The organism is Isoptericola sp. NPDC056573 (assembly GCF_042793335.1).
Taxonomy (GTDB): Bacteria; Actinomycetota; Actinomycetes; order Actinomycetales; family Cellulomonadaceae; genus Isoptericola.
The window spans coordinates 63860-119204 of record NZ_JBHTUY010000007.1; the positions used below are offsets into that span (position 1 = coordinate 63860).

At 74.5% G+C, this 55345-nt stretch carries 52 protein-coding genes and 5 tRNA genes (2 of these 57 cut by a window edge); 28 read left to right on the forward strand and 29 right to left on the reverse strand.

Translation table 11 applies throughout. The features are described from left to right. A protein-coding gene (locus ACFQ8E_RS13580; protein ID WP_430551091.1) for a DinB family protein crosses the window boundary here: on the forward strand, window positions 1–374 show its 3' portion. Its footprint begins 235 nt before the window's first position; only the last 374 of its 609 coding nucleotides appear in the window; its start codon lies beyond the left edge, outside the window; the stop codon is at window positions 372–374. Between the two features lie 49 nt (window positions 375–423). After that, window positions 424–1083, forward strand: a complete 660-nt coding sequence (locus tag ACFQ8E_RS13585) for a thymidine kinase (protein WP_430551092.1) — start codon at window positions 424–426, stop codon at window positions 1081–1083. A 35-nt stretch (window positions 1084–1118) separates the two neighbouring features. Here the strand turns inward: ACFQ8E_RS13585 and sepH are convergent, their stop codons facing one another. Beyond that, entirely contained in the window at window positions 1119–2339 is a 1221-nt protein-coding gene (gene sepH, locus ACFQ8E_RS13590) for a septation protein SepH (RefSeq protein WP_430551093.1), read from the reverse strand. A gap of 152 nt (window positions 2340–2491) precedes the next feature. On the opposite strand from sepH, the gene ACFQ8E_RS13595 reads away from it, so the two are divergent. The 3 genes from ACFQ8E_RS13595 to ACFQ8E_RS13605 all read left to right on the forward strand — a co-directional run bounded on the left by ACFQ8E_RS13595 (window position 2492) and on the right by ACFQ8E_RS13605 (window position 4619). Further along, window positions 2492–3154: a trimeric intracellular cation channel family protein gene (locus tag ACFQ8E_RS13595; RefSeq protein WP_430551094.1), complete on the forward strand. Its 663-nt coding sequence runs from the start codon at window positions 2492–2494 to the stop codon at window positions 3152–3154. 54 nt (window positions 3155–3208) lie between these two features. Next, complete coding sequence (locus ACFQ8E_RS13600; RefSeq protein ID WP_430551266.1) at window positions 3209–4048, forward strand: inositol monophosphatase family protein; 840 nt, start codon at window positions 3209–3211, stop codon at window positions 4046–4048. 271 nt (window positions 4049–4319) lie between these two features. Beyond that, complete coding sequence (locus ACFQ8E_RS13605) at window positions 4320–4619, forward strand: DUF4193 domain-containing protein (RefSeq protein WP_429729811.1); 300 nt, start codon at window positions 4320–4322, stop codon at window positions 4617–4619. A gap of 97 nt (window positions 4620–4716) precedes the next feature. On the opposite strand, the gene ACFQ8E_RS13610 is transcribed toward ACFQ8E_RS13605, so the two are convergent. After that, a complete protein-coding gene (locus ACFQ8E_RS13610) occupies window positions 4717–5187 on the reverse strand; it encodes a DUF3093 domain-containing protein (RefSeq protein ID WP_430551095.1) in 471 nt (156 codons plus the stop codon). Between the two features lie 117 nt (window positions 5188–5304). Here ACFQ8E_RS13610 and dut point away from each other — a divergent pair, with 117 nt between their 5' ends. The 4 genes from dut to ACFQ8E_RS13630 all read left to right on the forward strand — a co-directional run bounded on the left by dut (window position 5305) and on the right by ACFQ8E_RS13630 (window position 7936). After that, complete coding sequence (gene dut, locus ACFQ8E_RS13615) at window positions 5305–5790, forward strand: dUTP diphosphatase (RefSeq protein ID WP_430551267.1); 486 nt, start codon at window positions 5305–5307, stop codon at window positions 5788–5790. A gap of 106 nt (window positions 5791–5896) precedes the next feature. Then, window positions 5897–6667, forward strand: a complete 771-nt coding sequence (locus ACFQ8E_RS13620) for a DUF3710 domain-containing protein (RefSeq protein ID WP_430551096.1) — start codon at window positions 5897–5899, stop codon at window positions 6665–6667. Between the two features lie 46 nt (window positions 6668–6713). Next, entirely contained in the window at window positions 6714–7082 is a 369-nt protein-coding gene (locus ACFQ8E_RS13625) for an OB-fold nucleic acid binding domain-containing protein (RefSeq protein ID WP_429729800.1), read from the forward strand. Between the two features lie 83 nt (window positions 7083–7165). Next, window positions 7166–7936: a DUF3159 domain-containing protein gene (locus ACFQ8E_RS13630; protein ID WP_430551097.1), complete on the forward strand. Its 771-nt coding sequence runs from the start codon at window positions 7166–7168 to the stop codon at window positions 7934–7936. Here ACFQ8E_RS13630 and ACFQ8E_RS13635 read toward each other — a convergent pair. Then, window positions 7933–8700 carry a potassium channel family protein gene (locus ACFQ8E_RS13635; protein ID WP_430551098.1) on the reverse strand — a complete coding sequence of 256 codons (768 nt, stop codon included), beginning with the start codon at window positions 8698–8700 and terminating at the stop codon, window positions 7933–7935. The two genes, ACFQ8E_RS13630 and ACFQ8E_RS13635, sit on opposite strands and share 4 nt — an antisense overlap. After that, complete coding sequence (locus ACFQ8E_RS13640; protein ID WP_430551268.1) at window positions 8700–9350, reverse strand: potassium channel family protein; 651 nt, start codon at window positions 9348–9350, stop codon at window positions 8700–8702. Before ACFQ8E_RS13640 ends, ACFQ8E_RS13635 begins: the two co-directional genes overlap by 1 nt. A gap of 115 nt (window positions 9351–9465) precedes the next feature. Between ACFQ8E_RS13640 and ACFQ8E_RS13645 the strand changes: the two genes are divergently transcribed. Then, window positions 9466–11460 carry an APC family permease gene (locus ACFQ8E_RS13645; RefSeq protein ID WP_430551099.1) on the forward strand — a complete coding sequence of 665 codons (1995 nt, stop codon included), beginning with the start codon at window positions 9466–9468 and terminating at the stop codon, window positions 11458–11460. Window positions 11461–11524: 64 nt separating this feature from the next. Beyond that, the gene (locus ACFQ8E_RS13650; RefSeq protein WP_430551100.1) at window positions 11525–12823 is read left to right on the forward strand and encodes a class I SAM-dependent RNA methyltransferase; all 1299 of its coding nucleotides are present in this window, start codon (window positions 11525–11527) and stop codon (window positions 12821–12823) included. A 28-nt stretch (window positions 12824–12851) separates the two neighbouring features. Here ACFQ8E_RS13650 and ACFQ8E_RS13655 read toward each other — a convergent pair whose 3' ends face one another. Continuing rightward, on the reverse strand, window positions 12852–13589 hold the full coding sequence (locus ACFQ8E_RS13655) for a DUF5701 family protein (protein ID WP_430551101.1): 738 nt from the start codon (window positions 13587–13589) through the stop codon (window positions 12852–12854). Window positions 13590–13843: 254 nt separating this feature from the next. On the opposite strand from ACFQ8E_RS13655, the gene acnA reads away from it, so the two are divergent. Next, window positions 13844–16609 (forward strand): aconitate hydratase AcnA, encoded by a 2766-nt coding sequence (gene acnA / locus ACFQ8E_RS13660; RefSeq protein WP_430551102.1) that lies wholly within the window; start codon window positions 13844–13846, stop codon window positions 16607–16609. 165 nt (window positions 16610–16774) lie between these two features. On the opposite strand, the gene ACFQ8E_RS13665 is transcribed toward acnA, so the two are convergent. After that, window positions 16775–17533 (reverse strand): SDR family NAD(P)-dependent oxidoreductase, encoded by a 759-nt coding sequence (locus ACFQ8E_RS13665; protein WP_430551103.1) that lies wholly within the window; start codon window positions 17531–17533, stop codon window positions 16775–16777. A 145-nt stretch (window positions 17534–17678) separates the two neighbouring features. Here ACFQ8E_RS13665 and ACFQ8E_RS13670 point away from each other — a divergent pair, with 145 nt between their 5' ends. Further along, window positions 17679–18389 carry a TetR/AcrR family transcriptional regulator gene (locus ACFQ8E_RS13670; protein WP_430551104.1) on the forward strand — a complete coding sequence of 237 codons (711 nt, stop codon included), beginning with the start codon at window positions 17679–17681 and terminating at the stop codon, window positions 18387–18389. Window positions 18390–18461: 72 nt separating this feature from the next. Here the strand turns inward: ACFQ8E_RS13670 and ACFQ8E_RS13675 are convergent, their stop codons facing one another. Next, window positions 18462–19331, reverse strand: coding sequence for an alpha/beta fold hydrolase (locus tag ACFQ8E_RS13675; RefSeq protein WP_430551105.1), 870 nt, complete (start codon window positions 19329–19331; stop codon window positions 18462–18464). Between the two features lie 82 nt (window positions 19332–19413). Here ACFQ8E_RS13675 and ACFQ8E_RS13680 point away from each other — a divergent pair, with 82 nt between their 5' ends. Then, a complete protein-coding gene (locus tag ACFQ8E_RS13680) occupies window positions 19414–20103 on the forward strand; it encodes a TetR/AcrR family transcriptional regulator (RefSeq protein WP_430551106.1) in 690 nt (229 codons plus the stop codon). 17 nt (window positions 20104–20120) lie between these two features. Here ACFQ8E_RS13680 and ACFQ8E_RS13685 read toward each other — a convergent pair whose 3' ends face one another. Genes ACFQ8E_RS13685 through ACFQ8E_RS13705 form a run of 5 tightly spaced genes read right to left on the reverse strand, consistent with a single transcriptional unit; the run spans window position 20121 to window position 24545 of the window. After that, window positions 20121–20588: a DUF1801 domain-containing protein gene (locus ACFQ8E_RS13685; protein WP_430551107.1), complete on the reverse strand. Its 468-nt coding sequence runs from the start codon at window positions 20586–20588 to the stop codon at window positions 20121–20123. A gap of 59 nt (window positions 20589–20647) precedes the next feature. Next, complete coding sequence (locus ACFQ8E_RS13690) at window positions 20648–21595, reverse strand: aminoglycoside phosphotransferase family protein (RefSeq protein WP_430551108.1); 948 nt, start codon at window positions 21593–21595, stop codon at window positions 20648–20650. Between the two features lie 30 nt (window positions 21596–21625). Continuing rightward, entirely contained in the window at window positions 21626–22327 is a 702-nt protein-coding gene (locus ACFQ8E_RS13695; protein WP_430551109.1) for a DUF4241 domain-containing protein, read from the reverse strand. A 36-nt stretch (window positions 22328–22363) separates the two neighbouring features. Continuing rightward, window positions 22364–23089, reverse strand: coding sequence for an NUDIX hydrolase (locus ACFQ8E_RS13700; RefSeq protein ID WP_430551110.1), 726 nt, complete (start codon window positions 23087–23089; stop codon window positions 22364–22366). A 7-nt stretch (window positions 23090–23096) separates the two neighbouring features. Next, window positions 23097–24545 carry a GuaB1 family IMP dehydrogenase-related protein gene (locus ACFQ8E_RS13705; RefSeq protein WP_430551111.1) on the reverse strand — a complete coding sequence of 483 codons (1449 nt, stop codon included), beginning with the start codon at window positions 24543–24545 and terminating at the stop codon, window positions 23097–23099. Between the two features lie 216 nt (window positions 24546–24761). Between ACFQ8E_RS13705 and dxs the strand changes: the two genes are divergently transcribed. From dxs to ACFQ8E_RS13730, 5 genes are all read left to right on the forward strand, one after another. Continuing rightward, entirely contained in the window at window positions 24762–26648 is a 1887-nt protein-coding gene (gene dxs / locus ACFQ8E_RS13710; RefSeq protein WP_430551112.1) for a 1-deoxy-D-xylulose-5-phosphate synthase, read from the forward strand. Between the two features lie 61 nt (window positions 26649–26709). Continuing rightward, on the forward strand, window positions 26710–27399 hold the full coding sequence (locus ACFQ8E_RS13715; RefSeq protein ID WP_430551113.1) for an HAD family hydrolase: 690 nt from the start codon (window positions 26710–26712) through the stop codon (window positions 27397–27399). A 96-nt stretch (window positions 27400–27495) separates the two neighbouring features. Beyond that, window positions 27496–29751 (forward strand): formate C-acetyltransferase, encoded by a 2256-nt coding sequence (pflB, locus tag ACFQ8E_RS13720; RefSeq protein ID WP_430551114.1) that lies wholly within the window; start codon window positions 27496–27498, stop codon window positions 29749–29751. 2 nt (window positions 29752–29753) lie between these two features. Beyond that, complete coding sequence (gene pflA / locus ACFQ8E_RS13725; RefSeq protein WP_430551115.1) at window positions 29754–30614, forward strand: pyruvate formate-lyase-activating protein; 861 nt, start codon at window positions 29754–29756, stop codon at window positions 30612–30614. A gap of 103 nt (window positions 30615–30717) precedes the next feature. Then, window positions 30718–31473 carry a PIG-L deacetylase family protein gene (locus tag ACFQ8E_RS13730; protein WP_430551116.1) on the forward strand — a complete coding sequence of 252 codons (756 nt, stop codon included), beginning with the start codon at window positions 30718–30720 and terminating at the stop codon, window positions 31471–31473. Window positions 31474–31486: 13 nt separating this feature from the next. Here the strand turns inward: ACFQ8E_RS13730 and ACFQ8E_RS13735 are convergent, their stop codons facing one another. Next, window positions 31487–32590, reverse strand: a complete 1104-nt coding sequence (locus tag ACFQ8E_RS13735; protein WP_430551117.1) for a glutamate--cysteine ligase — start codon at window positions 32588–32590, stop codon at window positions 31487–31489. 181 nt (window positions 32591–32771) lie between these two features. On the opposite strand from ACFQ8E_RS13735, the gene ACFQ8E_RS13740 reads away from it, so the two are divergent. Continuing rightward, window positions 32772–34166 (forward strand): pyridoxal phosphate-dependent decarboxylase family protein, encoded by a 1395-nt coding sequence (locus ACFQ8E_RS13740; RefSeq protein ID WP_430551118.1) that lies wholly within the window; start codon window positions 32772–32774, stop codon window positions 34164–34166. A 112-nt stretch (window positions 34167–34278) separates the two neighbouring features. Here ACFQ8E_RS13740 and ACFQ8E_RS13745 read toward each other — a convergent pair whose 3' ends face one another. From ACFQ8E_RS13745 to ACFQ8E_RS13760, 4 genes are all read right to left on the reverse strand, one after another. Beyond that, window positions 34279–36423: a 3-hydroxyacyl-CoA dehydrogenase NAD-binding domain-containing protein gene (locus ACFQ8E_RS13745; RefSeq protein WP_430551119.1), complete on the reverse strand. Its 2145-nt coding sequence runs from the start codon at window positions 36421–36423 to the stop codon at window positions 34279–34281. Window positions 36424–36427: 4 nt separating this feature from the next. Further along, entirely contained in the window at window positions 36428–37687 is a 1260-nt protein-coding gene (locus ACFQ8E_RS13750; RefSeq protein ID WP_430551120.1) for a thiolase family protein, read from the reverse strand. 166 nt (window positions 37688–37853) lie between these two features. Further along, entirely contained in the window at window positions 37854–39083 is a 1230-nt protein-coding gene (locus ACFQ8E_RS13755; RefSeq protein ID WP_430551121.1) for an HRDC domain-containing protein, read from the reverse strand. Continuing rightward, window positions 39080–39679, reverse strand: coding sequence for a DUF3000 domain-containing protein (locus tag ACFQ8E_RS13760; RefSeq protein WP_430551122.1), 600 nt, complete (start codon window positions 39677–39679; stop codon window positions 39080–39082). Before ACFQ8E_RS13760 ends, ACFQ8E_RS13755 begins: the two co-directional genes overlap by 4 nt. A gap of 249 nt (window positions 39680–39928) precedes the next feature. On the opposite strand from ACFQ8E_RS13760, the gene gndA reads away from it, so the two are divergent. The 4 genes from gndA to ACFQ8E_RS13780 are packed head-to-tail and all read left to right on the forward strand — an operon-like array spanning window position 39929 to window position 44779. Continuing rightward, complete coding sequence (gene gndA, locus ACFQ8E_RS13765) at window positions 39929–41365, forward strand: NADP-dependent phosphogluconate dehydrogenase (RefSeq protein WP_430551123.1); 1437 nt, start codon at window positions 39929–39931, stop codon at window positions 41363–41365. Then, window positions 41362–42708: a hypothetical protein gene (locus ACFQ8E_RS13770; RefSeq protein ID WP_430551124.1), complete on the forward strand. Its 1347-nt coding sequence runs from the start codon at window positions 41362–41364 to the stop codon at window positions 42706–42708. Before gndA ends, ACFQ8E_RS13770 begins: the two co-directional genes overlap by 4 nt. After that, window positions 42705–44027 (forward strand): carboxylate--amine ligase, encoded by a 1323-nt coding sequence (locus ACFQ8E_RS13775; protein WP_430551125.1) that lies wholly within the window; start codon window positions 42705–42707, stop codon window positions 44025–44027. Before ACFQ8E_RS13770 ends, ACFQ8E_RS13775 begins: the two co-directional genes overlap by 4 nt. Continuing rightward, a complete protein-coding gene (locus tag ACFQ8E_RS13780) occupies window positions 44024–44779 on the forward strand; it encodes an aspartate/glutamate racemase family protein (RefSeq protein WP_430551126.1) in 756 nt (251 codons plus the stop codon). Before ACFQ8E_RS13775 ends, ACFQ8E_RS13780 begins: the two co-directional genes overlap by 4 nt. A gap of 90 nt (window positions 44780–44869) precedes the next feature. On the opposite strand, the gene ACFQ8E_RS13785 is transcribed toward ACFQ8E_RS13780, so the two are convergent. Further along, window positions 44870–45367 carry a hypothetical protein gene (locus ACFQ8E_RS13785; protein WP_430551127.1) on the reverse strand — a complete coding sequence of 166 codons (498 nt, stop codon included), beginning with the start codon at window positions 45365–45367 and terminating at the stop codon, window positions 44870–44872. A gap of 100 nt (window positions 45368–45467) precedes the next feature. After that, window positions 45468–46271 carry a dihydrofolate reductase family protein gene (locus tag ACFQ8E_RS13790; protein WP_430551128.1) on the reverse strand — a complete coding sequence of 268 codons (804 nt, stop codon included), beginning with the start codon at window positions 46269–46271 and terminating at the stop codon, window positions 45468–45470. A gap of 131 nt (window positions 46272–46402) precedes the next feature. Between ACFQ8E_RS13790 and zapE the strand changes: the two genes are divergently transcribed. Then, complete coding sequence (gene zapE / locus ACFQ8E_RS13795) at window positions 46403–47428, forward strand: cell division protein ZapE (protein WP_430551269.1); 1026 nt, start codon at window positions 46403–46405, stop codon at window positions 47426–47428. 26 nt (window positions 47429–47454) lie between these two features. On the opposite strand, the gene ACFQ8E_RS13800 is transcribed toward zapE, so the two are convergent. The 8 genes from ACFQ8E_RS13800 to ACFQ8E_RS13835 all read right to left on the reverse strand — a co-directional run bounded on the left by ACFQ8E_RS13800 (window position 47455) and on the right by ACFQ8E_RS13835 (window position 51023). Next, the gene (locus ACFQ8E_RS13800; RefSeq protein WP_430551129.1) at window positions 47455–49098 is read right to left on the reverse strand and encodes a hypothetical protein; all 1644 of its coding nucleotides are present in this window, start codon (window positions 49096–49098) and stop codon (window positions 47455–47457) included. A 479-nt stretch (window positions 49099–49577) separates the two neighbouring features. Further along, window positions 49578–49904 carry a hypothetical protein gene (locus tag ACFQ8E_RS13805; protein ID WP_430551130.1) on the reverse strand — a complete coding sequence of 109 codons (327 nt, stop codon included), beginning with the start codon at window positions 49902–49904 and terminating at the stop codon, window positions 49578–49580. A gap of 10 nt (window positions 49905–49914) precedes the next feature. Next, entirely contained in the window at window positions 49915–50241 is a 327-nt protein-coding gene (locus tag ACFQ8E_RS13810; RefSeq protein ID WP_429729700.1) for a DUF2277 domain-containing protein, read from the reverse strand. A 109-nt stretch (window positions 50242–50350) separates the two neighbouring features. Then, window positions 50351–50425, reverse strand: a tRNA-Val gene (locus tag ACFQ8E_RS13815). Window positions 50426–50468: 43 nt separating this feature from the next. After that, a tRNA-Gly gene (locus ACFQ8E_RS13820) sits at window positions 50469–50541 on the reverse strand. A 201-nt stretch (window positions 50542–50742) separates the two neighbouring features. Beyond that, window positions 50743–50817 (reverse strand) — tRNA-Val (locus tag ACFQ8E_RS13825). 8 nt (window positions 50818–50825) lie between these two features. Next, window positions 50826–50896 (reverse strand) — tRNA-Cys (locus ACFQ8E_RS13830). A 54-nt stretch (window positions 50897–50950) separates the two neighbouring features. Further along, window positions 50951–51023, reverse strand: a tRNA-Gly gene (locus tag ACFQ8E_RS13835). Window positions 51024–51150: 127 nt separating this feature from the next. Here ACFQ8E_RS13835 and ACFQ8E_RS13840 point away from each other — a divergent pair. Beyond that, window positions 51151–52311 carry a chorismate-binding protein gene (locus ACFQ8E_RS13840; RefSeq protein WP_430551131.1) on the forward strand — a complete coding sequence of 387 codons (1161 nt, stop codon included), beginning with the start codon at window positions 51151–51153 and terminating at the stop codon, window positions 52309–52311. 95 nt (window positions 52312–52406) lie between these two features. Then, window positions 52407–53009, forward strand: a complete 603-nt coding sequence (locus ACFQ8E_RS13845) for a dihydrofolate reductase family protein (protein ID WP_430551132.1) — start codon at window positions 52407–52409, stop codon at window positions 53007–53009. Window positions 53010–53027: 18 nt separating this feature from the next. Here the strand turns inward: ACFQ8E_RS13845 and ACFQ8E_RS13850 are convergent, their stop codons facing one another. Beyond that, window positions 53028–54563, reverse strand: a complete 1536-nt coding sequence (locus tag ACFQ8E_RS13850; RefSeq protein ID WP_430551133.1) for a multicopper oxidase family protein — start codon at window positions 54561–54563, stop codon at window positions 53028–53030. 9 nt (window positions 54564–54572) lie between these two features. Beyond that, window positions 54573–55070: a hypothetical protein gene (locus tag ACFQ8E_RS13855; RefSeq protein ID WP_430551134.1), complete on the reverse strand. Its 498-nt coding sequence runs from the start codon at window positions 55068–55070 to the stop codon at window positions 54573–54575. 160 nt (window positions 55071–55230) lie between these two features. Here ACFQ8E_RS13855 and ACFQ8E_RS13860 point away from each other — a divergent pair, with 160 nt between their 5' ends. Next, on the forward strand, window positions 55231–55345 hold the start of the coding sequence (locus tag ACFQ8E_RS13860; RefSeq protein ID WP_430551135.1) for an aminotransferase class IV. Its footprint extends 752 nt past the window's final position; only the first 115 of its 867 coding nucleotides appear in the window; its start codon is at window positions 55231–55233; its stop codon lies beyond the right edge, outside the window.

Sequence of the window (55345 nt, forward strand, 5' to 3'; positions counted from 1 at the left end):
CGCTGCTCGGACTGGTGCGCCACCTCACGGAGGACGAGCGGCACGTGCGCCGCATCATGACCGGCGAGGACGCGCCGTGGCTGTACCGCAGCGAGACGCACCGCGACGGCGACTGGGACGGCGCGGTGGCCGACCCCGCCGTCGTCGCGGAGGCGTTCCGGAGCTGGCACGAGGAGATGGCCGCCACCGACCGCATGGTCGACGGCTTCGACGACCTCGGCAGCACGAACGCCGGCTTCTCCGACCTGGGCGCGGAGCCGGGCGGCGAGATCTCGCTGCGCGAGCTGCTGCTCGGCCACGTCGAGGAGTACGCGCGGCACTGCGGGCACGCGGACCTGCTGCGGGAGTGCGTGGACGGGCGCGTCGGGCAGTAGGCCGCGGGCGCCGGCCCGGCACGGGGCACGGGTCTGACAGGATCTGCCCATGGCCGAGCTCGTCTTCTTCTCCGGGACCATGGACAGCGGCAAGTCGACGCTGGCGCTGCAGACCGACCACAACCACGCGGCGCGCGGGCGGACCGGTCTGATCTTCACGCGCGACGACCGCGCCGGCACGTCCCGGCTGTCGTCGCGGCTCGGCCTCGAGGTCGACGCCCGCGAGGTCACCGACGACACCGACTTCTGGGACGTCGTGGCCGCCGAGCGGCAGGCCGGTCGGGTCGTGGACTACCTCGTGTGCGACGAGGCGCAGTTCTACTCCCCGGCCCAGGTGGAGCAGCTGGCCCGCCTCGTCGACGAGGTGGAGCTGGACGTCTTCGCGTTCGGCATCACCACCGACTTCCGCACGCGGCTGTTCCCCGGCGCCGCCCGTCTCATCGAGCTCGCCGATCGCGTCGAGGAGCTCCAGGTGCGGTCCCTGTGCTGGTGCGGCGCGCGGGCCACCCACAACGCCCGCACCGTGGGCGGCGTCATGGTCGTCGAGGGCGACCAGGTGGTGGTCGGCGACGTCGCGGGCGCGCCCGACGGCGGCCCGGTGTCCTACGAGGTGCTGTGCCGGCGCCACCACATGCGGCGCATGACGCAGGCCGACGCCCGCCGGCGCGCGTCGGTCACCGACCAGCTCGACCTGGGCGACGGCGCGTAGCGGGACAGGACGGGACAGGACGGGGCCGGGCGAGGTCAGGACGACGGGCGGCCGCCGCCGAAGACGATCTCGTCCCAGCTCGGCACCTGGGCGCGGCCCTTGCGACCGGGCCGTCGCCCCCCGGCGGGCTTGTCGCTCCGCGGTGCCGGCGCGGCCGGCTGCGGCCCGGCGGGCCCCTGCGCGGGCGGCCCGCTCGGTGCGGGCGCGTCGTCGACCACGTCGGACCGTGCGTCCTGCCTGGCGTCCGGGCGGGTGTCCGCAGCCCCGGCCCGGTCGGCCCCGTCGTCGGCCCCGTCGTCGTCGTGGTCGAGCGGCAGCACTCCGGGCATCGGCCGACGCGCCGACGACGGGTGGGTGGAGCGGTCGGGCGTCGTCGGGCGCAGGCCCGCGCGGCGCGACCCGAGGTCGACCACGCTCGCGCCGGCCGGGTCGGCGTGCTCCGGCTCCGGCGCCACGGGGGGCGCGTCGACCGGGGGAGCGCTGACGTGGCCGACGGGGATCGGCTCCGGCGCGGGTGGCACGTCGTCCGCCGCCGTGCGGGCGGGCGTCCTGCGGCGGTCGCCGGGCCGCTGCCCGCGGCGTCCGGCGAGGTCGTCCAGGAGCAGCGCCGTGGTGTCGTCGTCCACGTGCCGGCGGGACGTGACCGCACGCCCGCCCGTCGACGGCACGCCCAGCACGTCGGGGGAGACCGGGTCGTCCGGCTGGCCGAGCCAGCGCGCCTCGTCGTCGAGCGCCGTCACGACGCGGCCCTTGGGGTCGAAGGTCCAGCGCGCCGACCGGTCGCGGTCGCCGGCGGAGAACCGCACCTCGACCACCCAGGGCGCGGTGCCGTCGCGACGGGCCGACCAGAGAGCCTCGTCGGTCGTGACGCCGCGGGCGGCCAGCCGGGTGTCGGCGACCTCCCCGAGGGTCGTCGTCTCGTCGTCGCCCGGCAGCCGGTGGGCGCGCACCTGCCCGATGACGTGGTCGCGCTCCGCGGCCACGGGCCACTCGTAGCGCTGCACGTGGTCGACGGGGAGCCCGGACTCCTCGGCCAGCTCCTCGACCGTCGCCCCGGCGCGCAGGCGGGCCTGCAGGTCCCGGGGGCGCAGGGTGGTGGCCGCCTGGGCGCGCAGCGCCTCCGTGCGCGGTCGGTCGCGTCGCACCGCGGCGCGCAGCGCCTCCGTGATGGGCAGCGTGCTCTCGGTGCCGCCGGGGCCGCGCAGGACCAGGCGCTCACCGTCCTCGTGCAGCCTCACGAGCTCGAGCTCGGCCATGCTTCCTCCCTCACAGGTCGCCCTCGGGAACTCCGTCGGGGCGGGTCCGCCTGTTCGAGGGTGCCACCGGCGCGGGGCGGTGCCGCGCAGGCGCGTCGGTGTGCCGTCGATTGGCGCGCCCCGGGCGGGAGGGCCTGGGAGGATGACGTCCCGTGGACGCGTTCACCTCCGGCCCGGTCTCCTACCTGGAGCTCGTCGCCGTCTTCGTCGCGGCGGTCTCGGGAGGGCTCGCCGCCGTGCGCAAACGGTTCGACGCGTTCGGCGTCCTCGTGCTCGCGTGGGTGACCGGGCTCGGGGGCGGGATCCTGCGCGACGTCCTGATCGGCGACACGCCGCCGGTCGGCATCTCGAGCTGGCGGCTCGTGCTGGCCGCGCTCGCCGCGGGCGTCATCATCTTCTTCTTCCACCCGGGGCTGGAGCGGATGCGGCGCTCCATCCTGGTGCTCGACGCCGCCGCGCTGTCGCTGTTCGTGCTCCAGGGCACGACGAAGTCGCTCGACCTCGGTGCGGGCGTGCTCGCCTCCGTGGTGGTCGGGGTCCTCACCGCCGTGGGCGGGGGGATCCTGCGGGACGTCCTCGTGGGCGAGGTGCCGCTCGTCTTCGCCGACCGGCAGCTCTACGCCGTGCCCGCGCTCGTGGGCGCCGGCCTCACCGCGCTGCTCTGGCACGAGGACGTGCTGCAGCTGTGGACCGCGCTCGGGGTGGTGGCCCTCGTCTTCGGGTTCCGCATCGCGTCGCTCGCGCGCGGGTGGACCGTGCCGCACCCGGGCCCCGGCTGGACCGCCCGGTGGGGGCGACGGTCGGGCAAGATGTAGGCCGTGGACGAACGAGCGGCGACCGGGGACCAGACCGACGGACGCGACACCGGCATCGAGATCGGTGTCGACGTCGAGGCGCTGCGGGCGCTGGCCCGCAGCCTCGCGCTCGAGGCCGGAGCCCTGGTGCGCGACGGACGCCCGGAGCGGGTCGAGGTCGCCGCGACCAAGTCCTCCGACGTCGACCCGGTGACGGACATGGACCGGGCGGTCGAGGCGCTGCTGCGGCGCCGGCTGGCCGAGGAGCGGCCGGACGACGCGATCCTCGGCGAGGAGGGCGACGACGTCCCCGGCACCTCCGGGCTCACGTGGGTGCTCGACCCGATCGACGGCACGGTCAACTACCTGTACGGCGTCGCGTCCTACGCGGTCTCGGTGGCGGTCGTGGCCGGGCCCGCCGACCCGGAGCGGTGGACGGCGCTCGCGGGCTGCGTGCACTCGGTGGTCGACGGGCGCACCTGGACGGCGGCGCGCGGCGGTGGGGCCGAGCGCGACGGGCGCGCCCTGCGCGTGAGCCGGCCGGACGCCCTCTCCCGGTCGCTGGTGGGCACGGGCTTCGGCTATGCGCCCGAGCGGCGGGCGCGCCAGGCCGAGGTCCTCGTCGACGTCCTGCCCCGGGTGCGCGACATCCGGCGGATCGGCTCCGCGGCGATCGACCTGTGCCTGCTCGCGGAGGGCGCGCTCGACCTCTACTACGAGCGCGGGCTCAACCCGTGGGACCTGGCGGCCGGCGCTCTCGTGGCCGCGGAGGCCGGGGCCTGGGTCGGCGGGCTGCGCGGGCGGGGCCCGGGCAGCGCCATGACGGTCGCGGGAGCGACCCCGGTCGTGACGGAGCTCGTCCGGTGGCTCGAGCACGCCGACGCCGACCGTCCGGAGGACGTCGCGCGCGGCTGAGGGGCTGACCGGGTTCGGTCGTTCCACGCCCGCGCGCCGGGGTGAAAAACTGCGTCAGCCCGCCGGTCTCGCCGAGGGCGAACACCGCGCCGTGCGGGTGCGTCGCTGCAGGTCAGCGGCCGATCGTCGCGCTGTGACACGAGGAACAGCTCGTGGTGTCGCGCGGCCGCCCGAAATGGTGCACAATCCGTGGGCCGACCGGGAACAAAACCCGGTCACCGAGCATTATCAGCGCGTACCGATCCCGACATCACGGAGCGTGACCACACAGATGGCAACCGACTACGACGCCCCCCGCAAGAACGACGAGGACGTGGAGCAGGACTCGATCCAGGAGCTCCAGGCGCGTCGTTCCGACAAGTCGTCGGGTGTCGTCGACGAGGACGAGACGGAGGCCGCGGAAGGCTTCGAGCTTCCTGGCGCCGACCTGTCCGGCGAGGAGCTCGCGGTCCGCGTCCTGCCCCGCCAGGCCGACGAGTTCACCTGCACGAGCTGCTTCCTCGTCCACCACCGCAGCCAGCTGGCCTACGAGAAGAACGGTCAGATGATCTGCACGGAGTGCGCCGCCTGACCGAAGGTCGGGGCGCCAGCACCACGGACGACACGGGCCGTCACGTCGAGGACGTGACGGCCTTCGTCGTTCCCGGCGCGACGGCGTGCGTCGGGGCTCAGCGTGCCAGCGCGGCGGCCAGCTCCTGCGGCCGCCGGGTCGACAGCAGCCAGTACGGCGTGGGGTCGAGCGGGTCCTCGAGGTCCACGCGCAGGCCGGTGCGTGCCCACGCGCGCAGGCAGACGAACGCGCGGGCGTCGAGCGCCGGTCCGAGGGCGGTGCGCATCGCCTCGGCGTCGTCCATCGTGGTCACCTCGCCGAGGAGGTCGAGGGCGATCTGGGCCTTGCCGGCGCGCAGCCGCCCGTCCGCGACCTCGATGACGGGCGCGGTCGCGACGAGGGCCGCGAGGGTCGCGGCCGCAGCGAGCACCCCGACGACCGCCGCGACCGCGTGCGCCAGCGGCCAGAGGGTCACCCCGACGATCACGCCCAGCCCGACGGCGCCGCACCAGGCCGCCGGTCCGGGGGTCAGCCGCTCCCGGAAGGCCGGGCCGGTGACGGTGGGCGGGTGGGCTGCGTGCTCGCTCATGGGCCCATCATCCCAGCACCGCGCCGCGGTTCCGTCCCGGTCCGGACGGCGCGGAGGACGCCGGTGCGCCGCCCGCCGGTCGGCTACGCTTCCCGGGTGCCTGACACCGCCAGCCATGTGAGCACCGAGCCGAGCACCGAGCCGGGCCCAGACCCGAGCACCGTCGACGTCCTCGTCACGCTGCTCGACGACGTGCCCACCCCCGCGTACGCGCACCCGGGCGACGCGGGCGCGGACCTCGTGACCACGGTCGACGTCGAGATCCCTCCGCAGGGCCGGGTCGTCGTGCCCACCGGGGTGGCGATCGCGCTGCCCGAGGGGTACGCGGCGTTCGTGCACCCGCGCTCCGGCCTCGCCGCGAAGCACGGGGTGACCGTGGTGAACGCGCCCGGCACCATCGACGCGGGGTACCGCGGGGAGATCAAGGTGGTGCTCCTCAACACCGACGTCGCCGAGCCGGTGCGGCTGCGCCGCGGCGACCGGGTGGCGCAGCTCGTGGTGCAGCGGGTGGAGCACGCCCGCTTCCTCGTGGCGACGACGCTGCCGGGTTCGCACCGGGGCGAGGGCGGGTTCGGTTCGAGCGGCGGTTTCGCCGGCGGCTGACGACCCCGGGCACGGACCGGAGGCGCGCGCGAACCGGTCTACTGTGGGAGTTGGGTAGGGCTCGTCCGGCCGCCGGGCGAGCAGGACGACGAGAAGGAGATCCTCCGTGGGGCTGTTCCGGCGCAACGCGTCGAAGAAGGGGACCGACGAGGCCCGCGAGCCCGCGACCGCGGAGGCCGCGGCGCCCGCCACCGGCGACGGCCCCGGCACCGACGAGGGCGCGGCGGAGCGTCCCGAGCGCGGCCCGTTCGACTCGACCCAGGTGACGGGCATGGGGCCCCGCGTGGACCTCGGCGCCGTCTGGCTGCCCGTCCTGCCCGGCCTGGAGCTGCGCATGGAGGTCGACAAGAAGACCCAGAAGGTCACCGGGGTGTCCGCGACCCTCAACGGCTCCGGCCTGCAGGTCCAGGCGTTCGCGGCCCCCCGCACGGCGGGCATCTGGGACGAGGTGCGCGCCGAGATCGGGTCGTCCATCACGCGCCAGGGCGGCACGGTCGACGACGTGCCCGGCACGTTCGGGCGCGAGCTCATCGCGCGCATCCCGGCCACCGGACCCGACGGCAAGCCTGCCGTGCGTCCCGCCCGCTTCGTGGGCGTGGACGGGCCGCGCTGGTTCCTACGCGGCGTGCTGTCGGGGCGTGCCGCGGTGGACCCCGAGGCCGCGAAGCAGCTCGAGTCCGTGTTCGCGAACGTCGTCGTGGTGCGGGACGGCAACCCCCGCCCGCCGCGCGACCTGCTCACGCTGACCCTGCCCAAGAGTGCGCGCCAGGGCGACGCGCCGGGCGAGGACACCACCGCGGGGCCCGAGGGCGCCGCGCCGCAGACACCGTCGTTCGACCCGCTGACCCGCGGGCCGGAGATCACCGAGATCCGGTGAGCGACCCGGCCGCGAGGCCGGCCCGTCCACCAGCCTGGAGCTGTTGATGTCCCTGCGAACCGCCGTCCGGCACGCGCTGGCCTCGGCCGACGAGGTTGCCGCCGACGAGGAACGCCACGAGGCCGCGGCCCACCGCGGCTGCACGCCGGTCGCCGACCTGGGTGACCGCCGTCGGGCGAGCGCGGCCGGCGTGCTCCGCTCGGTCGTGCTGCGCCCCCGCGAGGGGGTGCCGACCGTGGAGGCGGAGCTGTACGACGGCTCCGGCTCCCTCGACCTCGTGTGGCTCGGGCGCCGGGCCATCGCGGGCATCGACCCGGGCCGCCGCATCCGCGTCGAGGGACTGGTGTGCGACATCGACGGGCGGCGCACGATGTTCAACCCCCGGTACGAGCTGCGCGCGCGGGCCGGCGAGTGAGCGACGGGTATCCCGCGGCGGGGAAGCCGACCGGTCCCACCGACCCGGGTCGCCCCACGGCCCCCACCGCCGACGGACGCGGGGTGCGGGCGGTCACGGGCGAGGAGTTCTCGTTCGGGCAGGCCGTCGGTGGCGTGCGCGGCGTGGTCGAGGCCGTGCTGCCCGGGCTGCTCTTCGTGGTCATCTACGTCGTCGCGTCGATGGGCGGCGACGAGCGCGCCGCCCTGACGTGGGCGCTGGTGGCCTCCGTCGGCGCGGCGCTCGTCGCCGTCGTGGCCCGCCTCGCGCAGCGCACGCCGATCACGCAGGCGCTCGGCGGCCTGCTCGGCATCGGCGTGGGCGTGTTCTGGGCCTGGAGGTCCGGCGAGGCCCAGAACTTCTACGTGTGGGGTCTGTGGACCAACGCCGCGTACCTCGCGGCCATCCTCGTGTCGCTGGCGGTGCGCTGGCCCGTGGTCGGCCTCGTGGTCGAGGCGGTGCGTGGCGGGTTCGCCGACGCCGCCGGCGAGCGCGCCCGTCACGACGACGAGCGGGCCCGGGCCGGGGCCACCACGCCCGGCGCCGACACCGCGAACCCTCTCGCTGCGCTGGTCGCCTGGCGCAGGGACCCGGAGCTCGTCCGGCGCTACACCCTCGCCACCTGGTTCTGGGCGGGGCTGTTCGCGGTGCGCCTGGCGGTCAAGGTGCCGCTGTACTTCGCCGACAGCGTCGGCTGGCTGGGCACGGCCCACCTGGTGCTGGGCGTCCCGCTGTGGGGCCTGGTCCTCTGGCTCACCTGGGTCGTCGTGCGCGGCGCGCACGCCGGGCGCCCCGCGGCGCAGCCGGCCGGGCCGGCCGCCACGCGGGAGGGCTAGCGGCCGTCCTCGGACCCGTCGAGCTCGTCGTCGGCGCCGTCCGGCACGGCGAGCTCGGGCGCCACGAGCGGGTCGCCCGCCGCGACGGCGGGGACGGCCGGACCGCCGTGGGCGAGCAGGTGCTGGAGGGACTCCTCGTCGGCCTGGCTGCCCATCACGAGGACCAGCTCGTCGCCGGTCTCGAGCGTGTCGTCCACGGTCGGCGCCAGCGGCTGCGCGCCGCGCACGATGCACGCCAGCACGGTGTCCGTCGGCCAGACGACGGAGCCGACGCGGGCCCCCACGAGCGGCGAGTCGTCCGGCAGGGTCACCTCGACGATGTCCGCGCCGGACTGGTGGAAGGTGAAGATCCGCACCAGGTCCCCGACGGCCACGGCCTCCTCGACCATCGCGGTCATGATCCGCGGGGTCGACACGGCGACGTCGACGCCCCAGGAGCCGTCGAACATCCACTCGTTCTTCGGGTTGTTGACCCGCGCCACGGTGCGGGGCACCCCGAACTCGGTCTTGCACAGCAGCGAGAAGACGAGGTTGGCCTTGTCGTCGCCGGTGGCGCCGACGACGACGTCCGCGCTCGTGACGTCGGCGGCCTCCAGCGAGGACAGCTCGCAGGCGTCGGCGAGGAGCCAGTCGGCCTCGGGCACCTGCGCCACCCGCATCGCGGCGGGGTTCTTGTCGATGAGCACGACGTCGTGGTCGTGCGAGAGGAGCTCCCGGGCGATGGACCGGCCGACCGACCCGGCCCCGGCGACGACGACGCGCATCAGCTCTCCCGCCGCGGCTCGTGGGTGAGGACCCGCTCGACGGCGGCCGCGTCGTCGGCGCGCATGAGGACGTGCAGCACGTCGTTCTCCTGCAGCACGGAGCCGGGCGTCGGCAGGATGCCGTCGGTGTAGCGCGACAGGAAGGCGACGCGCGCGCCGGTGGCCTCCTCGATGCGGTGCACCGTCAGGCCGGCCCAGCCGGGGTGGTAGTCGATCTGTGCGAGGCGCACCTGCCCGGACGGGTCGCGGTACTCGTCGGTGGCGCCGAGCGGGAGCATGCGGCGCAGCACCTGGTCGGCCGTCCAGCGCACGGTCGCGACCGTCGGGATCCCGAGGCGCTGGTAGATCTCCGCGCGCTGGGGGTCGTAGATGCGGGCCACGACGTTCTCGACGCCGTACGTCTCGCGCGCGACCCGCGCGGCGAGCACGTTGGAGTTGTCGCCGTCGGACACGGCGGCGAAGGCGTACGTGTCCTCGATACCGGCCTGGACGAGCGTGTCCCGGTCGAAGCCGACGCCCGTCACCTTCTGCCCGGAGAATCCGGCCGGGAGACGGCGGAACGCGTCGGGGTTCTGGTCGACGACGGCCACGGAGTGGCCGCGGGACTCGATCGTCTGCGCGAGCGTCGAACCGACGCGGCCGCAGCCCATGATCACGAAGTGCACGGGCGAAACGCTATACCTCGCGGGGCCCCTCGACATCGCCACGGACGCCGCGACGGGACGCGCGCGCCCGCGGGGCGTGCCGGGCATAGCATTGCTCGACGTGTCGGACATCGCGGACGCTGCCAAACGGCTCCTCATCGGGCGCCCCGTGCGCAGCGAGAACCTGGGGCACACCCTGCTGCCCAAGCGCATCGCGCTGCCGGTCTTCGCGTCGGACGCGCTGTCGTCGGTCGCGTACGCGCCGGACGAGATCCTCCTGACCCTGGCCGTCGCCGGCATCGCCGCGACGACGATCTCCCCGTGGGTGGGTCTCGGCGTCGTCGTCGTGCTGCTCGTGGTGGTGTCGTCGTACCGCCAGAACGTGCGCGCCTACCCCTCGGGCGGCGGCGACTACGAGGTCGCGACGACGAACCTCGGGCCGTCGGCCGGCATCGGCGTCGCCTCCGCCCTGCTCGTCGACTACGTCCTCACGGTGGCGGTGTCGATCTCGTCGGGGGCGCAGTACGCGGCGTCGGCCCTGCCGTTCCTGCGGGGGCACGAGGCGCTGTTCGCCGTGGTGGTCGTCGTGATCCTCACGGTGATGAACCTGCGGGGCGTGCGCGAGTCGGGCACGGTGTTCGCGATCCCGACCTACTGCTTCATGGCCCTCGTGGGCCTCCTCGCCGTGGTGGGGGCGATCCGGTTCTTCGCGGGCGACCTGCCGCTGGCGGAGAGCGCCGGGTTCGAGATGACGCCCGAGGCGGGCTTCGACCAGGGGCTCACCGGCCTGGCGGGGGCGTTCCTCCTGGCCCGGGCCTTCGCCTCGGGCTGTGCCGCCCTCACCGGTGTGGAGGCGATCAGCAACGGCGTCCCGGCGTTCCGCAAGCCCAAGTCGCGCAACGCGGCCACCACCCTGGCCCTGCTGGGCGGCATCTCGGCCACGATGATGATCTCCATCCTCTTGCTCGCGCAGGCCACCGGTGTGAAGTACGTCGAGGACGCGCACGACCAGCTCACCGTGGGCGGGCAGCCGCTGCCGGAGGACTACAACCAGCACCCCGTGCTCAGCCAGCTCGCGGAGGCCGTGTTCCAGGGGTTCACGCCCGCGTTCGTGGCGATCTCGATCGTCACCGGGCTGATCCTCGTGCTCGCGGCGAACACCGCCTTCAACGGCTTCCCGGTGCTCGGCTCGATCCTCGCCAAGGACGGCTTCCTGCCGCGCCAGCTGCACACGCGCGGCGACCGGCTCGCGTTCTCCAACGGGATCATCACGCTCGCCGTGGCCGCGATCGTGCTCATCGTCGCGTTCGACGCGCAGGTCACCCGCCTCATCCAGCTGTACATCGTGGGCGTGTTCGTGTCGTTCACGCTCTCGCAGCTCGGCATGCTCCGGCACTGGACCCGCGCGCTGCGCAAGGAGCCCGACCCCGCCGAGCGCGCCCGCATGCAGCGCTCCCGGGTCGTCAACGGCGTCGGCTTCGTCATGACGGCCACGGTGCTCGTCATCGTGCTGGCGACGAAGTTCACGCACGGCGCATGGATCACCCTGCTGGCGATGGGCGTGCTCTTTGCGCTCATGAAGGCGATCCGCGCCCACTACGCCAGGGTGCGCACCGAGCTCGAGCTCGACGACGTCGCGGGCGCCCGCGCCCTGCCCAGCCGCGTGCACGCCATCGTGCTGGTCTCGAAGATCCACAAGCCGACCATGCGCGCCGTGGCGTACGCGCGGGCGTCGCGGCCGTCGGTGCTCGAGGCCGTGACCGTCGGCGTCGACGCGGAGGAGATCGCTGACCTGCGCGCGCGGTGGGAGGCGCTGGACCTGCCGGTGCCGCTGCGCGTCCTCGACTCGCCCTTCCGCGAGATCACGCGGCCCGTGCTGAAGTACGTGCGCTCCGTGCGCCGCGACTCGCCCCGCGACCTCGTCGTCGTGTACATCCCCGAGTACGTCGTCGGGCACTGGTGGGAGCAGCTGCTGCACAACCAGTCGGCCCTGCGCCTCAAGGGGCGGCTGCTGTTCACGCCCGGTGTCGTGGTGGCGTCCGTGCCGTGGCAGCTCTCGTCGTCGGCCGGCCAGACCGGCCTCGAGGGCACCTCGCCGCGCGGCCCCCGGTTCTGACGCGGTCAGGACGCGGTTCTCGCCGCGTTCCGACCCGCACCGGGCGCGGGGGAGAATGGTGCCCATGCCCCGACCTCGCCGTTCCGCGCCGCGCCCTCGACCCACCACCCCGGACCCGGAGGTCGGGCGGGAGGTCGAGCTCGAGATCGGCCCCGTCGCGCACGGCGGGCACTGCGTCGCACGGCTCGACGGCCGCGTCGTCTTCGTGCGCCACACCCTGCCCGGGGAGCGGGTCCGGGCGCGGGTGACCGAGACCGGCAGCCGCTTCTGGCGCGCCGACGCGGTCGAGGTCCTCGAGGCGTCGGCCGACCGGGTCCCGTCCGCCTGGCCCGAGGCCGGCCCGGGCGGGGTGGGCGGCGGCGAGCTCGCCCACGTGGCGCTGCCCGCGCAGCGCCGCTGGAAGGCCGCCGTCCTCGCCGAGCAGCTGCAGCGGCTCGCGAAGCTCGAGCGCGAGGTCGAGGTGGAGGCGGCGCCCGGCGACGACGAGCGCGGCGGGCTCGGCTACCGCACCCGCGTCGACCTCGTGGCCGACGCCGACGGGCGGGCCGGGATGCGGCGCTTCCGTTCGCACGACGTGGTGCCCCTCGACGGGATGCCGCTGGCCACGGACGCGGTCGCGGCGCTCGCGGACGCCGAGGAGGTGTGGACCCGTCGCTGGCGTCCTGGCGCCCGCCTCGAGCTCGTGGCACCGGCGGACGGCGCGGACGCCCTCCTCCTGGTCGACGAGGTGCCGTGGCGTCGGGGCCGCGGGGACACCCGCCCCAACGCCCGTCGGTCGGTCACCGAGACCGTGCGTGCGGGCGGCGCGGAGCACCGCTACCGCGTGGCCGCCGACGGCTTCTGGCAGGTGCACCGCTCGGCACCGGACCTGCTCACCGGCGCCGTGCTCGACGCGGTGGGCGACGCGGACGGGGCGACGGTGCTCGACCTGTACTCCGGCGCCGGCCTGTTCACGGTGCCGCTCGCCGCGGCCGTCGGGGGCTCCGGCCGCGTCGTCGCGGTCGAGGGCGACGCCCGCGCCGTGAAGGACGCACGCCGCAACGCCCACGACCTGCCGCAGGTCGAGCTGCACCTCGGCGCGGTGGACAGGGTGCTCGCCGACGGCGACGCGACCGGGGCGGACGTGGGCGCCGCCGACATCGTCGTGCTGGACCCGCCGCGCGCCGGCGCCGGCCGGTCCGTCGTCGACGCGATCGCCGGCCGCGGCGCGCGCCGCGTCGTCTACGTCGCGTGCGACCCGGCCGCCCTCGCGCGCGACATCGCGTACCTCGCCGGGCACGGGTACGGGCTCACCGGGCTGCGGGCCTTCGACCTGTTCCCGATGACCCACCACGTGGAGGCGGTCGCCGTCCTCGACCGCTGACGGCCCGACAGCGCCGCGGCCGGGGGAGTCAGGCCTGGCGGCCCACGGCGGAGGCGAAGCCGAGCCACGTGTGCCGGTTGCGCCACCAGCACCAGCCCACCTTGGGGGCGCCGCGCCGCTCGGCCCCGTCGCGGCCGGTCCCGTTCGAGATCCAGACGGCGGGCGTGCGCGCGTCGTAGGTGCCGTCCGGTCGCCGCAGCCGGGAACCGATCGTCATGAAGCACAGGTTCCGCGCGAGCACGTCGGGGGACTGGAGCACCCAGTGGACGCCCTCCGCGAGGGTGAGGGGGCTGCGGCCGCGAGCGGCGATCGCCGGCTCCGCCTCCTCGGGCGACCAGTTCGCCATCTCGTCGCCCCGGTCGGGAGCGGTGACGGCGTAGACGTCGGCGTCCGGCACGTCGACGCCGGGCACGGGGGCGAAGTCGTCGACGTCGGTCATGTCCACGACGACGAAGCCCGCGCGCTCCACGGCGCCGCCGCGGACGGTCGTCGTGCGCCGCAGGTGACCGGCGAGCGCGGACGGCGGCAGCACCCGCGGGTGGACCACCAGGAGCGACCCGGCCGGTGCCGTGCGTTCCAGCGCCGCGGCGGCGTCGCGCAGCACGGTGGGGGAGAGCGTCTCCGGCGGCACGACCTCGCGCGCCAGGAGCAGCTCGGCCTGGGCCGTGAGCGGCGGCAGGGCGGGCGGTGCGTCCGCGCGGGCGGTGCCGTCGTCGGACGTGGGGTCGGCGGCTGCGGCTGAGGTCGTGGGGGTGCGCGACGGCATGGGCGTCCTTCCGGTCGAGGCAGCTGCACAACGCGCTGGCCACGACCGTTGTTCCCGTGCGGCGTACGGAAAATCTCTGCCCGCTCGGGACGGGGGACCTGACGCCGAGATATCTTGACGTCAAGATATATGGGCTATGCTGACCAGGTGCCCGGCGTACGCTGGGCGGAGCCCCCAGAACCACGGCGTCGGAACCGTCGCGCCGCAGCGCGCGCACGGTGCCCTCGCCGGCCAGCCCCGCAGAAGGAGCCGCAGTGAGCAGCGTGGACACGTTCGGATCGAAGGGAACGCTGGAGGTCGGCGGGAAGGCCTACGAGATCTTCCGCCTCTCCGCCGTCGAGGGCGCCGAGCGCCTCCCGTACTCCCTGAAGATCCTCGCCGAGAACCTCCTGCGCACCGAGGACGGCGCCAACATCACCGCCGACCACGTGCGCGCCGTCGCCGCCTGGGACCCGGACGCCCAGCCCGACACGGAGATCCAGTTCACGCCCGCCCGCGTGATCATGCAGGACTTCACCGGCGTGCCCTGCGTCGTCGACCTCGCCACGATGCGCGAGGCCGTCGCGGAGCTCGGCGGCGACCCGAAGCGGATCAACCCGCTCGCGCCCGCCGAGATGGTCATCGACCACTCCGTGCAGATCGACGTCGCCGGCCGCGCGGACGCCTTCGCCCGCAACGTCGAGTTCGAGTACGAGCGCAACCACGAGCGCTACCAGTTCCTGCGCTGGGGCCAGACGGCGTTCGACGACTTCAAGGTCGTCCCCCCGGGCACCGGCATCGTGCACCAGGTCAACATCGAGTACCTGGCGCGCACGATCATGACGCGCGAGGTGGAGGTCGACGGGCAGAGCGTGCTCCGCGCCTACCCCGACACCTGCGTCGGCACCGACTCGCACACCACGATGGTCAACGGCCTCGGCGTGCTGGGCTGGGGCGTCGGCGGCATCGAGGCCGAGGCGGCCATGCTCGGCCAGCCTGTGTCGATGCTCATCCCGCGCGTCGTCGGCTTCAAGCTGTCGGGCTCCATCCCCGCCGGCGTGACCGCGACCGACGTCGTGCTCACGATCACCCAGATGCTGCGCCAGCACGGCGTCGTCGGGAAGTTCGTCGAGTTCTACGGCGCGGGCGTCGCCCAGGTGCCGCTGGCCAACCGCGCCACCATCGGCAACATGAGCCCCGAGTTCGGCTCGACCGCCGCGATCTTCCCGATCGACGACGTCACCCTGGACTACCTGCGCCTCACCGGCCGCAGCGACGAGCAGCTCGCGCTCGTCGAGGCGTACGCCAAGGAGCAGGGCCTGTGGCTCGACCCGAGCTCGGACTCCTACGTGGAGCCGAAGTTCTCCGAGTACCTCGAGCTGGACCTCGGCACCGTCGTGCCGTCGATCGCCGGCCCGAAGCGCCCGCAGGACCGCATCGAGCTCTCGCACGCGAAGGCCGCCTTCGGCCGCGACCTGCCGGTCTACGCGCCCGAGGTCACCGACGTCGTCGACGAGGCCGAGAAGGAGTCGTTCCCGGCCTCCGACTCGCCCGCGATCCACGCGAACGGCCGCCGCACCGTGCCCGTCACGGACAGCGAGGGCAAGGAGTTCGACCTCTTCCATGGCGCCGTCGCGATCGCGTCCATCACGTCGTGCACCAACACGTCGAACCCGTCGGTCATGCTCGCCGCGGCGCTCCTGGCCAAGAAGGCCGTCGAGAAGGGCCTCGTGTCCAAGCCGTGGGTCAAGACCTCGATGGCTCCGGGCTCGCAGGTCGTGACGAACTACTACGAGAAGGCCGGCCTCTGGCCGTACCTCGAGAAGCTCGGCTTCCACCTGGTCGGCTACGGCTGCGCCACCTGCATCGGCAACTCCGGCCCGCTGGACGAGAAGATCTCCGAGGCCGTCAACGAGCACGACCTCGCCGTCGTCTCGGTGCTGTCCGGCAACCGCAACTTCGAGGGCCGCATCAACCCCGACGTGAAGATGAACTACCTGGCGTCCCCGCCGCTGGTCATCGCCTACGCGCTCGCGGGCACGATGGAGTTCGACTTCGAGTCCGACCCGCTGGGCCGTGACGAGGCCGGCGACCCCGTGTTCCTGCGCGACATCTGGCCCTCCCCCGAGGAGGTCCAGGCCACGATCGACGCCTCGATCGACCGCGACATGTTCACCAAGGACTACGCGGACGTGTTCACCGGCGACGACCGGTGGCGCGCGCTGGAGACCCCGGAGGGCGACACGTTCTCCTGGGACGGCGAGTCCACCTACGTGCGCAAGCCCCCGTACTTCGAGGGCATGGGCGCCGAGCCGTCGCCGGTCGCCGACATCTCGGGCGCCCGCGTGCTGGCGAAGCTGGGCGACTCGGTCACGACCGACCACATCTCGCCCGCCGGCTCCATCAAGGCGGACAGCCCGGCCGGCAAGTACCTGGCCGAGCACGGCGTGGGCCGCCGGGACTTCAACAGCTACGGCTCGCGCCGCGGCAACCACGAGGTCATGATCCGCGGCACGTTCGCGAACATCCGCCTCAAGAACCAGCTGCTGGACGGCGTCGAGGGCGGCTTCACGTTCAACTTCGTGAAGAACGCCCAGGACACCATCTACGACGCGGCGCAGGACTACGCGGCGCAGGGCACCCCGCTGGTCGTGCTCGGCGGCAAGGAGTACGGCTCCGGCTCGTCGCGCGACTGGGCCGCCAAGGGCACCGCGCTGCTGGGCGTCAAGGCCGTCATCACCGAGTCGTTCGAGCGGATCCACCGCTCCAACCTCATCGGCATGGGCGTGCTGCCGCTGCAGTTCCCGGCCGGCGAGAACGCCGAGTCCCTCGGCCTGGACGGCACCGAGACGTTCGACATCGCGGGCATCACCGCGCTGAACGACGGCGCCACCCCGGAGACGGTCAAGGTCACCGCTGCGAAGGCGGACGGCTCGACGGTCGAGTTCGACGCCGTGGTGCGCATCGACACCCCCGGTGAGGCGGACTACTACCGCAACGGCGGCATCCTGCAGTACGTGCTGCGCTCGCTCGTCGCCTGAGGCGGAACCGCAGACTCGGGCGGCCATGAGAGTCGCCTGACGAGCGGCGCCGCACCACGACAGCGCCCCGTCCCTCCTGCGCGGAGGGGCGGGGCGCCGTCGTGCTCAGAGGGCGGCGGGCAGGCGCGTCGCCAGGACGCCGATCGCGACGCTCCGCCGCGCTGGTCAGGGGTAGACCTGGACCTCACCGCCGTCCACGAACAGCTCGCTGCCCGTGATGAAGCTGGACTGATCCGAGGCCAGGAAGAGGACGGCGTTGGCGATCTCGGCCGGGTCGGCGGCGCGTCCCAGGGGTGTGCTGCTCGCCAGCTCGTCGAGGAACGCACCCGCCTGCTCCGGGTTCTCGGCGAGGCCGCGCAGCCCCGGCGTGTCGGTGGGGCCGGGCACCATCGTGTTGACGCGCAGGCCGCGGTGCGCGAGCTCGGCGGCCCAGACCCGGCCGAGCTGCCTGATGGCCGCCTTGGTGGCGGAGTAGACCCCGAAGCCGGCGGTGCCGCGGTGCGCCGAGCTGGACCCGGTGAGCACGATGCTCCCGCCGTCGTTCAGCAGCGGGAGCGCCTTCTGGACCGTGAAGACGGTGCCACGCAGGTTGATGCCGAAAGTGTGGTCGAAGGCCTCGGGCGTGAGCGAGGCGAGGGGCTGTCCCGCTTCGCCGCCGCCGGCGTTCGCGAAGAGGATGTCGAGGCGATCCCCGTCCGCGGCGATCCGTTCGAACAGCCTGTCGAGGTCGTCCAGGTCGGAGACGTCGCTCTGGATCGCGATCGCCTTGTCGCCCAGCGCGTGCGCCGCGGCGTCGAGCACCTGCTTTCGGCGTCCGGTGAGGTAGACGCGCGCGCCCTCGGCGACGAAGCGTTCCGCCGTGGCGAACCCGATGCCTGTGCTCGCGCCGGTGACCAGGGCTGTCCTGTCGGTGAGCTGACCCATGAGAAGTCGTCCTCTGCGATGTGGTGTGTGGACCGCCGGAGGGGGCGGGCGGTCGGCGGTGGCATGGCGTGCGAACCAGTTATGGACCGCACGGTCCACGATATCCATGGTGGACCGAGCGGTCAAGAATTGATACCGTGGGCCGATGGCGAGGCCACGGCAGTTCGACGAGGACGCGGTGCTGTGCTCAGTCCGTGACCAGTTCTGGGACGCGGGCTACGCGGCGACGTCGCTCCAGGACCTCATGCGTGTCAGCGGCCTGGGCAAGGGCAGCCTCTACGCCGCCTTCGGGGACAAGCACCAGCTCTTCCTCCGGGTGCTGCGCCGGTACGTGGCAGCGCTCGACCATGCGGTGCGTGGGGCGGTCGACTCCGCTCCGCGCGCGGTGGACGCGCTGCGCTCGTTCGTGCTGATGCCGGTGGGCGATCCCACCGGCAGGGCTGCCCGGCGCGGGTGTCTGCTCGCCAACAGCACCACCGAGCTGGCTTCCGCCGATCCTGTCGTCGCCGCTGAGGCGCGGCGAGCCTACGAGGGGATCACGGCGGCGCTGACCGAGGGGGTGCGACGGGCTCAGGTGGAAGGTGACCTGAGCGCCTCGGTCGACCCCGTCGGCGTCGCCCGGGCGCTGCTGGCCGCGCAGCAGGGCCTGACGTTCATGGGCCGCGCCGGGATGGATGTCGAGACGCTGGCGGCCACCGCCGATTCGCTGGCGACCCAGCTCCTGCCCGCCGCGGTCGACCCTCGGGACGGCATGGACCCGCCCCGTGGACCGGGGGAACCCGTCGCTCCGGCGTCGGGTGTTGCGCGCCCAGCCGCCACCCCGCCGGGAGGTGCATCGCCGCCGGCGGCGTCGTGACCAGATCCACCACCATTGCTGCGCCGGTGCGGTCAGCTCCCGGGTCCGTCGCGGCCCGCGCGGCCCGTCCGTTCACCGTCTCACGGTCAGGGGCAGCGGTGCCGTGACGTGCGCGACGACGGCCGCCACGACGGCGGGGTCGTCGAGCACCCGGGTGTGGCCGAGGCCGCGGGTGGTGAGGAGGCTGCTGCCCGGCACCGCAGCGTGCAGGAGCGGCGCGCCCGCGGGCAGCGACATGCGGTCGTCGTCGTCCTGGACGAACAGCGTCGCGACGTGCTCCGGGACGGGGTGCGCGACGAGGTCGATCCGGGAACGGACGTCGCGCACGTCGCCGGGAAAGGTGCGCTCGACGTGGTCGCAGAGGCGCTCGTGCAGCCCGGCGGGCATCCCCACCAGGCGCAGGAAGGACTCCGCGATGGCGTCGAAGCCGGTCATCGCCGCGACCGAGACGAAGCGGTCGACGGGCAGGCCGTTGGCCAGGGCGAGACCGGCGGCGAGGCCGCCGAGGGAGTGTCCGACCACGGCGGCGAACGGCCCCTCGGCGTCGTGCACGGCGCGGATCGCCGCCATGTGCTCGAGGGCGGACATGCGCCGGCCGGTGGACTCGCCGTGGGCGACGCCGTCGAACGACACGACGCCCAGGCCGGCCGCCTGGAGGGGCGTGACGAGGCCCGCGAGCCGCGAGGCCCGGCTCTTCCAGCCGTGGACGAGCAGCACGGCGGGCGCCCGGCGGTCGCCCCACCGGTACGTGACGACCTGCTCGCCGCCGACGTCGACGGCTCGGCGCTCGGCGCGTTCGTGCACGGCGCGGTCGGCCGGCCGGACGTCGGCGGGCGGCCCGACGTACCAGAACGCCCGGGCGGCGACCCGGACCGCCAGCGGGGGAGCGACGGCGGCCAGGGTGCGCAGGCCGGCGCTGACGGGGGCGGGGACGTAGGGCACGGCGACCTCCAGGTGAGGGGCAGGAGATATCTGTACGAACGTTCGCACATTAACATCGAACGAACGGTCGTACACTCATCTCGTGACCACCGAGACGCCGACCACCTCGACAGGCACCCCGACCCGCGACTCCGGTGACGCCTCCGCAGACGGCCGTCGGGTGCGGGGCGACCGGTCGCGCCGCGCCGTCCTCGACCTCGCCGTCCAGGACGCGTCCGTCCGCGGCCTCGAGGCGCTCACGCTCGGCTCGCTGGCCGCCCGGCTGCCGGTCAACAAGAGCGGGATCGCGGGCCTGTTCGGGGGCAAGGAGGGGCTGCAGCTCGCCGCCGTGGAGCACGCCCGGACCATGTTCGTCGAGGCTGTCGTCGAGCCCGCGCGCGAGGCCGCGCCGGGTCTCGCCCGGTTGTGGGCGCTCGTGCGGCAGTGGTCGGACTACTCCCGCCGCCGGGTCTTCGCCGGCGGGTGCTTCTTCCGCACGGTGGAGGTCGAGTTCGACACGCAGGAGGGGGCGGTGCGCGACGCGGTCGTCACGGCCCACCGCGACTGGACGTCCTATCTGCGCCGGCACGCCGAGCTCGCGGTGGGCGCCGGGGAGCTCGCCGCCGACACCGACGTCGACCAGCTCGCCTTCGAGATCACCGCGATGCTGAACGCCGCCAACGACGGTTCGCTGCTGCTCGGCGACGACGCCGTCTACGACCGTGCGCTCGCCGCCGTGCGGGGCTCGCTCGAGGCCCGTGGCGCCGACCCGGCGGCCCTCGACGCCGGCTGACGGCTACCCGTGGAGGGTCAGCGGGGTGCCGACGTCGGGTCGCCGCCCTCGCGCGCCCGCAGCCCGTACGTCCCCGCCGTGAGCGCGGCGTACGACGCGGCGACGATCTCCGCCAGGACGCCGAGGTCCACCTGCGCGAGGTCCTTGAGGTAGAGGCATCCCACCCCCGTCGTGTGGGTGCCGAGGCGGGCGAGCGCGTCGGCGTGCGTCTCCACGCCGTCGGAGAGGTAGACGACGCTCGCCGCCGCCCGCGGGGAGAACCCGGCGGCGGCCGCGTGACCCGTGCGGCCGCTCGCGTACGCGTACCGGTACTCGCCGAAGCCCACGATCGACGTGCCGAACATCCGCGGCGGCTGCCCGGTGGCCCGCTCCATCAGGGCGAGCAGGGTCTCGGCGTCCCGCCGCCGCGCGGGGCGAGCCACGGCGGCGACGAACGCGCGCGGGTCGGCGTCGGTCCAGGTGGTCCTCTGGGTGTCTGCGGCCATGCTCCCGAGTCTGCCCCACGTCCGCCCGGGTCCGACCCGATCGTGCCGCGTCCGGGCCCTCAGGCCGCCTCGTCGAGCAGCGCCGCGAGCCCGTGCCGGCCGATCGGGAGCAGCCGGGGGTGCAGCTCCGGATGGGCGAGCATGTTCGTCGCGTACAGCAGCGACCAGCCCGCGGCCCGGGCCCACGTCGCGTCGTCCCACCCCCGCCCCTCGTTCGCGTGCGCCTGCACCACGGGGCGGAACGCGGCGCGGCCCTCGGCGTCGAAGCACAGCCACAGGCAGCCGAGGTCCGAGGCGGGATCGCCGGACGTCACGTCGCCCCAGTCGACGACGGCGGCGAGCCGGTCCCCTCGCCCGTCCTCGCCCGGCCCGACGACGAGGTTCGCGGGGTGGGGGTCGCCGTGGAGCCACACCGCGGGCCCGGCGTGCTCGGGGGCGCCGAGCGCGTGGTCCCAGAGACGACGGGCGGCGGTGCGGCCGCCGGCGGGGACGGCCGCGAGGCGATCGTCGAGGGCCCGCGGGTCCTGCGCCTCGGCACGTGCCGCCAGCGGGACGCCGCGCACCGGGTTGGCCGGCGCGTCGTCCGGGGCGGGCGCGTGGACCGCCGCGAGGAGGCGGCCGAACGTCCCGGCCCAGGCGGTGCGGTCGGCCACCGGCGTCGCTTCCGCGCTCACCCCGTCCGCCCACGGCACCACGTTCCAGGACCACGGGTAGCCGAGCGCCGCGCTCGGTCGCCCGACCCGCACCGGCACGGGCACGACGACGTCGGGCACCGCGGCGCGCAGCCGGTCGGCCAGCGTGGGCAGCGCCCGCTGCTCGTGCTCGACGAGGGGCGCGGCGAGGGTGCGCCGTGGCAGGCGCACCGCCAGGTCGTCGCCGAGGCGGACCATGACGTTGTCCCACCCGTGCGCGACGATCTCCAGCGGGCGACCGGCCAGGTCCGGGTGCTGCTCGGCGAGCAGCGCGCGGGTCAGGGGGACGTCGACGTCGATCTCGGCGGCAGGCATCGGACCATCATCGCGGACGCGCGCCCGAGGTCAGTCGCCCGGGGCGGCGTCGTCGCCCTCCGCCTCCCACCACGGCGCGGCCTCGACGACCTGGAGGTCGATGTGCACCCCGGTGAGCGCGCCGCCCGCGTCGTGGGTCGTGACCACCGGGTAGAAGCCGTCTCCCCACCCCGAGTGGGAGAGCACGACGTTCTCGCCGTCGGCGGTGTGGGGGAGCGGCGCGTTCGCGGCCCCGACGACGAGGTGGTCGGCGGAGTCCTGCAGCGCGAACCAGGAGTCCGCGCCGCCGTGGTCGACGACCTCCTCGTACCAGTCGTCGACCGCCGCCGTCGCGACCCGGACGGCCCGCGCGTCGGCGAAGCCCACCGCGCCGGCGTCGACGCCCACCCCGAACCACAGGGGCTCGCCCGCCTCGTCCGTCGTGCTGCGCCCCTCGGGCACGAAGGGCCTGACCTCGGCGGCGGGTGCGTCGGCCAGGACGACCGAGAGATAGGCCTCGCGCAGGTGGCTGCCGTCCTGCTCCTGCGAGACGTCGGCGACCGTGACGCGCACGGGGTAGGTGCCGGCAGGCACGGGGACCTCCAGGCCCTCGCCCAGGGTCACGTACGGGTCGGAGGCCTCGAGCCTGCCGGACGGGACGCGCACCGCCCCGAGGTCGTGGACGACGAGGTCGTAGGGCGTGCCCTCGGGGCGGCCCGTGCGCAGGGCGAGGAAGGGGGAGCCGGGTTCCATGGCGCGGACGCTAGCGGCCCCCGCCGACACCGCAGGTCAGAGCTCGCGCTCGCGGCCGCGGTCCCACGGCTCGGTCCACCCCAGGCGGTCGAACGCGGCGTCGAGGATGCCCGCGGTGAAGCCCCACACCAGGTGCGGCACGCCCGCGCCGTCGAGCACCTCGAACCCCGGCCCGCGCCAGGTGCGGCCGGCGCGCCGCAGCACGGTCGTCACGCGGTGGTCGGGGTCCAGGAGGTCGGCCACCGGGGCGCGGAACACGTGCGCGGACTCCCCGACGTCCACCACGCGCACGGGGGTGGGCCGCGACCACCAGCCGAGCACCGGCGTGACGAGGTGGTTGCTCACCGGCATCGGCAGCTGCGCCAGGGTGCCGAGCACCTCGACGCCGCCCGCGTCGAGCCCCGTCTCCTCGACGGCCTCGCGCAGGGCCGCGTCGACCGGCGTCTCGCCGTCCTCGGCCCGGCCGCCGGGGAACGCGACCTGCCCGGCGTGCGAGCGCAGGGTCGCCGCCCGCTCCAGGAGCAGGACGTCGAGGTCGTGGGCGACGGCGAGGGCCTGCGCGTCGTGGTCGGCGGCCAGGTCGTCCAGCACCCCGAAGAGCACGAGGACGGCTGCGGGGCGGGCGGAGGCGGCGTCGAGGTCGCCCCGCGCGAGACCCCAGTCGGAGAGGAACCGGCGGTCCGTCGCCAGCGCCGCGAGCTGCGCGCGGGCGGCGTGCCCGCCCGCGCCGGGGTCCGTCGCGGCGGTCGTGCCCGTGCTCACGGTCGGCTCACCAGCTCGTGGCGACCGGCATGCCCTCGGCGTAGCCGGCGGCGGACTGGACGCCCACCAGCGCGCGCTCGTGGAACTCCCCGAGCGTGCGCGCGCCGGCGTAGGTGCAGCTGGAGCGCAGGCCGGAGGTGATCTCGTCCAGCAGGTCCTCGACGCCCGGGCGCAGCGGGTCGAGGTACATCTTCCCGGTCGAGATGCCCTCCTCGTACAGCGCCTTGCGCGCCCGGCCGAACGCCGAGCCCGCTCCGGCGGTGCGGGCGGCGACCGCGCGGGCCGACGCCATGCCGAACGAGTCCTTGTACAGGCGGCCGGTGCCGTCGTCGTGCAGGTCGCCGGGCGACTCGTACGTGCCGGCGAACCAGGAGCCGACCATGACCTGCGACGCGCCGGCCGCCAGGGCCAGGGCGACGTCGCGCGGGTGCCGCACCCCGCCGTCGGCCCACACGTGCTTGCCGAGCTCGCGCGCGGCGGCGGCGCACTCCAGCACGGCGGAGAACTGGGGGCGGCCGACGGCGGTCTGCATGCGCGTGGTGCACATGGCGCCCGGGCCCACGCCCACCTTGAGGATGTCGGCGCCCGCGGCGACGAGGTCGCGCACGCCCTCGGCCGTGACGACGTTGCCCGCGACGACCGGCACCTGCGGGTCGACGGAGCGCACGGCCTCCAGGGCCTGGAGCATCTTGGACTGGTGCCCGTGCGCGGTGTCGACGACGAGCACGTCGACGCCGGCGTCGAGCAGCTCGCGCGTCTTGGCGGCGACGTCGCCGTTGATGCCCACGGCCGCGCCGACCCGCAGGCGGCCCGCGGCGTCGAGGGCGGGCCGGTACACCGACGAGCGCACGGCGCCCTTGCGCGTCAGGACGCCCGCGAGGGCGCCGTCGCGCACCACGGGCGCGAGGTGGATCTTGGCGGCGTGCATCCGCTCGAACGTGGCCTCGAGGCCGTCGGCCTCCAGCTGGACGGCGTCGAGCGCGACGACGTCGTCCGACATCACCTGGTGCACCTGCGCGAACCGGTCCACGGCCGCGCAGTCGCCCTCGGTGACGACGCCGACGGGCTTGCCGTCCTGGACCACGACGGCGGCGCCGTGCGCGCGCTTGCCCAGCAGGGTGAGCACCGTGGAGACGGTGTCCGAGGGCGCGACGACGACGGGCGTCTCGATGACCGGGTCCTTGGACTTCACGTCGGCCACCACGTCGGCGACGACGTCCACCGGGATGTCCTGCGGGAGGATCGCGATGCCGCCGCGGCGGGCGACGGTCTCCGACATCCGGCGGCCCGCGACGGCCGTCATGTTCGCCACGACCACGGGGATCGTGGTGCCGGTGCCGTCGTCGGTCGCGAGGTCGACGTCGAAGCGGCTGGTCACGTCCGAGCGGGACGGGACCATGAAGACGTCGCCGTAGGTGAGGTCGGTGGTGGGCTGCTGCCCGTCGAGAAAGCGCACAGGTGTCCCCTGGGAGATGTGTCGGGAGAGGACGAGCTTCCTGGGTCGTCCCTCTGCCGAACGCTCGCCGGCGGTCACGTGTTCCCGTCGGCCAGGGACGAAACTACCCTCTACCCCTCTACCGCGCCCGCACGTGGCGGTGCGCGGTCCGTGGGACGTCCCGGACCACCGGGCGGGACCGCCTAGAGTGGTGTGGCTATGAACGGGGAGGAACGCATGAGCCTGCTGAGCAGCATCGGCTCGCCCGAGGACGTCCGCCGGCTCTCGCCGGAGCAGACGACGCAGCTCGCGGCGGAGATCCGGGCCTTCCTGGTCGACCAGGTGTCGCGGACGGGTGGGCACCTGGGGCCGAACCTGGGCGTCGTCGAGCTGACGATCGCCCTGCACCGCGTCTTCGCGTCGCCGCGGGACACCCTCGTCTTCGACACGGGGCACCAGGCGTACGTGCACAAGCTCCTCACGGGCCGGCAGGACTTCTCCGCGCTGCGCAAGGCGGGCGGCATGTCCGGCTACCCCTCGCGCGCCGAGTCCGAGCACGACGTCGTCGAGAACTCGCACGCGTCCACGGCGCTGTCGTGGGCGGACGGTGTCGCCAAGGCGAACGCCGTGCAGGGTCACCCCGAGCGGCACGTCGCCGCGGTCATCGGCGACGGCGCGCTCACCGGCGGCATGGCCTGGGAGGCGCTGAACAACATCGCGGCCTCGCAGGACCGCCGCCTCGTGATCGTCGTCAACGACAACGGACGCTCGTACTCGCCGACCATCGGCGGCGTCGCGAACCACCTCGACACCCTCCGCACCACCCGCGGGTACGAGGCCTTCCTGTCGTGGGGCAAGCGCACCCTGCACCGCACGGGCGCGCCCGGGCGCTTCGCCTACGACTGGCTGCACGGGCTGAAGAAGGGCCTCAAGGACGTCGTCGCGCCGCAGGGGATGTTCGAGGACCTCGGGCTGAAGTACGTCGGTCCGGTCGACGGGCACGACGTCGTGGCCATGGAGCACGCGCTGCGCCGGGCCAAGGCGTACGGCGGCCCCGTGATCGTGCACGCCATCACCGAGAAGGGCCGGGGCTACACGCCGGCCGAGCAGGACGTCGCCGACCGGTTCCACGCCGTCGGGCAGATCCACCCCGAGACCGGCCTGCCCGTCGCGCCGTCGCGGTTCGGCTGGACCAAGGTCTTCGCGGACGAGATCGTGAAGATCGGGCGCGACCGGCCGGACGTCGTCGGGATCACCGCGGCGATGCTGCACCCCGTGGGGCTGGCGCCGTTCGCGCAGGAGTTCCCGGACCGCACCTTCGACGTCGGGATCGCCGAGCAGCACGCCGTGACCTCGGCGGCGGGCATGGCGTTCGCCGGCCTCCACCCCGTGGTCGCCGTCTACGCCACCTTCCTCAACCGCGCCTTCGACCAGGTCCTCATGGACGCGGCGCTGCACAAGGCGGGCGTGACGTTCGTGCTGGACCGGGCCGGCATCACGGGCGACGACGGCGCGAGCCACAACGGCATGTGGGACATGGCGATGCTGCGCATCGTCCCCGGGCTGCGGCTCGCGGCGCCCCGCGACGAACCCACGCTGCGGGCGGCCCTGCGCGCCGCCGTGGACGTGGACGACGCCGCGACGGTCGTGCGGTACCCCAAGGGCGCCCTCTCCGACCCCGTCCCGGCCCTCGAGTCGCTCGACGGCGTCGACGTGGTCGCCCGTCACACGGCGGCCCCGGGCGCGGACGGGCGCAAGGTCCTCGTCGTCGGCGTCGGCTCCATGGTGGGCACGGCGCTCGCGGCGGGGGAGTCCCTCGCCGCGCACGGCCTCGCGGTGGACGTGGTGGCTCCCACCTGGGTGCTCCCGGTGCCCGAGGCGCTCGTGAAGCTCGCCGGCGAGCACGACCTCGTGCTGACGATCGAGGACGGCGTCGTCGACGGCGGCGTCGGCGCGACGACCGCACAGCGGGCGGGGGAGCAGGGCGTGCGGACCCCGTTCGTGCACGTCGGCCTCCCGGTGGCCTTCCTCGACCACGCCAGCCGCGACCAGATCATCGGCCAGCAGCGGATGCGGGCCGAGGACGCCGTGCGCGACGCCCTCGCCGTGCTCGCCCGGGACTGACGGCCGGCCGCCGCGGCGAGACGACCCGGTGCGGCCGCGCCCCGGCAGCTAGCCTCCCGTCATGATCTGGCTGCTCGACCTCGACAACACCCTGGTGGGCCGCGCGGAGGCGTTCGAGGCGTGGGCCTCGGGCGAGGTCGACCGGGCCGCGCTCGGCCCCGCGGACCTCGCCGCGATCCTCGCGGCCGACGAGGGCGGGCACGGCTCCAAGGAGGCGCTCGCGCGGGTGCTGATCGCGCGACTCGGCTGGGACGACGACGTCCCCGCCGCGATCCGGCGGTTCCGCGCCGGCATCCTCGACGGCGTCCGGGTCTACGACGGCGTCCTCGTCACCCTCGACGTGCTGCGTCGCGCCGGGCACCGGGTGGCCGTCGTGACCAACGGGACGTCGGCGCAGCAGCGCGGCAAGATCGCGCGCTGCGGGCTGGAGGCCCACGTGGACGCGATCGTCGTCTCGGAGGAGGAGGGCGTCGCGAAGCCCGACCCCCGGCTGCTCGAGGTGGCGCTCGAGCGGCTCGGTGCCGCGGACGCCGACCGGCGGCAGGTCTGGATGGTGGGCGACGCCGCGCACGCCGACGTCGCCGCCGGCCGCGCGGCCGGCACCCGCACGGCGTGGGTGTCGCACGGCCGGTCGTGGGACGGCCCGGGCCGGCCCGACGTCGTCGCGCCGACGACGCGCGAGGCGATCGCGCTGGCCGCCGACATGTCCGCGGCCCTGTCCGCGTCCCCGCCCGGCGCCGTCCTGGGCTGACGCCGACGGGTGTCTGCGACGTCACAGCCGTTCGGCATCGCTTGTGAAGGCATTCACGAATAGGCTGTGGTCATACCTCAGAAGGAGGGGGCTCCTATGACCACCGACGCGGCACCCACGACGACCACCGCCTGGACGGGTTTCACCCCGGGACCCTGGTGCGACGGCATCGACGTGCGCGACTTCATCCAGCGCAACTACACCCCGTACACCGGTGACGACGGGTTCCTCGCGGGACCGACGGCGCGCACCACCGCGGTGTGGGACAAGCTGTCGGCGATGTTCCCCGCCGAGCGCGAGAAGGGTGTCTACGACGTCGACCCGCACACCCCGGCGGCCATCACCGCGCACGGCCCGGGCTACATCGACCGCGACGCCGAGCTGATCGTCGGCCTGCAGACCGACGCCCCGCTCAAGCGGGCGATCATGCCGAACGGCGGCTGGCGCATGGTCGAGGGCGCGCTGAAGACGTACGGCTACCCCGTCGACGAGAACCTGCGGAAGGTCTTCACGGAGTACCGCAAGACGCACAACCAGGGCGTCTTCGACATCTACCCGCCGAACGTCCGCGCCGCCCGCAGCTCGCACATCATCACCGGCCTGCCGGACGCCTACGGCCGCGGCCGGATCATCGGCGACTACCGCCGGGTGGCCCTGTACGGCGTCGACCAGCTGATCGCCGCGAAGAAGGTCGACAAGCTCGGCCTCGACGTCCAGCCGTTCAGCGAGTCCGTGGTGCGCGAGCGCGAGGAGCACGCCGAGCAGATCCGCGCGCTCGGCGAGCTCAAGGAGATGGCCGCGTCCTACGGGTACGACATCTCCGGTCCGGCGACGACGGCGCGCGAGGCCGTGCAGTGGCTCTACTTCGGCTACCTCGCCGCGGTGAAGGAGCAGAACGGCGCCGCGATGTCCCTCGGGCGCACGTCGACGTTCCTCGACGTCTACATCGAGCGTGACCTGGCCGCCGGGCGGCTCACCGAGCCCGAGGCGCAGGAGATCGTCGACGACTTCGTCATCAAGCTGCGGATTGTGCGCTTCCTGCGCACCCCCGAGTACGACGCGCTGTTCTCCGGCGACCCGACCTGGGTCACCGAGACCATCGGCGGCATGGGCGAGGACGGTCGCCCGCTCGTCACCAAGAACTCGTTCCGCTTCCTGCAGACCCTGTACAACCTGGGCCCGGCGCCCGAGCCGAACATGACGGTCTTCTGGAGCCCGCGGCTGCCCGAGGGGTTCAAGGAGTTCTGCGCCAAGGTGTCGATCGACACCTCCGCGGTGCAGTACGAGTCCGACGAGCAGATCCGCCCCGCCTGGGGCGACGACGCCGCCATCGCGTGCTGCGTCTCGCCGATGGCCGTGGGCAAGCAGATGCAGTTCTTCGGCGCGCGGGTGAACCTGGCCAAGGCGCTGCTGTACGCGATCAACGGCGGCAAGGACGAGGTCACCGGCAAGCAGGTCTCCCCGGCGTTCCCCGCCGTGGCGCCGGGCCTGCCGCTCGACTACGACGACGTGCGCGCCCGTTTCGACCGCACCATGGACTGGCTCGCCGAGACGTACGTCGAGGCCCTGAACTGCATCCACTGGTCGCACGACAAGTACGCGTACGAGCGGCTCGAGATGGCCCTGCACGACCGGGACGTGCTGCGCACCATGGCCTGCGGCATCGCGGGCCTGTCGGTCGCTGCGGACTCCCTGTCGGCGATCCGGTACGCCCGCGTGGTCCCGGTGGCCGACGAGAACGGCATCATCGTGGACTACGACATCGACGGCGACTACCCGGCCTACGGCAACGACGACGACCGCGTCGACGCCATCGCCGTCGAGCTGGTCGAGTCGTTCATGGCCAAGATCCGCAGCCACCGGATGTACCGCGACGCCGTGCCCACCCAGTCGGTGCTGACGATCACGTCCAACGTGGTCTACGGCAAGGCGACGGGGAACACCCCGGACGGCCGCCGCGCGGGCGAACCCTTCTCGCCGGGCGCCAACCCGATGAACGGCCGCGACACCCACGGCATGCTCGCGTCCGCGCTGTCGGTCGCGAAGCTGCCCTACGACCAGGCGCAGGACGGGATCTCGCTGACCAACACCGTCGTGCCGTCCGGCCTCGGCCGCACCCGCGAGGAGCAGGTGGCGAACCTCGCCGGCCTGCTCGACGCCTCGGTGGGCGCCGACGGCTACCACATGAACGTCAACGTCCTCGTGCGCGAGACGCTCGAGGACGCGATGGAGCACCCGGAGAAGTACCCGCAGCTCACGATCCGCGTCTCCGGCTACGCGGTGAACTTCGTGCGGCTGACCCGCGAGCAGCAGCTCGACGTGCTGTCGCGGACCTTCCACGGGGGGCTCTGACCATGACTGCCGGCCCGGCGTTGCTGGACGCCCCCTCCCGGCGCCGGGCCGGCGCCGGCCTGCGGGGGATCGAGACGACCGAGGTGGACCGGTCCGACCGCCTGGCGCTGATGCGCTCGGGCGAGCTCGGCTCGGTGCACTCCTGGGAGCTCGTGACCGCCGTGGACGGCCCCGGCACGCGGCTCACCGTGTTCCTCAGCGGCTGCCCGCTGCGGTGCCTGTACTGCCACAACCCCGACACCCTGGCGATGAAGGACGGCGAGCCCGTTCTCGCCGAGGACCTGCTGGCGCGCGTGGCCCGGTACCGCGGCATCTTCACCGCGACCGGCGGCGGCCTCACGCTCTCGGGCGGCGAGGTGCTCATGCAGCCGGCGTTCGCCGCGCGCGTCCTGCACGGTGCGAAGGAGCTCGGGGTGCACACGACCCTCGACACCTCCGGCTTCCTCGGGGCGAACGCGACCGACGCGATGCTCGACGACACCGACCTGGTGCTCCTCGACATCAAGGCGGGCGACGAGGCGACCTACCGCCGCGTCACCGGGCGCTCCCTGGCGCCCACGCTCCGGTTCGGGCGTCGGCTCGCCGAGCGCGGCGTGAGGGTCTGGGTGCGGTTCGTCCTCGTGCCCGGGCTCACCGACGACCCGGAGAACGTCGCCGCGGTCGCGCGGCACGCCGCGGACATCGAGGCCGTGCGGCCCGGCACGGTCGAGCGCGTCGAGGTGCTGCCGTTCCACCAGATGGCCCGCGACAAGTGGGCGGAGCTCGGGCGCACCTACGAGCTCGACGACACGCAGCCGCCGACGCCCGAGGCGACCGAGGCCGTGCGCGAGGTCTTCCGCGCCCACGGGCTCACCACCTACTGAGTCGGCGGCTGAGTCGGCGGCTGAGTCGGCGGGTAGGTCGGCGGACGTCGGCTCGCGACGGACGACGCGCGCGACCGCGCGCCGTCGTCGCTAGCGTGACGGTATGACGACGACGCCGGACGACGCCCCGCTGCGGCCCCTCGACGAGAGCTGGACGACGGCGCTCGCGGTGGTGGCGCACCCCGACGACATGGAGTTCGGCGCCGCGGCGGCGGTCGCCCGCTGGACCGGGCAGGGCAAGCGCGTCGCCTACACCATGGTGACCAGCGGCGAGGCCGGGATCGACGGCATGCGCCCGGACGAGGCGCGCCGCGTGCGCGAGGGCGAGCAGGTCGCCTCCGCGCGGGCCGTGGGCGTCGAGGACGTCGAGTTCCTCGGGTTCGCCGACGGGGTGATCGAGTACGGCCTGCCGCTGCGCCGGGCGATCGCGGGTGCGGTGCGCCGGCACCGTCCCGAGGTCGTCATCACGGGGAACTACCGTGAGACCTTCCCCGGCGGGATGCTCAACCAGGCCGACCACATCGCGACCGGGCGCGCCGTCGTCGACGCGGTGCGCGACGCAGGCAACCGCTGGGTCTTCACCGACCAGCTCGAGGCCGAGGGCCTCGAGCCGTGGGGCGGCGTGCGGCAGGTGTGGGTGGCCGGGTCGCCCGCCGCGGAGCACGCGGTGGACGTCACCGCGACGTTCGACGCGGGTGTCGCGTCGCTGCGGGCCCACGCCGCCTACCTCGACGGCCTCGGGTGGGACCACTTCGACCCGGCCGAGTTCCTCGCCCGGATGACGTCGGTCACGGGGCCGCGCCTCGGCGTGCAGCACGCGACCCCGTTCGAGGTGCTCCGCATGGGCTGGGACGACTGACGCGAGACCGCGCTCAGGCGTGGGTGACCTCGACGGCGCGATCCACGACGGCGCGCAGGTCGCCCGACTCCGCGTGCCAGGCGCGTTGCCGTGCTGCACCGCCGCCCCCGGCCCACAGCCGTCCGAGGAGCTCGGTGACCGCGTCCAGGTCGCCGTCGTCGGTGAGCGCCTCGCGCACGTGCGCCACGAGCTGCCCGACGACGTCGTGCGCGGGTGCGGGCTGCCACGTGTGCGGCGACAGCAGCTCCGTCGACAGCCCCGAGCGACCTGCGCGCCACGAGGCGGTGCGCAGCAGCTCGGGCCGCAGCACCGGCGCCGCGAGCCCTTCCGAGGCCTCGCGTGCCGCGGTCTCGACGAGTCCGCGGGCGAGGGCACCCAGCAGGGTGGCCGTGTCGGCGTCGAGGCAGACGTCGGCGACACGGATCTCGACGGTGGGGTAGCGGGACGAGAGCCGGGCGTCGAAGTACACCATGTTCTGGTCGAGGATCGTCCCGGTGGCGACGAGGTCGTCGACCGCCTGCCGGTAGGCCTCCGGGGACCCGAAGGAGCGGGCCGGCCCGGACGTGGGCCAGCGCGCCCACACCTGGGAGCGGTAGCTGGCGAAGCCGGAGTCCTCGCCCTGCCAGAACGGCGAGTTCGCGCTCAGCGCGAGCAGCACGGACAGCCACGGCCCGATGCGGTCGAGGACGGCCACGCCCTCGGCGTCGTCGGCCACGGCGACGTGCACGTGGCAGCCGCTGGTGAGCTGCTCGCGGGCCGTGAGGCCGAATGCCGCCCGCGCCTCCAGGTAGCGCAGCCGCGCCACCGTCGTGCCCTCGAACGGCCACGGGGACGTGGCCAGCGCCGCGACCCGCACCCCGACCCGGTCGGCCGCCGCCTGGGCGCGCTGCCGGCCCGCGCGGACCTCGGCGGCGAGGTCGGTGAGCTCGTGACGCGGGTGGGTCGCCGTCTCGAGCTGTTCCTCCATGAACTCGGTCTCGAGCGCGCCTCCGCCGGTCTCGGGAGACCTCGTCAGGTCGACGCCCGAGGCGTCGAGCGCCTCGCTGGCCCGTGCGACCGGCCGTCCGTCGTCCCCGACCAGCAGGAACTCCTCCTCGATACCCATGGTCCGCTTCATGCGGGGAAGTCTCACACGCGTGCGTGATCGTCGCGCGCTTCCGCCGGCCCGCGGGTCTTCGCAGCGAGGACGTCCCGAGCGTCGGGCGCTGCCCTCCCTCCTACCGAGGCCGTTCCGCCCCTTGATGTTCCCCTCGATATCCTGGCGGCGGCACCGAGGCCGGTCGCGAAGGAGCACCCGGATGACGGTCAGAGGCAAGGATTTCGAGGGCGCGCTCGACCGCGCCGTGCACCACGCGCGGGCGTGGCTCGACGACGTGGGGGAGCGGCCGGTCCCGCCACGCGCCGACGCGGACGCCGTCGGCCGGACGCTCGCCGGGCCGTTGCCTGGTCGAGGGCTCGCGCCGGCCGACGTGGTCGACGAGCTCGCCGCCCGGGTCGAGCCCGGCCTGATGGCGATCGGGTCGGGCCGGTTCTTCGGCTGGGTCATGGGCGGCACCCTGCCCGCGGCGCTGGGCGCCGACTGGCTCGTGAGCGCCTGGGACCAGAACGCCGGGATGCGGTTCTCCACGCCGGGCGTCGTCGCGGTCGAGGAGGAGGCGGGACGGTGGGTGCTCGACGCGCTCGGCCTGCCCGCGGGCTCCGACGTGGGCTTCGTGACCGGCGCGACGACGGCGAACCTCACCGGGCTGGCCGCGGCGCGCGGGGCGGTCCTCGGCCGTGCGGGGTGGGACGTCCACGAGCGGGGCCTGACGGGCGGCCCTCCGGTCCGCGTGCTGGTCGGCGCCGAGCGCCACGACTCCGTCGATCTCGCGCTGCGCTACCTCGGGCTCGGCGCCCCGACGGAGGTGGCGGCCGACGACCAGGGCCGACTGCGTACGGACGCCCTGGCCGCCGCGCTCGCCGAGGGGCCGCCGGGTGCGCCGACGATCGTGGCTCTGCAGGCCGGCAACGTGCACTCCGGGTCCTTCGACCCCTTCGCGGAGGCGATCCCGCTCGCGCACGCCCACGGCGCGTGGGTGCACGTCGACGGCGCGTTCGGCCTCTGGGCGGCCGCGACACCCAGTCTCGCCCACCTCGTGCAGGGGATCGAGGGCGCCGACTCCTGGGCGACCGACGCGCACAAGACGCTGAACGTGCCCTACGACTGCGGTGTCGCCGTCGTGGCCGACCCTGCCGCCGTGCGCGCGGCGTTCGGCGTGCACACGGCGTACCTCGTGGACGCGCCCGGCCCCGGCAACCCCTACGACAAGGCGCCCGAGCTCTCGCGGCGCGCCCGCGGCGTGCCCACCTGGGCCGCGCTGCGTTCCCTCGGGCGTGCGGGACTGTCCGGGCTCGTCGGAGGCCTGGCGGAGCGCGCCCGGGCGATCGCCGAGGGCGTGGCGCGCATCGACGGCGTGCGGGTGGTCAACGACGTCGTCTACACCCAGGTGTGCCTCGCGCTGGCTGACGACGCCCTGACGCGCGCGGCCGGCGAGCGGCTCCTCGCCGACGGCGAGACCTGGATCTCCGGTTCCCGATGGCGCGGCCGGGACGTCCTGCGGGTCTCGGTGAGCAACTGGTCCACGGACGAGGACGACGTCGCGAGGACGATCGAGGCGGTCCGGCGCGCGGTCCGGGGCCCGGCCTCGTTTTAGTCCGCGGCGCAGGTCTGCGGGCCGAGGCACGCACCGGTGGCCCGGTCCCCGGGAGGGACCGGGCCACCGGTGCGTCATGAGCCGTGCGGCTCGGGTCTCCGAGGAGGGCGTGTCAGGCGACGGCCTCGGGGACGTTCGCGACGCCGTCGGGCAGGATCCGACGGCCCAGGACCTTCGCCGAGTACCCGGCGCGGTCGAGGTACGGCGTGATGCCGCCCGTGTGGAAGCCCCACCCGGCGCCGAGGATCATGCACAGGTCGATCTGCTGCGGCCCGGCGACCACGCCCTCGTCGAGCATGTGGCCGATCTCGACCGTCAGGGCCGTGAGGACCGAGTCGAGCACGCCCGCGGCGTCGAGCACCGGGGTGCCGTGCCGGCCCGTGGTGCCGGCGGGCAGCGCCTCGCCGAACACGGCCTGGATCGTCGGGTCGACCGGCTTGGGCAGCCCGGGTGCCGGGCGGTCCAGCACGACGCGCGTGCCGTCGGCGACGAGCTTCTCCAGGCCGGGGGACGTCGGGAAGCGGTCGCCCAGGTCGTCGCGCAGCGAGGTGAGCACGTGCAGTCCGACGGCGGGGCCGACGAGGTCGAAGAGCTCGAACGTCGGCATCGGGAAGCCCAGCGGCGCGAGCGCCGTGTCGGCGACCTCGACGGACGTGCCGTTCTCGATCGCCTCGACGACCTTGCCCATGACGAGCACGAGCAGGCGGTTGACCACGAAGCCCGGCCGGTCGGCGACGAGCACGGCCGTCTTGCGCAGCTTCTTCGTGATCGCGAACGCCGTCGCGAGGGCCTCGTCGGAGGTCTTCTCGGCCTTCACCACCTCGACCAGCGGCATCTGGGCCACCGGGTTGAAGAAGTGGATGCCCACCACCCGCTCCGGGTGCGCCAGGTCGGCCGCCATCTCGGTGACGGACAGCGCGGAGGTGTTCGTCGCGAGGACCGTGTCCTCGGAGACGATGCCCTCGAGCTCGGCGAAGACCTTCTTCTTCAGGCCCATGACCTCGGTGACCGCCTCGATCACCACGTCGCACGTGGCGAACTCGCCGATCTCGGTGGTTCCGGTGACGCTCGCGGCGATGCGCGCGGCGGCCTCGGGCGTCATCCGCCCGCGTCCGACCAGCTTCTCGACGGTGGACCGGACGAAGCCGAGGCCCTTGTCGACCCGCTCCTGGTCGAGGTCGCGCATGACGACGGGCACGCCGAGGCGCTGTGCGACGAGGAGGGCGATCTGCGCGGCCATGAGGCCGGCGCCGACGATGCCGACCCGGGTGACCGGGCGGGCCAGGCCCTTGTCGGGGGCGCCGACGGGCTTCTTGCCGCCCGAGACGAGCTGGAAGGCGTAGACGCTGGCGCGCATCTCGTCGGACATGATGAGGTCGGCCAGCGCCTCGTCCTCCGCGGCGAAGGCCTCCTCGCGGGTCGCGGTACGGGCCGCGGCCAGGAGGTCGAGGGCACGGTAGGGCGCCGGTCGCGAGCCCGCGACGACGGCGTCGAGCCGCTGGCGCGTGGCCGCGACGACGGCGTCCCACACCGGCTGCGGGTCGAGCTCGCGGCGGGGCACCTCGACCTCGCCGCGCAGCACGCGCGACGCCCACAGGATCGACTGCTCGAGGAAGTCGGCCGCTTCGAAGAGCTGGTCCACCAGGCCGATCGCGGCCGCCTCGGCCGCCTTGAACGGCTTCTGCGTGGCGGGCCGGGTGAGGATCACGTCGACGGCCTTCTCGATGCCCACGAGGCGCGGCACGAGGTAGGCGCCGCCCCAGCCCGGGATGAGGCCGAGGCCGGTCTCGGGCAGGCCCAGCGCGGGGGCGTCGGACGACACGGTGCGGTAGTCGCAGTTGAGCGCGACCTCGAGGCCGCCGCCGAGCGCCAGCCCGTTGACGAACGCGAACGTCGGCACACCCATGGTGTGCAGCAGCTCGTAGGCGGCGTGCCCGCCGCGGCCGAGTTCGAGCGCCTGCTCGTGCGAGGTGACGGTGGAGACCTGGAGCAGGTCCGCGCCCGCCGCGAGGAAGTACGGCTTGCCGGTGACGGCGACGGCGGCGATCTCGCCGCGGCCCGCGCGCCCCTGGAGCGCGGTGAGCGCCGCGGTGAGCTCGGCCATGCCCTCGGGGCCCAGCGTGCTGGGCTTGGTGTGGTCGAGGCCGTTGTCGAGGGTGACGAGCGCGAGCGTGCCCGCGCCGCCGGGGAGCGCGACGTCGCGGACGAGGGAGTGCGTGACGCGCTCGGCGCGGACGTCGGGGGTGTTCTCGGTCATCAGGTCAGTTCTCCTCGTCCGTCGCGGTGGTCGCGGTGGTGTGGCCCGAGTAGTCGGCGTGGTGCGGGTTCTCCCAGATCACCGTGCCGCCCTGGCCGAGGCCCACGCACATGGTGGTGACGCCGTACCGGACCTCGGGGTGCTTCGCGAACTGGTGCGCGAGCTGCGTCATGAGGCGCACGCCGGAGCTGGCCAGGGGGTGGCCCATGGCGATGGCGCCGCCGTACGGGTTGACGCGCTCGTCGTCGTCGGCGATCCCGTAGTGGTCGAGGAAGCTCAGCACCTGCACGGCGAAGGCCTCGTTGATCTCGAACAGGCCGATGTCGTCGATGGTGAGGCCGGCCTGGGCGAGCGCCCTGTCCGTGGCGGGGACCGGGCCGTAGCCCATGATCGACGGGTCGACGCCGGCGAACGCGGACGAGACCAGGCGCATCGCGACCGGCAGGCCCAGCTCGGCGGCGGTGTCGCCGGAGGCGAGCAGGGCGGCGGTGGCGCCGTCGGTCAGGGGGGACGCGTTGCCCGCGGTGACGCGGCCGCCCGGGCGGAACGGCGTCTTGAGGTTCGCGATGCCCTCGACGGTGGTGCTCGGGCGGGGCAGCTCGTCGGCGGTGGCCAGGCCCCAGCCCTGCTCGGCGGAGCGGACCGCCACGGGCACGAGCTCCGGGCCGACGTCACCGTTGGCCAGGGCCTTGGCGTACTTGGCCTGGCTGTTCACGGCGTAGGCGTCCGCGCGCTCCTTGGTGAGGTGCGGGAACTTGTCGTGCAGGTTCTCGGCCGTGACGCCCATGTTGAGCGACTCGGGGTCCACCAGCTTCTCGGACAGGAAGCGCGGGTTCGGGTCGGCGTCGAAGCCCATCGGGTGGCGGCCCATGTGCTCCACGCCGCCCGCGATCACGACGTCGGCGCTGCCGGTCGCGATGCCGGCGGCGGTGGTCGTGACGGCGGTCATCGCGCCCGCGCACATGCGGTCGATCGCGAAGCCGGGGACGGTCTGGGGGAGGCCGGCGAGCATCCCCACGGTGCGGCCGAGGGTCAGGCCCTGGTCGCCCTGCTGGGTGGTGGCGGCGATGGCCACCTCGTCCACGCGCTCGCCCGGCAGCTCGGGGTGGCGGCGCAGCAGCTCGCGGACCGCCTTGACGACGAGGTCGTCCGCGCGGGTCTCGGCGAAGAGGCCGTCGGGCCGGGCCTTGCCGAACGGCGTGCGCACGCCCTCGACGAAGACGACGTCGCGCAGCGCGCGGCGGGCCGGGTTCCGTGTGGTCATGGAAGCTCCATCCGCTGACGAGGGTCGGGACTTCGGCGTCCGACGAGCGACGCCGCTCTCTCGGGCGACGACCCGGTGGGGCCGCGCCGAGGTACACGCTACCGCGAGTACCGGGAACAAGAGTAGACCATCGTGAGACCCGGTATCAGCCCGGGCGCGGAGCGGGTCAGGCGAGCGCGGAGAAGGAGTCCTCGAGGGGCGTGGCGACCAGCTCGATCTGCCACGGGCGGGCGCCGCGGCCCCGCAGGAACTCCGCGATCTCGGCCGAGCGTGCCGGGTCCGGCGGCGTCCAGCACAGCCGGCGCAGGGCGTCCGGCTGCAGCAGGTTCTCCACGGGCACGTGCAGGTCGCCGGACATCGTGGCGAGGAGCTCGCGGGCCGTCGTGAGCCGACGGGCTGCGACGGGGTCTCGGTCGGCCCAGGTGCGGGGCTGGGGCGGGCCGTCGGTGCGCGGGCCGCGCTGGCTCGGCAGCCGGTCGTCGGGCAGGGCGAGGGCCTCGTCGATCGCGCGCTGCCACGCCGGCGCGCGGCGCCTCGTGGCCTTCCCCGCGAACTCCGGCAGGGCGGTGAGCTGCGGCACGGTGCGCGGCAGCGCACGGGCGGCCGCGACGATGGCGCGGTCGGGCAGCACCCGGCCGGGGGAGACGTCGCGGGCACGGGCGCTCGCGTCGCGCGCCTGCCAGAGGCTGCGGACCACGGCCAGCTGACGACGGTCGCGGAGCGTGTGCGTGCCCGACGTGCGCCGCCACGGGTCGACGCGGGGTGCCGGCGGGGGCGCGGTGCGCTCCGCCTCGAACTCCTGGGCCGCCCACTCCGCCTTGCCGTCCGCGTCGAGCCGCTCGGCCAGGCGGTCGCGCAGGTCCACCAGCACCTCGACGTCGAGGGCGGCGTAGCGCAGCCAGTCCTCGGGCAGCGGCCGGGTGGACCAGTCGACGGCGGAGTGCTCCTTGGCCAGGCCCAGGCCGAGCAGCTCTGCGACCACGGCGGCGAGGCCGACACGCTCCAGCCCCAGCAGGCGCGCGGCGAGCTCCGTGTCGAAGACCCGTGCCGGGCGCAGCCCGTGCTCGGCGAGCCCCGGCAGGTCCTGGGACGCCGCGTGCAGCACCCACTCGGCGTCGCCCACGGCGTCGCCGATCGCCGACAGGTCGGGGAGCGCGACCGGGTCGAGCAGCGCCGTGCCGGCGCCCTCGCGCCGCAGCTGCACCAGGTAGGTGGCCTGACCGTAGCGGTAGCCGGAGGCGCGCTCCGCGTCGGCGGCGACGGGGCCGGTGCCGGCCGCGAACCGCTCGACCACGCGGTCGAGGGCGACCGGGGTGTCGACCACGCGACCGACGCCGTCCGCGGGCTCGGTGAGCGGGACGACGTCGGTGGCGGTCGGGGGGACTGCTGAGCTCATGGCCCCACGGTATGCGGTCGTGACCCGGGCCGCGGGTGCCCGCGGCCGCCCGAGCGTGCGGAGAGCGAGGCGACGCCGTCGGGCAGCGGGGGCAGGCCGCCGGCCGTCGCCATGAGGTCGCCCCACACGGCGAGGTGCACGCCGAGGTCCGTGTCGGTGGGGGTCCAGGACGCGCGGATCTCGAGGTCCACGGCGTCGGGCGTGGCACCCAGCGCGCCGAAGCTCTGGGAGAGGACACGCGTCACGGTGCCGCCGATCGCCAGGGCGTCCACGCCGGCGGCGTCGAGCGACTCCGTCACCCAGGTCCACGCGACGTCGGCCAGCAGGGGGTCGGCGGCGAGCTCGGGCTCGAGGGTGGCGCGCACCAGCGTGACGACCCGGAACGTGCCCTGCCAGGTCTCCTGCCCCTCGGGGTCGTGCAGGACGACGAACCGACCGGTGGCGACCTCCTCGCCCCCGGGCTCGGCGACCTCGCCCTCGAGGGCCACCGAGTACGGGGCCACGCGCGTGGGGCCGGGGATCTCCGCCAGGTGCACCTCGCCGCGCAGCCGCCGCTCGCGCAGGGACGCCAGCGCGGCCGCGAAGGGGGCGGGCACCTGCCGAGGATCCCGCTTCGAGTCACCCGTGCGATCGCCGGTCACGCCAGCCACCGTACGGCGCGGGGCGGCCGGTCGGGTGAAACGACGCACCGGGGGGCGGGTCGTGTCCGGATCGTGATGGTCCGTACACCTCGGCCGCCGCGCCGACTACGCTGGTCCCGGCTCCCGGGCGGGGGAGCGCGTGCGCCAGTCGCCGCCACCCGGCCGCCCGACCCGAAACCGAGAACCGACGGAAGCAGGGAAACGATGACAGCTCGTGCCCAGATCGGCGTGACCGGCCTTGCGGTGATGGGCCGCAACCTCGCCCGCAACTTCGCGCGGCACGGCTACACGGTGGCGGTGCACAACCGGTCGTACGCCAAGACCCAGTCGCTGATCGCCGACGCCGGGCACGAGGGCGACTTCGTCCCGTCCGAGTCGATGGCCGACTTCGTCGCCTCCCTCGAGCGGCCCCGCAAGGTCGTCATCATGGTCAAGGCGGGCGCCGCGACGGACGCCGTCATCGACGAGCTCGTGCCGCTGCTGGAGGAGGGCGACATCGTCGTCGACGCCGGCAACGCGCACTTCCCCGACACCATCCGCCGCGAGAAGGATCTCAGCGCGAAGGGCCTGCACTTTGTGGGGACCGGCGTCTCCGGCGGCGAGGAGGGTGCGCTCAACGGCCCGTCGATCATGCCGGGCGGCACCCGCGAGTCCTACGCGAGCCTCGGCCCGATCCTCGAGGACATCTCCGCGAAGGTCGACGGCACGCCCTGCTGCACCTACGTCGGCCCGGACGGCGCCGGCCACTTCGTCAAGATGGTGCACAACGGCATCGAGTACGCCGACATGCAGCTCATCGCCGAGGCCTACGACCTGCTCAAGCAGGGCCTGGGCGCGTCGGCGGCCGAGATCGGCCAGATCTTCGCCGAGTGGAACACCGGCGACCTCGAGTCCTTCCTCATCGAGATCACGGCGGACGTGCTGCAGCACGTGGACGCCGCGACCGGCAGCGCGTTCGTCGACGTCGTGCTCGACCAGGCCGAGCAGAAGGGCACCGGCCGCTGGACGGTGCAGAACGGCCTCGACCTGGGCGTCCCGATCACGGGCATCGCCGAGGCGACGTTCGCCCGCGCCCTGTCCGGCTCCGTGCCGCAGCGGGAGGCCGGCCGTGCCGCGCTGCCCGCCGACGCGGGCACCTGGGAGATCGCCGACCGCGACTCCTTCATCGAGGACGTGCGCCTCGCGCTGTACGCGTCGAAGGTCGTCGCGTACAGCCAGGGCTTCGACCAGATCGCCGCCGCCTCCGCCGAGTACGGCTGGGACATCGACCGCGGCGCGATGGCCCGCATCTGGCGCGGCGGCTGCATCATCCGCGCGCGCTTCCTCAACCGCATCACCGAGGCGTACGAGCGCGACGCGGCGCTGCCGCTGCTGCTCGCGGACGAGTACTTCACGAACGCCGTCGGCAACGGCCTCGCCGCCTGGCGCCGAGTCGTGTCGCAGGCCGCCCTCAACGGGGTGCCCACGCCGGCGTTCTCCTCGTCGCTGGCCTACTACGACGGCGTGCGGGCCGAGCGCCTGCCCGCCGCGCTCATCCAGGCGCAGCGCGACTTCTTCGGGGCGCACACCTACCGCCGCACCGATCGCGAGGGCACCTTCCACACCGAGTGGTCGGCCGACCGCTCCGAGCAGGAGGCATGAGCGCACCCGTGAGCACCACCAGCACCGAGACCGGCCCCGGGTTCCAGCCCGTCATCGTCGGGTCGGACATCGGGGTGTACGCGCTCGCCCGCTCGTTCCACGAGCGCTACGGCGTGCGCACCACCGTCGTCGCCTTCGCGGAACCGGGCCCGATCGCGCACTCGCAGATCATCGACACCGAGCTGTCCGGCACCGCGCCCGAGCAGATCGTCGCGGCGCTCCAGGACGTGGCGGGCCGCCTGGCGGCCCCCGGTCGCGCGCTCGTGCTCCTCACCAACATGGACTGGGTGGTGCGCGTGCTCGTGCACCACCGCGGGGAGCTCGAGGCCGCGGGGTACGTGGTGCCGTTCGCGGACGCCGCGCTCATCGACCGGATCTCCGACAAGGCGGAGTTCCAGGAGGTGTGCGCCGAGCTCGGGATCCCGACGCCCGCCACCGTCATCCAGGACTTCGCCCGCGCGGCCGAGCCCGGCTGGGAGCCGCTTCCGGTCGGCTTCGACTTCCCGGTCATCGCCAAGCCCGCGAGCAGCGCCGACTACCACGACGTGCAGTTCGCGGGGAAGAAGAAGATCTACGAGATCGCGACGCCGGCCGAGCTGGACCGGCTGATGATCTCGCTGCGCGAGGCGGGCTTCCGCGGCCGCTTCCTCGTGCAGGAGAACATCCCCGGCGACGACACCCGCATGCGGTCGGTCACGGCGTACGCCGACACGAGCGGGCGGGTCACGCTGCGCTCCTCGGCGCAGGTGCTCCTGGAGGAGCGCACGCCGGCCGCCCGGGGCAACCCGTCGGCGATGATCGTCGAGCCGATCGCCGAGATCCTCGACGCCGCCCAGCGGATCCTCGAGCACACGGGCTGGCGCGGGTTCGCGAACTTCGACGTCAAGCTCGACCCGCGCGACGGCGTGTTCAAGTTCTTCGAGCAGAACCCGCGCATCGGGCGGAACAACTACTACCTCACCGCGGGCGGGCAGAACCCGACCGAGGCCCTGGTGGACGACGTCGTGCACGGCGTGCGCCGCGAGCCGGTGACGGCGGACCGCGAGGTGCTGTACTCCGTCGTGCCGAAGCGCCTGCTGCGCTCGTACGTGCTGGACCCGGAGCTGCACGCCCGCGTCGTGCGGCTGCAGCGCTCGGGCCGCACCGTGCACCCGCTGCGCTACAAGGCCGACGCGTCGCCGCGCCGCCGGCTGTACGTGCTCACGGCGATGCTCAACCACGTGCGCAAGTACCGGCAGTTCTACCCGCTGGAGGCGCTGCGCCGGAACTACGCGGCGAACACGGCGGCCGGGGCACCGGCCGGCACGTCGACCGGCGGCGCCGCGACGAAGGAGGCATCGTGACGCAGACTCCGCAGCGGCGGCTGCAGCCCGTCGTCCTGGGCGGCGACATCGGCGCGTACAGCCTGGCCCGCGCGTTCCACGAGGCGTACGGCGTGCGGTCCGTGGTCGTGTCCGGCGCCTCCACGGGCCTGGTGCGGCACTCGCGCATCCTCACGCACGTGGCCGAGCCGCAGATCGACGACCCCGAGGCGATCGTGGCGCGCCTGCGTCGTATCGCCGACGAGCACACCGACGCCGACCTGGTCGTCGTAGGCTCGGCCGACTGGCTCGTGCGGATGCTGGTGCAGCACCGCGACCGCCTGGAGGACCGCTACCTGGTGCCCTACGTGGGCGAGGAGCTGCTGCTGCGGCTCACCGACAAGGAGGAGTTCGGTGCCCTGTGCGCCGAGCTCGGCCTCGCGCACCCGACGACGGTCGTGCACGACGTCGCGTCGGGCACCGAGCCGGACACCGGCGGGCTGACGTTCCCGGTGATCGCGAAGGCGGCCAGCACGGCGGCCTACCACGACGTCGAGTTCGCCGGGAAGAAGAAGGTCTTCCTCGTGGACACGCGCGCCGAGCTGCTCGACCTGCTCGGTCGGGTGAAGGACGCCGGGTACGTCGGCTCGTTCGTCGTGCAGGACTACATCCCGGGGGACGACTCCGGCATGCGGATCCTCACCTGCTACAGCGACGCCCAGGGCAAGGTGCGGTTCTCCTCCTTCGGGCACGTGCTGCTGGAGGAGCACGCGCCGGGCGCGCTCGGCAACCCGGCCGCGATCGTCACGGGCACCCAGCCCGAGGTCGTGGAGCAGGCGCGCCGGCTGCTCGAGCACGTCGGCTGGACCGGCGTCGCGAATTTCGACCTCAAGTACGACCCGCGCGACGGGCGGTACGTGTTCTTCGAGCTCAACCCGCGCCTGGGTCGCTCGAACTACTACGTCACGTCGACGGGCGCGAACCCGGTGAAGTTCTACGTGCACGAGCACCTGCGCGGCCTCGACGCCGACCCGCGCGCCGTGCTGGGGCCCGACGTCCCGCTGTCCGGCGACGGCGAGGTCACCACCGAGCACCTGTACACGGTGCTCCCCGGCACCCTGCTGCGCCGGTACGTCGCGGACCCGGGGACCCGGACCCGCACGCGCCGCCTGCAGCTGACCCGGCGGGCGTCCAACCCGCTCTGGTACCGCAAGGAGTGGGACCCGCGCCGGGTCGCCTACCTGCTGGTGTCGCAGCTCAACCAGTACCGCAAGTACGCCCGGCACTACCCGGTGGCGCAGTCGCGGGCCCTGGCGTGGACCGGGCCGGCCGCGCCGCAGGGCGCGCGGGAGGGCGCGTGACCGCCGAGGTCGAGCACGGCGCCGGTGACGCCGGCGGGACGGTCGAGGACCGGCCCGTCGGCGTCATCGGGGGCGTGGGCCCGCTGGCCACCGCCTACTTCCTGCAGCGGGTGGTGCAGCGCACCGACGCCGAGCGCGACCAGGACCACGTGGACCTCGTCGTGCTCAACCACGCGACGATCCCGGACCGCACGGACTTCGTGCTCGGCCGGTCGCCCGCCGACCCGGGACCCGTGCTCGCGCGGGACGCCCGGCGCCTGCAGGACTTCGGCGTGCAGTTCCTCGTCATGCCCTGCAACACCGCGCATTACTTCACCCAGCAGGTGCTGGACGCGGTCACCGTGCCGTTCGTCTCGATCATCGACGTGACGGTCGCGGCGGCGCGTGCGCGGGTGCCCGGCCTGGGGCGCGTCGGCCTGCTGGCCACGGCGGGGACGGTCGCGTCGAAGGTGTACGACGACGCGTTCGCCGCCCACGGGATCGACGTCGTCGTCCCCGACGCCGCCGACCAGGACGTCGTCAGCACGGTGATCTACGACCAGGTCAAGGCCGGCCGGCCGGCCGACCCCGACGCCCTGCGCGGGGTGGCGGCCCGGCTCGTGGAGCGTGGCGCGTCCGTCGTCGTGCTCGGCTGCACCGAGCTCTCCGTCGCCGCGGTCGACCACCACCTGCTCGACGAGGAGCCCTTCCTCGACTCCATGGACGAGCTGGTGCGCGCGACGATCACCGGGGCGGGCCACCGCGTGCGCTGATCCCGCACCGCACGACCCCAGCGCCACGCACGAGGGCCCCGTCCGCCGGACGGGGCCCTCGCGCGTGCCAGGGGGTCTCGGGGACCGGGCTCAGTCGCCGATCTCGCTGGTGCCGGCGTACAGGTGCAGCACGGGGACCTGCAGGAGCTCGCGGGCGCGCGACGCCCAGTCGGAGCGGAAGGTGTCCGCGACGACGTGGGGGTAGGTCACGACGACCACGTCGTCCACGCCGTCCGGGCCGCCCTGGGCCTCGACGGCGGCGCTCAGCGCGGGCAGCGGGTCCTCCTCGGTCACCGTGCCCTCGGCGGTGGCTCCGGCCGCCCGCAGCGCCGCGAGCGACCGCTCGAGGCGCTCGGCGGCGGTCACCTTCGCCTGCTCGGGCGTGGGCTCCTTGCCCACGAGGTCCTGGCCGGCCTCGCGCAGCTCGCCCACCCACAGGTGGTCGATGATCGCGGCGACCACGTTGCGGTCGGTGTCCGAGGGGACGAGCACGCGGTAGCGCTCGGCCTGCTCGTCGTGCAGGGACAGGATGTGCGCCACGTCGGCGTCGGTGAGGGCGTCCTCGGTGAGGACGACGGTCGTCGGCATGCCAGCACCGTAGCCACCCGGGGCCGTGGATGCGAGGCCAGCGGGCCGGCGCGGGGCGGGACGTGACGCGCGCCTCGCCACGGGGCTCCCGGGACCGGGCTCAGCGCAGGAGCCAGCGCGCCAGCAGCGTGCCGGAGCCCGGCGCGTGCAGCAGGTGCGTGAGGCGGGCGGGCGTGGCCGGCGACGCCGGGATCCCGGCCGGGCGCGGCCCCTCGCCGGGGGACCCGGCGGGGGAGGCGGCCACGATGCGGGAGGGGCCCGGCCCGACGAGGCACGGGCTGGTCGTGACGCACAGCTCGTCGACCAGGTCGTCCGCGAGCATGGCGGCGAGCAGCGTCGGGCCGCCCTCGCACAGGACGCGGCGCAGCCCTCGGTCGGCCAGGGCCGCGAGACCGGCACGCAGGTCCACCTCGTCGGGGTCGTCCGCCGACGCCACCGCGAGCACCCGGTCGGCGGGGACCATCCGGCTCGCCGTCCGCGCGCCCGCCGCGCCGGTGAGGACGAGCGGCGGCCGGTCGCCGTCGGCGAGCTGCTGCGGCACCCGGCCGGAGCGCGTGACGAGCGCGAGCTCGAGGGGTCGGTCGCCCGTCGTGGGAAGGCCCTGCGGCCGGTCGAGCGCCGTGTAGCCCTCGTGGCGGGCCGTGCCCGCACCGACGAGCACGACGTCGGCCGCGGCACGCAGGACACGGAACGCGCGCCAGTCCGCGTCGTCGTTGATCGAGCCGGACAGGTGGTCCGGGCCCCACGCGCCGCCGTCGACCGTGCTGACGAAGTTGGCCCGCAGCCACCTGCCGGACCCGGTGCCCTCGTCGTACAGCGCACGGAGGCGGTGCTCGGTCGGGTCGGGGGGCAGGTGCTCGGGTGCCGGGACGAGCAGGTCGAGCGGCGTCGTGGCAGATCTCACAGCGGCCAGCGTACTGACGCGGCGTAGCCTTGACGGTCGTGACGCTCACGCAGGACGAGGACCAGGGCCAGGGCACGGGTACGGGCCCGGGCGCCGACGCGGGCGCGACGCCCCCCGCGCACGACGGCGCGGTGCCGTCCCTGTCGGCGGTGCGTCCGACGGTCTCCCCGGACCGGCTGCTCGCCGACCTCGTGCCGCCGCGCCACTTCGCCCAGGCACGTTTCTCCACCTACCGGGCCGACCCCGCCCACCCGAGCCAGACGACGGTGCCCGCCCGGCTGCAGGAGGTCGCGCGCGAGATCGCCGCGCCGCGGTCGTCGGGGCTGAAGGCGCTGTTCGGGCGACGTCGGGCGGTGCCCGCCGTGTACATGGACGGCGGCTTCGGCGTCGGCAAGACGCACCTGCTCACCTCGCTGGCCCACGAGGTCACGGCGGCTGTGGGCGAGGGGGCGGTCGCGTACGGCACGTTCGTCGAGTACACGAACCTCGTGGGGGCGCTGGGCTTCCTGCCGACGGTCGAGGCGCTCGCCACGCGCCGTCTGGTCTGCATCGACGAGTTCGAGCTCGACGACCCCGGCGACACGGTGCTGATGTCGCGCCTGCTGCGCGAGCTCGCGGACCGCGACGTCGCCCTCGCCGCGACGTCGAACACGCTGCCCGAGGCGCTGGGCGAGGGTCGCTTCGCGGCCGAGGACTTCCTGCGCGAGATCCAGGCGCTCTCGTCGCGCTTCGAGGTGCTGCGCGTCGACGGCGAGGACTACCGCCACCGCGCCGTCGTGACCGAGGCGGCCCCGATCCCGGCCGACGTCGTGGAGCGCGCGGCCGCCGGGCGTCCGGGCGCGGTCCTCGACGAGTTCGACGGGCTGCTCGCGCACCTCGCGACCGTCCACCCGAGCCGGTACGGCGCCCTGCTCGACGGCGTGGAGCTGGTGGCGCTCACCGGCGTGCGGCCCGTGCAGCGGCAGGAGGTGGCCCTGCGGCTCGTGGTCCTCGTCGACCGCCTGTACGACCGCGACGTGCCCGTGCTCCTCTCCGGTGACGGTGCGCAGCACCTGTTCTCCGAGGAGATGCTGCGCGGGGGTTACCGCAAGAAGTACTTCCGGGCGCTGTCGCGTCTCGGGGCCCTCGCGGAGGAAGGCCGACGCCTGACGGCGTGAGGCCCGCCCGCGGCGAGCCGTGGAGGCTACGGCTCGACGGGGCCGGAGTGCAGCACGGCGGGGGCACGGGGCGGGATCCGCAGGACGCCGTCCGCCAGGGTGGTCCCCTCCGGGTCCCAGGCGGCCACGACCTTCATGTCGGCCGGGAGCGACGAGACGTCCACGTCCGCCGGCTCCGTGCCGGTGACGAGGGCGACGGCGGTGCGGCCCCGGCGACCGACGAGCGAGGTCCCCGCGGTCCGCACCTCCACGGGCAGGTCGCGGTCCGCCGACGCGGCGGGGCGCAACGCCACCAGCCTCCGGGTCCAGGCCACGAGGCGCCGTGCCCGGTCGTCCCGCGCGGGCACCGGCACGTGCTCCGTGTCGAGCACCGGTGGCGTCCCCGCGAGGATCGCGAACGTCAGCAGGCAGGCCCGGTCGTCGTCGGTCACGCCCGGGGCCTCCCGGTAGGCGTCGCCCGCGTCGGGCGTCCACGGGACGGAGCGGTTGGCGGCGGGCAGCCGCGTGAGGTCGCGCACGAGCACCGCGGAGGCCCGCTGCGTGGCGCGGTGCGCCCGGCGCAGGCTCGGCGGACGCCACGGGGCCGTCGTCGGGGGGAAGACCTCGTGCGCGAGCCGGCGCAGGTCCTGGACGGGATCGGCGTCGCCCGGCGCCGCGAGGATGTGGTGCACGACGGTGGTGAGCCGGTCGCTGCGCCCCGGCCCGTCGACGAGGAGGTGGAGCCGGCGGCCGAGCTGCTCGCCGAGGTGGTGCACGTCCTCCGCGAGCTCCCCGAGGAACGGCACCGCCGAGCGGTCCACGAGCGCCTCGACGTCGAGCAGCAGGCCGTCCACGTGGAAATCGCGCAGCCAGCGCTCGGCGTCGGCCACGAGGAAGTCACGCGGGCCGCGGCTCCCGCTGCCGTCGAGGTTGATCCGCGGGCTGTCGGAGCCGGGCGGGCCGGGCCGGGCTCCCGTGCGCGGCCCGATCCGTGAGCCGGTGGCGTAGGGGCCGAAGGCGTGCAGGCCGAGGTCGTCGGCGACGGCCCACCGGTGGGGGGCGTCCAGGACGACGGCGAGCCCGCAGCGGTGCGCGCGGTCGACGAACCGGTGGAGCGCGCCGGGGCCGCCGAGCGGCTCGTGCACGGCGAACAGCCGGACGCCGGCGGCTGGGCCGCGCTCGGGGTCGTACGCAGCGACGGGGGAGAGCTCGACCCCCACGACGCCGGTCGCGGCGACGTCCTCCAGGAGGTCGGCGGCGGCGTCGAGCGTGCCGGCCGCGGTGAACGTGGGGAGGTCGACGCGCAGCAGCGCGCCGGCGTCGAGGTCTGCGCCCCGCCAGGCGCCGTCCGTCCAGGCGAACTCCTGGTCCAGCACGCGCGACGCTCCGTGGACGCCGCACGGCAGCCAGGTGCTGCAGGGGTCCGGCACGGGCGGTCCGCCGTCGACCGAGAAGAGGTAGTCGGTGCCCGGCGCGAGCTCGGCATCAGCGCGCCAGTACCCGGGCTCGTGGGCGCCGACGAGGCGGAGGGGGAGACGGGAGCCGGACGCCGGCAGCACGACCTCGACGGTGTGGGCCCGCGGCGCCCACAGCAGGGGGCGGGGCCCCGGCCACCGCTCGCGCATCCCGGGGAGCGGTGGCGGGGTTCCGGGTGCCGCCCTGTCGGCGAGGCCTGCATCGGCAGCGGTCACGGCGGACACTCTAGCCACCAGGGGCAACCTTCGCGGCCTCGCGTCCAGGTGCCGGATGCTGCGGGCGACGGTGGCGCGCAGCGACCGTCCGGCCGTCGTCCGGGACTCGTCCAGGACGTGCTGCCCCGGGGCCTGGGCGACTAAATAGTGTGCCAAGCACGGGCGCGGCAACCCGCCGGCTGCTAGACCTTGGCCATGAGCACGGATGGCACAGGCACCCGACCCACGGTGCCGGTGGACAGGTTGGACGAGTCGATCGCCTCGCAGGCCAGGCTGGCACCCCGGCGGCGCCCGCTGGACGATCGAGACCGGGACGCCAGGTCCGGGGGTGACGCGGCAAAGGCGCCGGCGTCGCTCTCCGCGGCGGAGCTCGGCCCCATCGAAGGCGCCTCGAGCGGAGTCTCCTGGGACGACCCGGACGAGCTCTGACCCCGTGACGTGATCCTGAGCGTCGACGTCGACCCCGACGGCGCGTGGCGTCAGCGGGGGAGCCGGTCCGTGCCCACGGGGACCAGTCGCGGCATCCCGGCGGGGGCGACGCGGCTCAGGGCGACGTAGCGCGCCTCGGCGCGGTGCAGCCGGATGTGCTCGTCGAGGGACCAGTCCGGCCCGTTGGTGAGGACCATCCCGCACGAGCAGTCGATCTCCACGGCCCCGCCGTGGCCGTGCCGGACCTGTCCCACCGTGACGTGCGACGCCCGGGCGTGCGCCTTGGCGCGGTGCATCGTCGCGGAGACCGGGTCGGGCGCGGTCGGCGGTGCGTCGACCGGGGCCTCGTCGACGGGTGCGGGGAAGGGCTGATCCACGCGGGCGAGCCTAGTGCGTGTGGGCGATCCCGAGCTCGTGCATCCGCTCGTGCTCCTCGCGCGCGGCCTGCCGCGCGGCGATGCGTGCCTGCACCTCCTCGCGGCGCAGCGGCGGCACGGTCTTCGGCGGCTGCCGACGCTCGGGGAGCTCGCCGAGCAGGCGGGTGACGATCTCCGCGATCTCCGCGGTGGCCTGCTCGCACGGCTCACGGGTGGCCGCGCTCGCCGAGCGCTGGACGCCGGTCACCTTGCGGACGAACTGCTCCGCGGCGGCCCTGATCTCCTCGTCGGTGGCGGGCGGCTCGAGCCCCCGCAGGGTCGTGATGTTGCGGCACATGGTCTCGACGCTACGCCGCGGGGGTGACGAGGGCGACACCCGGCGGCGAGCGGACCCGTGGGGGAGGAACGCGAAGGGCCGCCCCGGGCGAGCCGGGACGGCCTCGTTCTGGTGGGCGATACTGGGATCGAACCAGTGACCTCTTCCGTGTCAGGGAAGCGCGCTACCGCTGCGCCAATCGCCCTTGCGGCTGCTGCGCTCCCCCGAGAGGGAAATGCAGAGCTCGGAGCGGATGACGGGACTCGAACCCGCGACCCTCACCTTGGCAAGGTGATGCTCTACCAACTGAGCCACATCCGCGCGACCGGGTCGTTCAGGACTGCTGTCCTGGCCTCCCGGCGCCTGAGGAACATTACTCGACCTTCGGCTCACTGGTCCAATCGCGACCGTGTGACCTGCGACGCTGCCGTCCTCCGGCCGTCGACGGCGCGTCAGGGAGCCCGGTCGTGGCCCGAGAACGACGAAACCCCGACCGGTGACCCGGTCGGGGCTTCGTGATGCTGGTGGGCGATACTGGGATCGAACCAGTGACCTCTTCCGTGTCAGGGAAGCGCGCTACCGCTGCGCCAATCGCCCGTGCTGCGAGGTGGGTACGGGATTCGAACCCGTGTATACGGCTTTGCAGGCCGCTGCCTCGCCTCTCGGCCAACCCACCTTGAGACGTGCTCTCCCGACGCTCATCGTGAGTCGATCAGAGAGTGGGCCTCCGAGCGGATGACGGGACTCGAACCCGCGACCCTCACCTTGGCAAGGTGATGCTCTACCAACTGAGCCACATCCGCGCGACCAGGAACCAGGACACCCTGCGGTGCCCGCCGTTCTGGCGCGCCCCAAACATTAGTGGACCCCTGGCGGTCCGTCCAATCGCCTCCGCCGGGGTGTCCGCGCAGGACCCACTAGCGTGCTCGTGTGCACGATCCGACCTCCTGGGCCACGTTCGCCGGGCGCCGCGCGTCGCGCGCCGTCGAGTGCGTCGATCTCTCCGAGCAGCCGGAACGGCTCGACTCGGGGCTGTGGTTCGTCGTCGCCGACTTCGAGGCCGACCTGGGGCGCGACGGCGTCACGCGGCCGGGCGGTCGGGCCCGTGCCTGGCGGTTCGCCGACGTGGGCCCTGCTCCGGCGGCGGGGGGTGACGGAGGGCGCTGGCGCGGCCCCTCTCCGTCGGCATGGACCAGCTCCCTCGACCGGGACGCGTACGTCCGAGCCGTGGCGACGGTCCGCGAGCGGGTACGGCGCGGCGACGTCTACCAGGTCAACGTGTGCCGGGTGCTCTCGGCCCCGCTGGCCGCGTCGGACGCCCCGTCGGGCATCTCGTCGGGCGATGCCCGACGGGACATCGTCGAGCCCGATGCCGCGGCTCTTGCCGCGCGGCTCGCCGTCGGCAACCCCGCCCCGTACGCGGCCGCGGTGCACGTGCCCGCGGCGAGCGGCCTCGACCCGGTGTGGGTCGTGAGCGCCTCGCCCGAGCTGTACCTGTCCCTCGACGTCCCGGCCGGCGCTGCCGGCGGGGCCGCGTCGCTCGCCTCGGGCCCCATCAAGGGCACCGCGCGTACGCCGTCCGGGCTCACGGCCAAGGACCGCGCCGAGAACGTGATGATCACCGACCTGGTGCGCAACGACCTGCAGCGCGTCTGCCGCCCGGGCACGGTCGAGGTCTCCGACCTGCTGGCCGTCGAGGAGCACCCCGGCCTGGTCCACCTGGTGTCGCGCGTGCGCGGCGAGCTGCTCGCCGACGCTCCGGGACGCTGGGCGCGGGCGCTCGAGGCCACGTTCCCGCCCGGATCGGTGTCGGGGGCGCCCAAGTCGTCCGCGCTGCGGCTGATCGCCGAGCTCGAGCCGACGGCCCGCGGTCCCTACTGCGGCGCGGTGGGTTGGGTCGACGGCGACGCCGGGCGGGCCGAGCTTGCCGTCGGGATCCGTACCTTCTGGTGGGAGGACGCCCCCGGCGGCGGCGTCCTGCGGTTCGGCACCGGCGCCGGGATCACGTGGGGGAGCGACCCTGCGCGCGAGTGGGACGAGACCGAGCTCAAGGCGGACCGGCTGGTCGGGCTCGCGTCGTCGGAGGGGTGAGCCGCCGCGCCGACGGGTCTCCGGACCCCGTCGAGTCTCCGCACCGATGACTTTTCGCACCGATGAGTCTCCGCGTCCGGCGCCGTCTCCCGTGCATGACACAGGTGACCTGCGACCTCGGTATCTCCCTGGACGGCATCTCGGCGGGCGTGAACCAGTCCCTCGACCAGCCGTTCGGCGACGGTGTCGGCGACGGCGAACGGATCATGCACGCGTGGATGTTCGACAACCCGGACGACCACCGGGCGGAGCTCGACGCGATCACCGCGGCGGGCGCGTTCGTCATGGGCCGGAACATGTTCACCCCCGGGCGCGGGGAGTGGGACCTCGGCTGGCGCGGCTGGTGGGGCGAGGACCCGCCGTACCACGCGCCCGTCTTCGTGCTCACGCACCACGAGCGCGACCCGATCGAGATGGAGGGCGGCACCACGTTCCACTTCGTGACCGGTGGGCCGCAGGAGGCCCTCGCCCGGGCACGTGATGCGGCCGGCGAGCGGAACGTGTCCGTGGCCGGCGGGGCGACGACCGTCAACCAGTTCCTCGCCGCGGACCTCATCGACGAGCTGCGGCTGCACGTCGGGCCCGTGGTGCTCGACGTCGAGGGGGTGCGCCTGTTCGAGGGCGTGGGGACGCACGACCTGCGCATCGTGTCCGCGCGCGTCACGCCGGAGGTGACGCACCTGGTGCTGCGGCGCTGAGACGCCGTCACGGGCACGTCACTCGGGGACGTTGCCGGTGGCGTGCCCCAGCAGGTACGGCGTCGTGACCCCCGCGTACATCAGGTGCGCCACGAGGCCCTCGGTGGCGTGGGGCAGGTTGTGGCAGTGGTCCATCCAGATCCCCGGGTTGTCCGCGACGAACGCGACGTCGTAGACCTCGCCGTCGGCCACCTCGAGGGAGTCGGTCCACCACGGGCTGCCGCTCGCGGCCACGCCGTCGCGGGACAGCACGACGACGTGGTGGCCGTGCAGGTGCATCGGGTGCGGCGTCCCGCTGCGGTTGTCGATCCGCATGCGTACGACGTCGCCCTGGCCGACCTCGAACATCGGCACGTCCGGGTAGGTGTGCCCGTTCACCGTCCAGTGCATGCCCGGCCTCCCGTCGAGGAAGCCCGGCGCCCTGCCGATGACGTAGTCGAACGAGCGGTCCGCCGCGCCCGGGTCCAGGCCGAGCGGCGCCGGCGTCCCATAGCCGAGCAGGTCGAGGGTCGCCGTCGGGCGCCGCGTCGGGGAGGACGTCGCGCCGTCGGGGCCCACGACGACGGCGGAGGCGCCGCCCAGCTCGACGCGTGCCGCCGAGCCGTCGCCCGGCGCCACGACGAGCAGGTCCGCGCGCCCGCCGGCCGGGACCACCACCGCACGGTCACGGACCTCGGGCGGGTCGTGCACGTCGGTGCCGTCGACGGCGACGAGGCGGAACGGCGCCCCGCCCACCCAGACGGGCAGGACGCCGTTGTCGCTGTTGATCACCCGGACGCGCGCCGCCGTCCCGGGCGGGAGGTCGACGGGCAGGTCCCCGGTCGCGCCCTGGACCGTGCGCCGCGCCCCGTACCGGTGCACCAGCGCGGGGACGTCGACGGCGTCCTCCAGGAGGCGCGCGACCTCTCGCCCGCCGGCCGGCCGGGCGTCCCGGGCCGGGGCCACGACCACCGCCCCCAGCAGCCCCTTGCGCACCTGCTCGTGCGAGACCTGGTGGGAGTGGTACCAGTACGTGCCGGCGTCGGAGGCGACGAACCGGTACGTGTGCGAGCCGCCGACGGGGACGGCGTCCTGGGTGACGCCGGCGACGCCGTCCGCGGCGTTCGGCACGTCGATCCCGTGCCAGTGCAGCGTGGCGCCTCCCGGCACGCTCTCGTTGACGAAAGTCACCTCGACGAGGTCGCCCTGCACGGCGCGCAGCGTCGGGCCCGGCGTCGTCCCGTTCACGGTGTACGCGTCCGTCGTCGTGCCGGGCGCCAGCTCCACGCGCTCGGCGCGCGCGGTGAACGTGAGGGCCACGTCGGCCGGCCCGGTCGGCGCCACCAGCGTGTCGACGCTCGTGGCGGCCGCGGCGCTCCCGCCGCGGTGGCCGGAGTGACCCTCGAGCGTCGTGGCGCGCGGCCCGCTGCCGCGCTCGAACGACCCCGTCTCGGTGACGGAGAACCGGCCCGGTGCCCTGCTGGTCTGCCAGAGCAGCAGGAGCGGCACCAGGACGGCCGCCGCCGCCAGCCCGGCGACGACGCGCCGCAGGACCGGGGAACGGTCGGCCGCCATGTCGGCGGGTCAGGGCGTGACGCCGCCGGCGGCCAGCCCCGGCGTCGCGGTCGCGGCTGCCACCTGCTCGGCCCGGTCGCGCGCCGCCACGCGCCAGCCCGTGTACAGGGAGACGCCGAAGAGCAGCAGGGCGTTGACCCCGTGCAGGCCACCGAGGAACGGGACGCTGTGCCCCGCGAGGCCGAGCGTGACCTGGAGCGCCACGAGGAGGAGGATCGCGAGGCCCCAGCGCCAGGCGCCGCGCACGCCGGCGAAGAACGACGCGACGAAGGTCAGCAGGGCGATGACCGGCAGGATCATGGTGCCCGTCATCCCGTGGAGCATCAGCCCGATCTCCTCGGGGAACAGGGACTCCCCGGACATGGACTGCTCCATGGCGGCCTGGTCCAGCACCCCGCCCTCGTCGATGAAGAGTCCCAGCCCGGCGACGGCGTAGACCATGACGGCCGCCTGGACGACGACCCCCGCCGCGACGACGTACGCGAGCACGCGAAACACCTGTCTCATGCCGATCACCTCGATCGTGCGAGGGCCGTACCGTCGCGGCCCGTTCTCTGATGGTGAGTCGGCCGTGGTGCCGCCGCTACGAACGGTCGGGGTGAACCGGGGGTGAACTCGAACGCCCGGGGCGACGCCGTCCGGGCGTGAAGTCGGGCACACTGGCCCCATGAGTCTGGTGATCTGGGCGGAGGGCCGTCTGGTCGGGCAGGGGGAGGCCGCGCTGAGCGCCGTCGACCACGGCATCACGGTCGGGGACGGGGTCTTCGAGACCTGCACGGTCT

What these genes read in the sequence shown, in the direction of transcription:
- ACFQ8E_RS13635 (WP_430551098.1), bottom strand. Translation starts at nt 8,700, where the DNA reads ATGCGCGTCGTCGTCGCCGGGGCCGGGTCGGTCGGCCGGTCCATCGCC.
- ACFQ8E_RS13740 (WP_430551118.1), top strand. Translation starts at nt 32,772, where the DNA reads ATGACGGTCAGAGGCAAGGATTTCGAGGGCGCGCTCGACCGCGCCGTG.
- ACFQ8E_RS13735 (WP_430551117.1), bottom strand. Translation starts at nt 32,590, where the DNA reads ATGAAGCGGACCATGGGTATCGAGGAGGAGTTCCTGCTGGTCGGGGAC.
- ACFQ8E_RS13685 (WP_430551107.1), bottom strand. Translation starts at nt 20,588, where the DNA reads ATGGCCGCAGACACCCAGAGGACCACCTGGACCGACGCCGACCCGCGC.
- ACFQ8E_RS13715 (WP_430551113.1), top strand. Translation starts at nt 26,710, where the DNA reads ATGATCTGGCTGCTCGACCTCGACAACACCCTGGTGGGCCGCGCGGAG.
- ACFQ8E_RS13730 (WP_430551116.1), top strand. Translation starts at nt 30,718, where the DNA reads ATGACGACGACGCCGGACGACGCCCCGCTGCGGCCCCTCGACGAGAGC.
- ACFQ8E_RS13650 (WP_430551100.1), top strand. Translation starts at nt 11,525, where the DNA reads ATGCCCCGACCTCGCCGTTCCGCGCCGCGCCCTCGACCCACCACCCCG.
- ACFQ8E_RS13810 (WP_429729700.1), bottom strand. Translation starts at nt 50,241, where the DNA reads ATGTGCCGCAACATCACGACCCTGCGGGGGCTCGAGCCGCCCGCCACC.
- ACFQ8E_RS13605 (WP_429729811.1), top strand. Translation starts at nt 4,320, where the DNA reads ATGGCAACCGACTACGACGCCCCCCGCAAGAACGACGAGGACGTGGAG.
- ACFQ8E_RS13785 (WP_430551127.1), bottom strand. Translation starts at nt 45,367, where the DNA reads ATGCCGACGACCGTCGTCCTCACCGAGGACGCCCTCACCGACGCCGAC.
- ACFQ8E_RS13755 (WP_430551121.1), bottom strand. Translation starts at nt 39,083, where the DNA reads ATGAGCTCAGCAGTCCCCCCGACCGCCACCGACGTCGTCCCGCTCACC.
- dxs (WP_430551112.1), top strand. Translation starts at nt 24,762, where the DNA reads ATGAGCCTGCTGAGCAGCATCGGCTCGCCCGAGGACGTCCGCCGGCTC.
- ACFQ8E_RS13745 (WP_430551119.1), bottom strand. Translation starts at nt 36,423, where the DNA reads ATGACCGAGAACACCCCCGACGTCCGCGCCGAGCGCGTCACGCACTCC.
- ACFQ8E_RS13695 (WP_430551109.1), bottom strand. Translation starts at nt 22,327, where the DNA reads ATGGAACCCGGCTCCCCCTTCCTCGCCCTGCGCACGGGCCGCCCCGAG.
- gndA (WP_430551123.1), top strand. Translation starts at nt 39,929, where the DNA reads ATGACAGCTCGTGCCCAGATCGGCGTGACCGGCCTTGCGGTGATGGGC.
- ACFQ8E_RS13625 (WP_429729800.1), top strand. Translation starts at nt 6,714, where the DNA reads ATGTCCCTGCGAACCGCCGTCCGGCACGCGCTGGCCTCGGCCGACGAG.
- sepH (WP_430551093.1), bottom strand. Translation starts at nt 2,339, where the DNA reads ATGGCCGAGCTCGAGCTCGTGAGGCTGCACGAGGACGGTGAGCGCCTG.
- ACFQ8E_RS13655 (WP_430551101.1), bottom strand. Translation starts at nt 13,589, where the DNA reads ATGCCGTCGCGCACCCCCACGACCTCAGCCGCAGCCGCCGACCCCACG.
- ACFQ8E_RS13585 (WP_430551092.1), top strand. Translation starts at nt 424, where the DNA reads ATGGCCGAGCTCGTCTTCTTCTCCGGGACCATGGACAGCGGCAAGTCG.
- ACFQ8E_RS13665 (WP_430551103.1), bottom strand. Translation starts at nt 17,533, where the DNA reads ATGGGTCAGCTCACCGACAGGACAGCCCTGGTCACCGGCGCGAGCACA.
- ACFQ8E_RS13855 (WP_430551134.1), bottom strand. Translation starts at nt 55,070, where the DNA reads ATGAGACAGGTGTTTCGCGTGCTCGCGTACGTCGTCGCGGCGGGGGTC.
- pflA (WP_430551115.1), top strand. Translation starts at nt 29,754, where the DNA reads ATGACTGCCGGCCCGGCGTTGCTGGACGCCCCCTCCCGGCGCCGGGCC.
- ACFQ8E_RS13750 (WP_430551120.1), bottom strand. Translation starts at nt 37,687, where the DNA reads ATGACCACACGGAACCCGGCCCGCCGCGCGCTGCGCGACGTCGTCTTC.
- ACFQ8E_RS13670 (WP_430551104.1), top strand. Translation starts at nt 17,679, where the DNA reads ATGGCGAGGCCACGGCAGTTCGACGAGGACGCGGTGCTGTGCTCAGTC.
- ACFQ8E_RS13640 (WP_430551268.1), bottom strand. Translation starts at nt 9,350, where the DNA reads ATGGGCTGCGGCCGCGTCGGTTCGACGCTCGCGCAGACGATCGAGTCC.
- ACFQ8E_RS13850 (WP_430551133.1), bottom strand. Translation starts at nt 54,563, where the DNA reads ATGGCGGCCGACCGTTCCCCGGTCCTGCGGCGCGTCGTCGCCGGGCTG.
- ACFQ8E_RS13690 (WP_430551108.1), bottom strand. Translation starts at nt 21,595, where the DNA reads ATGCCTGCCGCCGAGATCGACGTCGACGTCCCCCTGACCCGCGCGCTG.
- ACFQ8E_RS13610 (WP_430551095.1), bottom strand. Translation starts at nt 5,187, where the DNA reads ATGAGCGAGCACGCAGCCCACCCGCCCACCGTCACCGGCCCGGCCTTC.
- ACFQ8E_RS13770 (WP_430551124.1), top strand. Translation starts at nt 41,362, where the DNA reads ATGAGCGCACCCGTGAGCACCACCAGCACCGAGACCGGCCCCGGGTTC.
- pflB (WP_430551114.1), top strand. Translation starts at nt 27,496, where the DNA reads ATGACCACCGACGCGGCACCCACGACGACCACCGCCTGGACGGGTTTC.
- ACFQ8E_RS13845 (WP_430551132.1), top strand. Translation starts at nt 52,407, where the DNA reads ATGACACAGGTGACCTGCGACCTCGGTATCTCCCTGGACGGCATCTCG.